A 56,439-nucleotide genomic window follows, 5' to 3' on the forward strand; every position below is an offset into this window, starting at 1 on the left:
GACAGCTCATCCGGCAACGCCTCGGGCCGCACCGGAAGCTTTCCGCTATCATGCCCGCCACCCATATGCCCGCCCATTACGTAGTCCGCGAGATGTCCATGCGCCGCCTGCTCACCCTGCTCCTGCTCCTGGTCGCCCTGCCCGCTTCCGCCGGCCTGTTCGACAAACCCGCCGAGAAGGGCAGCCTCACTGTCGCCCAGCCGGCCAAGGGCAACTTCCTGCCGGTGGCCGAGGCCTTCCGCGTCAGTGTCGAGGACAGCGACAGCCAACAGGTGAAGCTGCGCTTCATCAATGCCGACGGCTACTACCTCTACCAGCACCGCTTCAGCTTCAAGGTCGAACCCGCCGACAGTGGCGTGAGCGTCGGCGAAGTGAAGCTGCCGCCGGGCAAACAGCACCACGACGACTACTTCGGCGACACGGTGGTCTATTACGCCATCACCGACATCGACGTGCCGCTGGTGAACCCGCAGCACAAGCCCTTCACCCTGGTCGTCAGCTACCAGGGCTGCGCCGACAAGGGCCTGTGCTACGCGCCGGAAACCACCCGCCTGCAGATCGCCGACGGCCAGGCCGCCAGCGTCGTCAGCGGCCCTGCACCGTCCGTCGCCAAGGCCGCCGTCGGCTCGAGCAATCCGCTGGCCAGCCTGCTGGGCGACCACGAGCCGGGCAAGATCAAGAAACTCGGCCGCGCGCTGGTGATCTTCTTCCTGCTGGGCCTGGCGCTGACCTTCACCCCCTGCGTGCTGCCGATGCTGCCGATCCTCTCCGGAGTGGTGCTGCGCGGCCGCCCGGGCGGCATGCGCGGCCTGGCGCTGTCGCTGGCCTACGTGCTGCCGATGGCGGCCTGCTACGCGGTGCTCGGCACCCTGATGGGCCTGTTCGGCGCCAAGCTCAACCTGCAGGCGATGCTGCAATCTCCCTGGGTGCTGATCCCCTTCGCAGCCTTCTTCGTGGTCTTCGCCATCGCCATGTTCGGCGCGTTCGAGTTGCGCCTGCCGGGCTTCGTCCGCGAGCGCCTGGACAACCTGGCCAACAACACCCGCGGCGGCTCCATTGCCGGCGCGGCCACCCTGGGCGTGCTCTCCAGCCTGCTGGTGTCGCCCTGCGTCACCGCCCCGCTGGCCGGCCTGCTGCTCTACATCAGCAGCACCGGCGATGCGGCGGGTGGCGGCATGCTGCTGTTCTCCCTGGGCCTGGGCATGGGCACGCCGCTGGTGATCTTCGCCGTCGGTGGCGGCGCGCTGCTGCCCAAGAGCGGCGCCTGGATGAACGGCGTGCGCAATGTCTTCGGCGTGATGCTGCTGGCCGTAGCCATCTGGATGCTCGAACGCCTGGTCGCAGGCCCCGTGGCGCTGACCCTCTGGGGCACCCTGGCGGGCGGCGTCGCCCTGGCCATCGGCACCCTTGAACTGGGGCCGAAGAAGCCGCTGCAACGCCTCGGCCAACTGCTTGGCCTGATGCTGCTGGTCTACGCGGTGGCCGCCTGGACCGGCGCCCTGCGCGGCGAATCCGACCCGCTGCACCCGCTGGGCCGCAGCGGCGTCAGCGTCCATGCCGGCCCGCCCAGCTCCACTCCCGGCGACTGGCAGAACATCACGACCCCGGCGCAGCTCAATGCCGCGCTGGCCAGCGCCCAGGCCGCCGGTCGCCCGGTGCTGCTGGACTGGTACGCCGACTGGTGCATCAGCTGCAAGATCATCGAGCGCCAGGTGCTGCCGGCGCCGGAAGTCCAGTCGCAGCTGCCGGGCTTCGTCCTGTTGCGCTTCGACATGACCGCCAGCACCGAAGAACAGCGCGCCCTGCTCGACCGCTACAACCTGTTCGGCCCGCCCGCGTTGCTGTTCTTCTCGGCAAAAGGCGACGAATGGAGCGACCTGCGCATCATCGGCGAAACCGACGCCGCCACCCTCGCCGACCACCTGAAACAGGCGGGAACGCGCTCCTGATCACAGTTTGACTGCAACGGTTTTGCCGTAATCGGCTGGCAACATGCTGACATCTACGGCAAAACCGGCATGACTGGACAGTCACGCCGGCTTTCCGGCATAGTCCCGCCCACTCTTTTTCCGCCAAGAACAAGGACTACCGCATCCAGATGGCGACCTTACTGGTACTGCACGGGCCCAACCTCAACCTGCTGGGCACCCGCGAGCCCGACAAGTACGGCTCCGTCACCCTTGAGCAGATCAACCAGGACCTGGAGCGCCGCGCCCGTGAGGCCGGCCACCACCTGATGCACCTGCAGAGCAACGCCGAGTACGAACTGATCGACCGGATCCACGCCGCACGCAGCGAAGGCGTGGATTTCATCCTGATCAATCCGGCCGCTTTCACGCATACAAGTGTCGCGCTACGTGACGCATTGCTCGCAGTGAGCATCCCATTCATCGAAGTGCACCTCTCCAACGTGCACAAACGTGAACCTTTCCGGCATCACTCCTACTTCTCCGACGTGGCGGTAGGGGTGATCTGCGGTCTGGGAGCCACAGGCTATCGCCTGGCCCTGGAATCCGCCCTTGAACAACTTGAACGCCCGTGACCTCACCTGGGAGAGCGAACACTGATGGACATCCGTAAAGTCAAGAAACTGATCGAGCTGCTCGAAGAATCCGGTATCGACGAGCTGGAGATCAAAGAGGGCGAAGAGTCCGTACGCATCAGCCGTCACAGCAAGACTCCGGCCCAGCCGATCTACGCCGCTGCCCCTGCCTACGCTCCGGCGCCGGCCGCCGCTCCGGTTGCCGCTGCCGCCGCTCCTGCCGCCGAAGCCGCCCCGGCTGCCCAGAACCTTGCCGGCGCCGTGCGCTCGCCGATGGTTGGCACCTTCTACCGCGCTGCCTCGCCGACCTCCGCCAACTTCGTCGAAGTCGGCCAGAGCGTGAAGAAAGGCGACATCCTGTGCATCGTCGAAGCCATGAAGATGATGAACCACATCGAGGCCGAGACCAGTGGCGTGATCGGTCAGATCCTTGTGGAGAACGGCCAGCCGGTCGAGTTCGACCAGCCCCTGTTCACCATCGTTTAAAGCGCGGGGAACCTGCGATGTTGGAAAAAGTACTGATCGCCAACCGCGGCGAAATCGCGCTGCGCATCCTGCGCGCGTGCAAGGAGCTGGGCATCAAGACGGTGGCCGTGCACTCGACCGCCGACCGTGAGCTGATGCACCTGTCGCTGGCCGACGAAGCGGTCTGCATCGGTCCGGCCCCGGCTGCGCAGTCCTACCTGCACATCCCGGCGATCATCGCCGCGGCCGAGGTCACCGGCGCCGTGGGTATCCACCCCGGCTACGGCTTCCTCGCCGAGAACGCCGACTTCGCCGAGCAGGTCGAACGCTCGGGCTTCACCTTCATCGGCCCGAGTGCCGACGTCATCCGCCTGATGGGTGACAAGGTGTCCGCCAAGGACGCCATGAAGAAGTCCGGCGTACCGACCGTACCGGGCTCCGACGGCCCGCTGCCCGAGGACGAGGAAACCGCACTGGCGATCGCTCGCGAAGTGGGTTACCCGGTGATCATCAAGGCCGCCGGTGGCGGTGGTGGTCGCGGCATGCGCGTGGTGCACAAAGAGGAAGACCTGATCAAGTCCGCCAAGCTGACCCGCACCGAAGCGGGCGCGGCCTTCGGCAACTCGATGGTCTACCTGGAGAAGTTCCTGACCAACCCGCGTCACGTGGAAGTTCAGATCCTCTCCGACGGCCAGGGCAACGCCATCCACCTGGGCGACCGCGACTGCTCCCTGCAGCGTCGTCACCAGAAGGTGCTGGAAGAAGCTCCAGCCCCGGGCATCGACGAGAAGGCCCGCGCCGAAGTGCTGGCCCGCTGTGTCCAGGCCTGTGTGGAAATCGGCTACCGTGGCGCCGGCACCTTCGAGTTCCTCTACGAGAACGGCCGCTTCTACTTCATCGAGATGAACACCCGCGTGCAGGTGGAGCATCCGGTGTCGGAGATGGTCACCGGCATCGATATCGTCAAGGAGATGCTCAGCATCGCCTCGGGCAACAAGCTGTCGATCAAGCAGGAAGACGTGGTCATCCGTGGCCATGCGCTGGAATGCCGGATCAACGCCGAAGACCCGAAGACCTTCATGCCCAGCCCTGGCCGGGTGAAGCACTTCCACGCACCGGGCGGCAACGGCGTGCGTGTGGATTCGCACCTGTACAGCGGCTACGCCGTACCGCCGAACTACGACTCGCTGATCGGCAAGGTCATCACCTACGGCAAGGACCGCGATGAAGCCATGGCGCGCATGCGCAACGCGCTGGACGAGCTGATCGTCGATGGCATCAAGACCAACACCGAGCTGCACAAGACGCTGGTTCGCGACACGGAGTTCTGCAAAGGTGGCGTGAACATCCACTACCTGGAGAAGAAGCTGGGCATGGACAAGCACTAAGCGCTTGTTGAAAACCTGCTCCGCCTCGCTCCATCACAAGGGCTGCCTCCGGGCGGCCCTTGTGCTTTGCGGCCCCTGCACGCTGGCATGGCAAGGTGCCGTGCAGTAAGCTTGCCGCCTTTATCTGCGGGCCGCCCAGGCGGCCCGCTGTCTATTCCAGTAGCATCCCAGCACGATCGAGGTACCGCCCCATGCCCTGGCTCCAAGTCCGACTCGCCATCACCCCGGATCAGGCGGAAACCTATGAAGATGCGCTGCTGGAAGTCGGCGCCGTTTCCGTGACCTTCATGGACGCCGAAGACCAGCCGATCTTCGAGCCGGACCTGGGCACCACCCCACTGTGGAGCCACACCCACCTGCTCGCGCTGTTCGAGGCCGATACCGACGAGACGGCGCTGATTGCCCACCTGTCCCTGCTCACTGGCGGCGAGCTGCCGGAGCACCAGATCGAGCGCATCGAGGACCAGGACTGGGAACGCAGCTGGATGGACAACTTCAAGCCGATGCGTTTCGGCCGCCGCCTGTGGATCGTCCCGAGCTGGCACGACGCCCCGGAACCGGAAGCGGTGAACCTGCTGCTCGATCCGGGCCTGGCCTTCGGCACCGGCACCCACCCGACCACCGCACTGTGCCTGGAATGGCTCGACGGCCAGGAACTGACCGGCCAGCAGGTGCTGGATTTCGGCTGCGGCTCGGGCATCCTCGCCATCGCCGCGCTACTGCTGGGCGCCGAGCAGGCAGTCGGCACCGACATCGACCCGCAGGCCCTGGAAGCCTCGCGCGACAACGCCTCGCGCAACGGTATCGACCCGGCGAAATTCCCCGTCTACCTGCCCGCTGATCTGCCCAAGGCGCAGGCGGACGTCCTGGTGGCGAACATTCTGGCCGGTCCGCTGGTCACATTGGCAGAGCAGCTCACCGGGCTGGTGAAATCCGGTGGCCTGCTGGCCCTTTCGGGCATCCTTGCCGAGCAGGCCGAGGAAGTGCGCGCCGCCTATGCAAACGCCTTCGACCTCGACCCGACCGCCGAACGCGATGGCTGGATCCGCATCAGCGGCCGCCGCCGCTGAGTGCCCGCCGTACGGGGCTTGAGTTAGACTAACCGCCAGATTTTTCCGCCGGACCGCCGCATGAGCGAAAGCTTCATCACACAGTGCCCCCATTGCCAGACCCGTTTCCGCGTCAACTCGGCGCAACTGGGCGCGGCCAGCGGTGCTGTGCGCTGCGGGACCTGCCTGAAGGTGTTCAGCGCGCCGCAGAACATGGTCGGCGAGCCGACCCTGGTTCCGGAACCGGCTGTCGTTGCCACACCGCCTGTCGAAGCGCCCAAGCCGAGCCTTGCGCCGGAGCCGGCTGCACAGCCTGCCCCCGCGAAAGCCCCGGAGCCGGTCGCAGCGACGCCCATTGCTGCGCCGACCTACAGCACCTTCGCGCCGGAAAAGCCCGCCGCTCCCAGCGCCCCCGGCACCGCCACCCTTGGCTGGCCGCTGGCGCCGCACGCCGCACGGCACTCCAGCGACGTGGCGGAAACACCGGCCACTACCGAGCCCAAGGTGGAAGCGAAGCCGGCTGCCGAGTCCATCCCGGCTATCGCGGCCGTCACCACCACCGCCCCGGCGGCAACGGCGCCCAGCGAACCGGCCAAACCTGCGGCAAAAAAGGACGAGACGCTGTGGATCCACGACGATCTCGACCTGGACAGCCTCAACCTCGACGAGGAACTGGCCAAGCTCGATGAGTTCGAACTGTCCCAGGAATTCCTCAGCATCGAGCGCGCGCCGCGCCCCAGCGAAGCCCTGCTGGCCCGCCAGGAAGAAAAGCGCGACCCGCACGACGAACGCTGGGCCGAAGCCCTGCTGGAAGAGGAGCGAAACGGCACCCACCGCGCCTCCCGCCAGGAACCCAATCTCGGCCAACTGCCCACCGACGAGCCAGAACAGTCGCCCGCCAGCGCACGCCTGGTGGCCGAGCAGGCACCTGAGCCGGAAGAGCCCGAGGAAGAGCCCGAGCACGAACCCCGCTTCGACTCGCCCCCTCTGCGTGTCGAGTCGGACGAGGACGATCTGCCGGCCTTCAGCGCCCGCCGTGACGACGAGCCTGACGCTAACGATGAGCAGGACGAGGAGCCGCCGCTGGCCGACCCGCGCGGCGACAGCCGCCGCGCCGATCCGGGCCTGCGCAACGATGGCCTGCATGACCTGAGCGACGAACCGCTGCAGCTGGACTGGCAAAAGCCCAAGCGCCGCTGGGGCCTGCGCCTGCTCTGGTTGCTGCTGGTACTGCTCGCCCTGGCCGGCCTTGCCGGGCAGTACATCGCCTATCACTTCGATGAACTGGCCCGCCAGGACCAGTACCGCCCCTGGTTCGCCCAGGCCTGCCCGGAGCTGGGCTGCACCCTGCCGTCCAAGGTGGATGTGGAGCAGATCCGCAGCAGCAACCTGGTGGTGCGCAGCCACCCGGACTTCAGCGGCGCGCTGGTGGTCGATGCGATCATCTACAACCGTGCCAACTTCTCCCAGCCCTTCCCATTGCTGGAAATGCGCTTCGCCGACCTCAACGGCCAACTGATCGCCAGCCGCCGCTTCAAGCCCAGCGAGTACCTCTCGGGCGAGCTCGCCGGGCAGAGTGAGATGCCGCCGCAAACGCCGATCCACATCTCCTTGGACATCCTCGACCCCGGCCCGAAAGCGGTGAACTACAGCCTGAGCTTCCACTCGCCGGAATGATCCGGCGTGTAGCTCAAAGCGCCTGAATGCGCCAGTTCCGCTCGTCTTCCTACCTTGGGTGCTAAGCCCGAAGCTGTTCAGAATTTATCCAAAATCGCCTTTATCCGGTCATCGAGAGCGGGTATCATGCCCTCCCTTTTTTGCTAGCACCGGTGGCAGGCCCCGAAACGCAACCGCGACTCTCGTAACGCGCGGCGCATCGGTGTTCCCGCCCCATTGACCATGGAAAACCAGTCGGTGGTACGCATCGGCTCCTACACACTGCCCAACAGACTGATCCTGGCCCCGATGGCCGGCGTCACCGATCGTCCGTTCCGCCAGCTGTGTCGTCGCCTCGGCGCCGGCATGGTGGTCTCGGAGATGGTCACCAGTGACGTCCGCCTGTGGAACAGCCGCAAGTCGCGCCTGCGCCTGCAGCACGACCACGAGGATCAGCCGCGTTCGGTGCAGATCGCCGGCGGCGACCCGCAAATGCTCGCGGAAGCCGCACGCTGCAATGTGGAGCTTGGCGCCCAGATCATCGACATCAACATGGGCTGTCCGGCAAAGAAGGTTTGCAACAAGGCCGCGGGTTCCGCGCTGATGAAGGATGAACGGCTGGTGGCCGACATCCTCGAAGCGGTGGTCGCGGCGGTAGAGGTTCCCGTCACCCTGAAGATTCGCACCGGTTGGGACCGGTCGAACAAGAACGGTGTGACGGTGGCGCGGATCGCCGAGCAGTCGGGCATCCGGGCGCTGGCGGTGCACGGCAGGACCCGTGCCGACCTCTACACCGGCGAGGCGGAGTACGAAACCATCGCGGCGATCAAGCAGGCGGTTTCGATTCCGGTCTTTGCCAATGGTGATATCGATTCACCGCGCAAGGCACGGCAGGTTTTCGAGCAGACGGGCGTGGATGCCCTGCTGATCGGCCGCGCCGCCCAGGGCAATCCCTGGATCTTCCGCGAAATCGATCATTACCTGAGCACCGGCGAGCTGATGCCGGCGCCGAGTCTGCACGAGGTGCAGAGCATCCTGCTCGAACACCTCGCTGCATTGCATGCGTTTTATGGGGAGGAAATGGGTGTGCGAATTGCCCGCAAGCATGTGGGCTGGTACCTCGCAACCCTACCGGGAGCGGCGGAGTTCCGTTCCCAGTTCAATCGTTTGCAGGACACGGATGCACAAAGCGCCAGCGTCAGGCAGTTCTTCGCCGAGCGCCACAATAACGGAGATGGGGTGGCCGCATGACAACGATGACCGAGACATTAGTGAGTGGAATGACACCCGTGAGCGACAACGCCAACCTTAAACAGCACCTGACCACTCCGACGCAGGAGGGGCAGACCCTCCGCGACAGCGTGGAAAAGGCACTGCATAACTATTTCGCCCATCTCGAAGGGCAGCCGGTCACGGACGTGTACAACATGGTGCTTTGCGAAGTCGAAGCACCGCTGCTGGAAACCGTCATGAACCACGTGAAGGGTAACCAGACCAAAGCCTCCGAACTGCTGGGGCTGAACCGCGGGACCCTGCGCAAGAAACTCAAGCAGTACGATCTTCTCTGACAGGTGACAGGCGCAGGCCCGCGACCGCAAGGTCAGCCGGGCTCGCGCCTGACACGCGAAAAGCCCGAAGCCTTTGTGGAAGCCGTTATGACCGACCAAACCACCCGCCTGCCCGTCCGCCGTGCGCTGATCAGCGTTTCCGACAAGACCGGCGTCGTCGATTTTGCCCGTGAGCTGGTAGCCCTTGGCGTGGAGATCCTTTCCACCGGCGGCACCTACAAGCTGCTCAAGGACAACGCCATCGCCGCTGTGGAAGTGGCCGACTACACCGGCTTCCCGGAGATGATGGACGGCCGCGTGAAGACCCTGCACCCGAAAGTCCACGGCGGCATCCTCGGCCGTCGCGACATCGACGGCGCGGTGATGCAAGAGCACGGCATCAAGCCGATCGACCTGGTCGCGGTCAACCTGTACCCCTTCGCCGCCACCGTGGCCAAGCCCGGCTGCAGCCTGCCGGACGCCATCGAGAACATCGACATCGGCGGCCCGACCATGGTCCGTTCCGCTGCGAAGAACCACAAGGACGTCGCCATCGTGGTCAACTCCACCGACTACCAGGGCGTCATCGCGGCCCTGAAGGACGGCGGCCTGACCTACGCCCAGCGCTTCAACCTGGCTCTCAAGGCGTTCGAGCACACCTCCGCCTACGACGGCATGATCGCCAACTACCTGGGCACCATCGACCAGGATGCCGAGACCCTGTCCACCGAGAACCGCCTGCAGTTCCCGCGCACTTTCAACAGCCAGTTCATCAAGGCCCAGGACATGCGCTACGGCGAGAACCCGCACCAGAGCGCGGCGTTCTACGTCGAGGGCGGCGAGGCCAGCGTCTCCACCGCCATCCAGCTGCAGGGCAAGGAGCTGTCGTTCAACAACGTGGCCGACACCGACGCCGCGCTGGAATGCGTGAAGAGCTTCGTCAAGCCGGCCTGCGTCATCGTCAAGCACGCCAACCCGTGCGGCGTGGCCGTGGTCCCGGAGAACGAAGGCGGCATCCGCAAGGCCTATGACCTGGCCTACGCCACCGACACCGAGTCGGCCTTCGGCGGCATCATCGCCTTCAACCGCGAACTGGACGGCGAGACCGCCCAGGCCATCGTCGAGCGCCAGTTCGTCGAAGTCATCATCGCCCCGAAAGTCTCCGAAGCCGCCCGTGCCGTGGTCGCGGCCAAGGCCAACGTGCGTCTGCTGGAGTGCGGCGAGTGGCCGGCCGAGCGGCCTGCCGGCTGGGACTTCAAACGCGTCAACGGCGGCCTGCTGGTACAGAGCCGCGACATCGGCATGATCACCGCCGATGACCTGAAGATCGTTACCCAGCGCGCCCCGAGCGAGCAGGAAATCCACGACCTGATCTTCGCCTGGAAAGTCGCCAAGTTCGTCAAATCCAACGCCATCGTCTACGCCAAGGCGCGGCAGACCGTGGGTGTCGGCGCCGGCCAGATGAGCCGCGTGAACTCCGCCCGCATCGCCGCCATCAAGGCCGAGCATGCCGGCCTGGAAGTGAAGGGTGCGGTCATGGCTTCCGACGCCTTCTTCCCGTTCCGCGACGGCATCGACAATGCTGCCAAGGCCGGTATCACCGCCGTGATCCAGCCGGGTGGTTCGATGCGTGATAACGAAGTGATCGCCGCGGCCGACGAAGCCGGCATTGCAATGGTGTTCACCGGCATGCGCCACTTTAGGCACTAAGCGGTAAGGACGCGCTCGGACCCGCATCTGCGGCGTTGCCCGGCCCTTCCCCCATGCTCATTGCCAGAAGGCAACTCCGCTGGGTGAAGGACCGGGCGCCTTGCATCTGCAGGCCCGCTCGCGCCCCTTGAGATCGGTCGTGAAAAGCGCGATTCGATCGTGAGAATTCGTAGCCTGGGTGGAGCGAAGCGATACCCGGGAATCCGGCAGGTCCGGAACTGTTCAGGAGAACTCCAATGAACGTACTCATCATCGGTAGCGGCGGTCGCGAGCACGCGCTGGCCTGGAAGGTCGCGCAGGATTCGCGCGTACAGAAGGTCTTCGTCGCGCCGGGCAACGCCGGCACCGCCACCGAAGCCAAGTGCGAGAACGTCGCCATCGACGTGCTGGCCCTGGAAGAGCTGGCCGATTTCGCCGCGAAGAACGTGCAGCTGACCATCGTCGGCCCCGAGGCTCCGCTGGTCAAAGGCGTGGTCGACCTGTTCCGCGCCCGTGGCCTGGACATCTTCGGCCCCACCGCCGGCGCCGCCCAGCTGGAAGGCTCCAAGGCCTTCACCAAGGACTTCCTCGCGCGCCACCAGATCCCCACCGCCGACTACCAGAACTTCACCGAAGTCGAGCCGGCGCTGGCCTACCTGAAAGAGAAAGGTGCGCCCATCGTCATCAAGGCCGACGGCCTGGCCGCGGGCAAGGGCGTGATCGTCGCCATGACCCTGGCCGAAGCCGAAGACGCGGTGCGCGACATGCTTGCCGGCAACGCCTTCGGTGACGCCGGTTCGCGCGTGGTGATCGAGGAGTTCCTCGACGGCGAGGAAGCCAGCTTCATCGTCATGGTCGACGGCAAGAACGTACTGCCCATGGCCACCAGCCAGGACCACAAGCGTGTCGGCGATGCCGATACCGGCCCGAACACCGGCGGCATGGGCGCGTACTCCCCTGCCCCGGTCGTGACCGCTGACGTGCACCAGCGCGTGATGGACGAAGTCATCTACCCGACCGTGCGCGGCATGGCCGAGGAAGGCAACGTCTACACCGGCTTCCTCTACGCCGGCCTGATGATCGACAAGAGCGGCAAGCCCAAGGTCATCGAGTTCAACTGCCGCTTCGGCGACCCGGAAACCCAGCCGATCATGGTCCGCCTGGAATCGTCCCTGGTGCTGCTGGTCGAGGCCGCCCTGGCCAAGGCGCTGGACAAGGTCGAAGCCACCTGGGACCCGCGTCCGACCGTGGGCGTGGTGATCGCCGCTGGCGGCTATCCGGGCGACTACGCCAAGGGTGATGTCATCGAAGGTCTCGACGAAGCGGCCAAGCTCGACGGCAAGGTGTTCCACGCCGGCACCGCGCTGAAGGACGGCCAGATCGTCACCGCCGGCGGCCGAGTGCTGTGCGCCACCGCCATCGGCCCGACCGTATCCTCTGCCCAGCAACAGGCTTATCGTCTGGCCGAGAAGATCCGCTGGAACGGCAGTTTCTACCGCAAGGACATCGGCTATCGCGCCATCGCCCGCGAGCGCGGCGAGGGCTGATCCGACGGGCGGAGGCGTTCCCTGTCGGACGCCTCCGCCACACCGGTCCCCGCGTGCCCGGATGGATTACGGCCTTCAGCACACTTGGCTATAATCCGCCCACTCACTACCGAAGGGACTTCGCCGTGCGTCGGCTCTGGACTGCCACAGGACTCCTCGTCAGCTTGCTGCTGGCCGCTCTGGTCTGTCTTCCGATCTATGCGGCAAGCCAGGATGCCGGCTGGTCCCAGCTGCACGACACTGATGCCCGCCTGCAACTGCAGGACGTGATTTCCCCGCGCTACCGCACCCTCTTCAGCCCCCTCGAGATCAGCGACCTGCACGCCCCCGCCGGCCCCGGCGCGACCTGGCTGCACTACCGCCTGCCCGCCAACGACGAGCCCCAGCAGTTGCGCCTGTTCGCGCCGAGCCTGGACAGCCTCGAGATGTTCATCCTCGACGGGCAGAAGGTGCTCGAGCAGAAGAGCGCCGGCAACCTCGCCCCGGTGCAGCGGCCTCTGCTCAGCAGCGACCTGGTGATCCCGTTGCGCACCGCCACCGAGCCGCTGGACCTTTACCTGCGCCTCGCCTCGGCGCAGCCGCTGCGGCCGAACATCACCATCGAGGCGGCTGGCCAGCCAAGCAACGACCAGCGCCCGCTGCACTTCGGCGTGCTGATCGGCTGCCTGGCCATGCTGCTGCTCTACAACCTCGTGCGTTTCGCCTATACCCGCGTGGCCAGCGGCCTGTGGCTGGCCGGCGTGCATGCCAGTTTGCTGCTGGCCTGCCTGAACCTGTTCGGCCTGCTCAGCCCCTGGTACGGCAGCAGCCAGTCGCTACAGCCAATGGCCGCGCAGGCCTGCCTGGTGCTGACACTGCTCTGCGGGCTGGGCTATACCGCCAGTTTCTTCGGCAATCTCACCCCGCGCCTGCCGCTCAAGCGCCTGCTGCTGGGCGGCACCGCCGCGCTGGTAGTGCTGGGCATCGCGCTCAACCTGCTGTTCGCCGTGAGCGTCAGCAGCCTGGTGTACGCGCTGGTCACCCTGGTGACCCTGGGCATGCTCGGCGTGGCGGTCTACTACTGGGTCCACGCTTACCAGCCGGCACGCCTGTTCGCCGTCGGCATGGGCCTCTTCGTGCTGATCTGGTGCCTGTGCCTGCCGTCGCTGCTGGGCTACGTGGTTACCCGTGCGGAATGGCTGGGCAGTGGCCTGCTGGGCCTCTCCGCGGTGGTCGGCTTCCTGCTCAGCCTGGCCCTGGCCGAGCGCCAGCGGAAAATCCAGAACGACCACTTCGCCGCCAGCCGCCAGCGCGCCGCCAACGTCGCCGAGCTGAAAGCCAAGGGCGACTTCCTGGCGAAGATCAGCCACGAGATCCGCACCCCCATGAACGGTGTGCTGGGCATGACCGAGCTGCTGCTCGGCACCCCGCTCTCGGCCAAGCAGCGCGACTACGTACAGACCATCCACAGCGCGGGCAACGAACTGCTCTCGCTGATCAACGAGATCCTCGACATCTCCAAGCTGGAGTCCGGGCAGATCGAGCTGGACGAGGTGCAGTTCGACCTCGGCGCACTGATCGAAGACTGCCTGGCGATCTTCCGCGCCAAGGCCGAGCAACAGAAGGTCGAGCTGATCAGCTTCACCCAGCCACAGGTACCACGGATCATCAGCGGCGACCCGACGCGCCTGCGCCAGGCCGTGCTAAGCCTGCTGGACAACGCCTTCAAGCAGACCGACGAGGGTGAAATCCTCCTCGTTGTCGCCCTCGATGGCCCGCCCGATAGCCCGCGCCTGCGCATCGCCGTGCAGGACAGCGGCCGCCCGCTGGACAGCACCGACCGCCAGGCCCTGCTCACTGCCGAACTGCACAGCCGCGATTTCCTCTCCGCCACCCGCATCAGCAGCCGCCTCGGCCTGATCATTGCGCGCCAGCTGGTCCGCCTGATGTCCGGCGAGTTCGGAATTGAAAGCGGCGACAGCGGCAGCGATTCGGGCAACCTGTTGTGGCTCAGCCTGCCGCTCGACCCGCAGCAGGTCGACCAGGCCGGCGCCGACCTCGACAGCCCGCTGCAGGGTGCGCGCCTGCTGGTGGTGGACGACAACCAGACCTGCCGCAAGGTGGTGGTGCAGCAATGCAGCGCCTGGGGCATGAACGTCAGCGCGGTGTCCTCGGGCAAGGAAGCACTGGCACAGCTGCGCACCAAGGCGCACCTGCGCGAGTACTTCGACGTGGTCCTGCTGGACCAGGACATGCCCGGCATGACCGGCATGCAGCTGGCCACCAAGATCCAGGAAGACCCGAACCTCAACCACGACATCCTGCTGATCATGCTGACCGGCATCAGCAACGCGCCGAGCAAGATCATCGCGCGCAACGCCGGGATCAAGCGCATCCTCGCCAAGCCGGTGGCCGGCTATACGCTCAAGGCGACCCTCGCCGAGGAGCTGTCGCGACGTGGCCCGAGCGGCGTCAGCAACTACCTGTCGGCGGCCAGCGAGCCGGTGTCCAACGTGCCGCCCAGCGACTTCCGCATCCTCGTCGCCGAGGACAACAGCATCTCCACCAAGGTCATCCGCGGCATGCTGAGCAAGCTCAATCTGCAGCCCGATACCGCCAGCAACGGCGAGGAGGCGCTCGCCGCAATGAAGGCCACCCAGTACGACCTGGTGTTGATGGATTGCGAGATGCCGGTGCTCGACGGCTTCTCCGCCACCGAGCGCCTGCGCGCCTGGGAAGCCAGTGAACACCGCCCGCACACCCCGGTGGTGGCGCTCACCGCGCACATCCTCAGCGAGCACAAGGAGCGCGCGCGGCTGGTCGGCATGGACGGCCACATGGCCAAGCCGGTGGAGCTGTCGCAACTGCGCGAGCTGGTGGCCTACTGGGTCGGCGAGCGGGATCGCCGCCTGCGCCAGCAGAGCGATGCGCTGCCTTCCTGATTTTCTGCTCTTCGTAGGAGCGAGCTTGCTCGCGAACCAGACTCCGCAGCGGGGATCGTTCGCGAGCAAGCTCGCTCCTACAGATGTAATGCACCACTGAGCGCAGGAGCGGACTCTGTCCGCGATGTTCAACCCCCGCGCTCGGAGCAGCCGGAAACCGATCGCGGATGAATCCGCTCCTACCTAACCTGATAGAACAAACTCGCGTTGCCGCGCCTTAGTGCCGCCCGCGGCCCCACCCGCTATGCTTTGCCCAGCCGCGCCCTCTCAATCCGGACGAGTCGTTCCCATGCAAGTGATGTTCAGCGTGTACCTGAAGATGCTGGTGCTCTACAGCCCCTTCTTCGTCTTGTCCTGTTTCATCAGTCTCAACCGTGGCTTTGCGCCCCGCGACCGCAAGCGCATGGCCTGGCGCGTAGCCCTGGCGGCGCTGATCGCCAGCGTGCTGCTGTACCTGTTCGGGCGCTACATCTTCACCCTGTTCGGCATCACCGCCGACGCCTTCCGCATCGGTGCCGGCAGCGTATTGTTCATCTCCGCACTGAGCATGGCGCAGGGGCGCTCGGCAGTGCAGGCGGACAACGTGCAGCAGGACGTCACCATCGTCCCGCTGACCATCCCCATCACCGTCGGCCCCGGCACCATCGGTGCGCTGCTGGTGATGGGCGTGAACCAGGACTGGGAGCACAAGTTGCTGGCCCTGGCGGCGATCTTCCTCGCCTGCCTGACGGTGGGCGTCACGCTTTACCTCTCCGACAAGATCGAAAAGATCCTCGGCGATCAGGGCCTGCAGATCGTCAGCCGGCTCATGGGCCTGTTCGTCTGCGCCCTTGCCGCGCAGATCATCATGACCGGCGTGCGCGGCTACTTCCTCCCGCAGTGACGCGCCCCTTTGGGGAGCGCCGCGCACCAAAGGGCGTTCGGCGCACCAAAGCTGCGCACTGAAAAACCTCACCATTACGACAGAAAATCGCGTGCAGCCCATCTGCACCAAGGCTTTTGCCTGCTTGGCACGGATGCTGCGATGGCAGCTTCGACCCGTTCATGGGTCGCCCCCATTTCGGGGAAGCTGCCGACACCGGCAACTCCCCGCCCCTGGATAGCCAAGGAGGCTGCCGCGATGAAACGTCGTCCGCTGTTGAAAAGTACACTGGCCATGAGCGCCCTGCTGCTCACCGGTCTGTTCCCGTTCAGCTCCCAGGCCGCCGAGACCATCAAGGTCGGCATCCTGCATTCGCTGTCCGGCACCATGGCGATCTCCGAGACATCGCTCAAGGACATGGCGCTGATGACCATCGACGAGATCAACGCCAAGGGCGGGGTGAATGGCAAGCAGCTCGAAGCGGTGGTGGTCGACCCGGCCTCCAACTGGCCGCTGTTCGCCGAGAAGGCGCGCCAGCTGCTGACCCAGGACAAGGTCGCGGTGGTCTTCGGCTGCTGGACCAGCGTGTCGCGCAAATCCGTGCTGCCGGTGTTCGAGGAGCTCAATGGCCTGCTGTTCTACCCGGTGCAGTACGAGGGCGAGGAAATGTCGCCCAACGTCTTCTACACCGGCGCCGCGCCGAACCAGCAGGCCATCCCGGCGGTGGAATACCTGATGAGCGAAGACGGCGGCGCCGCCAAGCGCTTCTTCCTGCTGGGCACCGACTACGTCTACCCGCGCACCACCAACAAGATCCTGCGCGCCTTCCTGCACAGCAAGGGTGTGGCCGACAAGGACATTGAGGAGGTCTACACGCCGTTCGGCCACAGCGATTACCAGACCATCGTCGCCGACATCAAGAAGTTCTCCGCTGGCGGCAAGACCGCGGTGATCTCCACCGTCAACGGCGACTCCAACGTGCCCTTCTACAAGGAGCTGGCCAACCAGGGCCTGGAAGCCACCGAAGTGCCGGTGGTGGCCTTCTCCGTGGGCGAGGAGGAACTGCGCGGCATCGACACCAAGCCGCTGGTGGGCAACCTCGCCGCGTGGAACTACTTCGAGTCGGTGAAGAACCCGGAGAACAGCAAGTTCGTCGCTGACTGGAAGGCCTACGCCAAGGCCAAGAACCTGCCCAACTACAGCACCGCCGTGACCAACGACCCGATGGAGGCCACCTACGTCGGCCTCCACATGTGGGCGCAGGCCGTGCAGAAGGCCGGCAGCACCGACGTCGACAAGGTCCGCGAGGCCATGGGCGGGCAGACCTTCAAGGCGCCGTCGGGCTTCACCCTGACCATGGACAAGAGCAACCACCACCTGCACAAGCCGGTGATGATCGGCGAGATCGAGGACAACGGGCAGTTCAACGTGGTCTGGAAGACCGCCGAGCCGATCCGCGCCCAGCCGTGGAGCCCGTTCATTCCGGGCAACGACAAGAAGCCGGATTACGCGGTGCGCAGTAACTGATCCGGAGCGGGCCCAGAGCCCCTCTCCCTAACCCTCTCCCTTAAGGGAGAGGGGACCGTATGGCGCAGGTTGAAACCACGACATCAGCCGGCACGGACAGCTCCCTCTCCCTTCAGGGGGAGGGCTGGGGAGAGGGGGCATCCGCCCACACCCGCCTCTCAGGGAAAACACCCATGCCCACTGCCTTGCTCACCCTGCTCCGCCTCTGCGCCCTCGCGCTGGCCCTGCTGCTGCCGCAGCTCGCCTTCGCCGGCTACGCGCAGGAGTTCGCCAGCGCCGACAACGACGCCCGCGCCAAGCTGCTCGAACAATGGGCCGCCGCGCCCGATGCCGACCGCCTGCCCTTGCTGGAAGCCATCCAGTCCGGCCGTCTTGCCATCGATGCTCAGGGCCGTGCCTTCCTCCTCGGTGATGACCGGCAATACCACCCTGCCGACGGCGGCGCCGCGTCGGTCGGCGAGCCCGAAAAACTGCGCCTGAACAACCGTCTGCGCGGCCTGGTGAACACCGCCATGGCCAGCCACCAGTTGGTCGCCGACAGCGCCGAAGTGCGCCTGGAAGCCGCTCGCCAGTTGCAGAAAAGTGCCCGCCCGGCGCAGCGCACGCTGCTCGAATACCGCCTCAACGAGGAATCCGACGACGGCGTCAAAACCGCCCTGCAGCTGGCCCTGGCCAATCTGCAACTGGCCGACCCGGCTCCCGCCGTGCGTCTGTCAGCCGTACGCCTGCTGGGCGAATCCGGCGATCCGCAGGCGCGCACCCGCCTGGAAAACCTGCTCGACCCCGCCGTCGAGCCCGACGACTCGGTACGCACCGCCGCCGCCACCAGCCTCGGCCAGGTGAAGCGCCGACTGCTGATCGGCGACCTGTTCGGCCAGGCCTTCAGCGGCCTGTCGCTCGGTTCGATCCTGCTGCTGGCGGCCCTCGGGCTGGCGATCACCTACGGCCTGCTCGGGGTGATCAACATGGCCCACGGCGAGATGCTGATGCTCGGCGCCTACTCCACCTATGGGGTGCAGTCGCTCTGCCAGCACTTCGCTCCCGGCCTGCTGGAGCTATACCCGCTGCTGGCGCTGCCGGTGGCCTTCCTGGTCACCGCGTGCATCGGCATGGCGCTGGAGCGCACGGTGATTCGCCACCTCTACGGCCGCCCGCTGGAAACCCTGCTCGCCACCTGGGGCATCAGCCTGGTGCTGATCCAACTGGTGCGCGTGCTGTTCGGCGCGCAGAACGTCGAGGTGGCCAACCCGGCGTGGCTGTCCGGCGGCATCCAGGTACTGCCCAACCTCGTGCTGCCGTGGAACCGCATCGTCATCATCGGCTTCGCGCTGTTCGTGCTGGCCCTCACCTGGCTGCTGCTCAACCGTACACGGCTGGGCCTGAACGTCCGCGCCGTTACCCAGAACCGCAACATGGCTGCCTGCTGCGGCGTGCCCACCGGCCGCGTGGACATGCTCGCCTTCGGCCTCGGCTCGGGCATCGCCGGCCTCGGCGGGGTGGCGCTGTCGCAGGTCGGCAACGTCGGCCCGGACCTGGGCCAGAGCTACATCATCGACTCCTTCCTGGTGGTGGTGCTCGGCGGGGTCGGCCAGCTCGCCGGCAGCGTGTTCGCCGCCTTCGGCCTGGGCGTGGCGAACAAGATCCTCGAACCGCAGATCGGCGCGGTGCTGGGCAAGATCCTGATCCTTGCGCTGATCATCCTGTTCATCCAGAAACGTCCGCAGGGGCTCTTCGCTCTGAAAGGGAGGGTCATCGATTGATGAAAACGCCCCGCTTCGATCCGACCGCTTTTCGTAGGACCGAGGGGGGCGCCTCAGCCCTTGCTCGCGAACCTGCTCAGCTCCGACGCCGCCGGGAACTCCGTTCGCGAGCAAGCTCGCTCCTACAGGTAACTCGCCGATGAACCAGCCACTCACCGTGACGGCCGCGCAGAAGGCCGGCCCGAAACTCACCGCCGGCCTCGTCGGCGCAGCACTCATCGCATTGCTGATCCTGCCGCTGCTGCACCTGCTGCCGGAGAGCCACGCGCTGCACCTGTCCGCCTACGGGCTGACGCTCACCGGCAAGATCCTCTGCTACGCCATCGTTGCCCTGGCGCTGGACCTGGTGTGGGGCTACGCCGGCCTGCTGTCGCTGGGCCACGGGCTGTTCTTCGCCCTCGGCGGCTATGCCATGGGCATGTACCTGATGCGCGAGGCGTCCGGCGACCAGTTGCCGGCGTTCATGACCTTCCTCTCCTGGACCGAGCTGCCCTGGTACTGGGCCGGCACCCAGCACTTCCTCTGGGCGCTGTGCCTGGTGGTGCTGGCGCCCGGCCTGCTGGCGCTGGTGTTCGGCTTCTTCGCCTTCCGCTCGCGGATCAAGGGCGTGTATTTCTCGATCATGACCCAGGCACTGACCTTCGCCGGCATGCTGCTGTTCTTCCGCAACGAGACAGGTTTTGGCGGCAACAACGGCTTCACCAACTTCCGCAGCATCCTCGGCTTCCCGATCACTGCGCCGGGCACCCGCGCGGCGTTGTTCATCGCCATCGTCCTGCTGCTGGCGGCAAGCCTGGCCATCGGCTTCGCCCTGGCGCGCAGCAAGTTCGGCCGGGTGCTCACCGCCCTGCGCGACGCGGAGAACCGCCTGATGTTCTGCGGCTACGACCCGCGCGGCTACAAGCTCTTCGTCTGGACCCTGAGCGCGGTGCTCTGCGGCCTCGCCGGCGCGTTGTTCGTGCCGCTGGTGGGCATCATCAATCCCAGCGAAATGTCGCCGACCAACTCCATCGAGGCTGCCGTCTGGGTCGCCCTCGGCGGGCGCGGCACGCTGATCGGCCCGCTGCTTGGCGCGGGCGTGGTGAACGGCGCGAAGAGCTGGTTCACCGTGGCCTTCCCCGAGTACTGGCTGTTCTTCCTCGGCGCGCTGTTCATCGTCGTCACCCTGTACCTGCCGCGCGGCATCCTCGGCCTGATCAAGCGGGAGAAAGAACAATGAGAGCGGTCCCCCACCTGATGCTGGAACCGGCCTACGACCCCAACCGCGACCCTGGCGCCAGCCGCGATGCCATCGGCATCGGTTCGAGCGCCAGCGGGCAGCTGGACGTGCGCCACGGCACCATCCTCACCCTGGAAGACATCAACGTCAGCTTCGACGGCTTCCGCGCCCTGCGCGACCTCACGCTGTACATCGGCGTCGGCGAGCTGCGCTGCATCATCGGCCCCAACGGCGCGGGCAAGACCACGCTGATGGACGTGATCACCGGCAAGACCCGCCCGGACACCGGCAAGGCCTACTTCGGCGAAACCCTCGACCTCACCCGCATGAGCGAGGTGGAGATCGCCCAGGCCGGCATCGGCCGCAAGTTCCAGAAGCCCACCGTGTTCGAGGCGCTGTCGGTGTTCGAGAACCTGGAGCTCGCGCAGAAGACCGACAAGTCGGTGTGGGCCAGCCTTCGGGCGAAGCTCTCCGGCGAACAGAAAGACCGCATCGAGGTAGTGCTCACCACCATCCGCCTGCGCGAATCGCGCAACCGCCCCGCCGGGCTGTTGTCCCACGGGCAGAAGCAGTTCCTGGAGATCGGCATGCTGCTGGTGCAGGAGCCGCCCCTGTTGCTGCTCGACGAGCCGGTGGCGGGTATGACCGACGCCGAAACCGAGTTCACCGCCGAGCTGTTCAAATCCCTCGCCGGCCCGCATTCGCTGATGGTGGTGGAGCACGACATGGGCTTCGTCGGCAGCATCGCCGACCACGTCAGCGTGCTGCACCAGGGGCATGTGCTGGCCGAGGGTTCGCTGGAGGAAGTGCAGGCGAACGAGCAGGTGATCGAGGTTTACCTGGGGCGCTGACGCTCACTCCGCAGCAGGGGTATCGCTGCGCGCCACCCATCCTGCGGACGCATTTCGCCGGGAGGTGCGACGTAGGTTGGCGTGGAGCGAAGCGATACCCAACAGCTCTCGGAGCACCACCGCCGTACACGAAACATCAAGACTCTCCACAAGGGAAACGCCCATGCTGCAAGTCGACAAACTGCACCAGTACTACGGCGGCAGCCACATCCTGCGTGGCCTGTCGTTCGACGCGAAGATCGGCGAGGTCACCTGCCTGCTCGGGCGCAACGGCGTGGGCAAGACCACCCTGCTGCGCTGCCTGATGGGCCTGGTGCCGGCCAAGGACGGCAAGGTCAGCTGGGAGGGCAAGTCCATCAGCGGTTTCAAGCCGCACCAGCGCGTGCACGCCGGCATCGCCTACGTGCCCCAGGGGCGGGAAATCTTTGCGCGCCTGACGGTGGAGGAAAACCTGCTGATGGGCCTGTCGCGGTTCAAGGCCAGCGAGGCCAAGGCCGTGCCCGAGTTCATCTACGAGCTCTTCCCGGTGCTCAGGGAGATGAAGCAGCGCCGCGGTGGCGACCTCTCCGGCGGGCAGCAGCAACAGCTCGCCATCGGCCGCGCGCTGGCCAGCCGGCCACGCCTGCTGATCCTCGACGAGCCCACCGAAGGCATCCAGCCTTCGGTGATCAAGGAGATCGGCGCGGTGATCCGCAAGCTCGCCGAGCGCGGCGACATGGCGATCCTGCTGGTGGAGCAGTTCTACGACTTTGCCGCTGAACTGGCCGACCAGTACCTGGTGATGTCTCGCGGCGAGATCGTCCAGCAGGGCCGTGGCGCCGACATGGAAAACGACGGCGTACGGGGTTTGGTGGCGATCTGAGGCCGCCTGTCGGCGGGTTCGCGAGCAAGCTCGCTCCTACGAAGAGCGCACCGGAGTCAGCCCTGTAGGAGCGAGCTTGCTCGCGAACCACGGCCCAAGCGTGAGACGACCTGTCACTGGCGGACGGCGGCGGCGAGTGGCAAGCTGCCAGGCCCCGTATTCGTTTTTCCTGGAGCCTGCCATGCCGATCACCCTGCGCCCCGCCGTCAACGACGACGCCGGATTCGCCGCGGTCTGCGTGGCGGCGGCCTATGCCCAGTGGATTCCCAAGCTGGGCCGCAAGCCGGGACCGATGCTCGACGACTACCACGCGGTGATCGCCGAGGACCGCGTGCTGATTGCCGAGCAGGGCGGCGCGCCGGTCGGCCTGCTGGTGATGCGCGAGACCGACGAGGGCTTCCTGCTCGACAACATCGCCGTGCTGCCCGAGTGCGCAGGGCAAGGCATCGGCCGCGAGTTGCTGGTGCATGCCGAGGAAGCCGCCGTGCAGCTGGGCTACCCGTCGCTGTACCTCTACACCAACGAACGCATGGTGGAGAACATCGAGCTGTACGCAAGGAATGGCTACCAGGAATACGCGCGCCGGCTGGAGAACGGTTTCCGCCGTGTGTACATGCGCAAGCAGCTGGGCTGAGGCTCGGCTCTCGCCGCAACGACTGCCCTCACCTGGGATATTTGTGCCAGAGCATCCCTCACCCCAACCCTCTCCCGCTTGAGGAGCGGGGCGCGCAGCCAGGGCGAGGGGCTCTTGATCCTGTAGGAGCGGATTTATCCGCGATCGGCCCAGCCCCGCGCTGGGGCGTATCAATCGCGGACGGAGTCCGCTCCTACGCACCGTTTGAGTGCGTGCGCAGCGGTAATGCACCGCAACCGCGCCCATACCTGACCGATTGGACAATCGCCCTGCCCTTCGCTGAACCCGCACAACATCTGTCTTGCGGCACGGCTGACCGGCACCACGCACTATCCTGGCGCATCCCGGCACGCTGATTGCTCTGTCCTGAGCATCCCTGGTTTCGCAGCTGCCCATGAACGCACCGGCCACCCTCTTCCACCCCGCCTGGCACGCCGAGCTGGAGCTGGCCTACGCGCGCGTCGGCGATAGCACGCGGCCGGTCACCCGGCGTCATCTCGGGCCGCTGCGGGTGCAGAAGCACCTGTACGCAGAGGGGCCGCAAGTCTGCCAGCACATCGTCGTGCACCCGCCCGGCGGCATCGCCGGTGGCGACACCCTGAACCTTGATATCCACGCCGGCCCGGACAGCTGGGCGCAGCTCACCAGCCCCGGCGCCGCCAAGTGGTACCGCGCCGGCTGTCCGGCGAAGCAGCAGTTGGACATCCGCGTCGGCCCCGGCGCCACGCTGGAATGGCTGCCGCAGGAAACCATCGTCTACGCCGGCGCGCAGGCCGAGCTGACGACCCGCATCGACCTCGAAGCGGATGCCCGGCTGTTCTACTGGGACATCGTCGCCCTCGGCCGCCCGGCCAGCGGCGAGCGCTTCGACGACGGCCACTTCGCCGCCGCCCTGGACATCCGCCGCGAAGGCCAGCGCCTGTGGCACGAGCGCCAGCGCGTGACGGGCAACGACCGCCTGCTCGACTCGCCCATCGGCCTCGCCGGCCACCCGGTGATGGCGACGCTGATCGCCAGCGGGCAGATTGACGCGGAGCTGATCGAAGCCTGCCGCGCCCTCCCCTGCCAGGGGCGCGGCAACCTCACCCAACTGCCCGGCCTGGTGGTCGCCCGCTGCCTCACCCATGAGGCGCTGCACGCCCGCGCCTGGCTCATCGAACTCTGGCGCCGGCTGCGGCCCGCGCTGCTCGGCCGCGAGGCCGTCCCGCCGCGAATCTGGAGCACTTGAGATGGACCTGACGCCCCGCGAAAAAGACAAGCTGCTGATCTTCACCGCCGGCCTGCTCGCCGAGCGCCGCCTCGCCCGCGGGGTGAAACTCAACTACCCGGAGGCCGTGGCGCTGATCTCCGCCGCGCTGCTCGAAGGCGCGCGGGATGGCCAGACGGTTGCCAACCTGATGCACTACGGCACCACGCTGCTGACCCGCGAACAGGTGATGGAAGGCGTGCCGGAAATGATCCCGGAGATCCAGGTGGAAGCCACCTTCCCGGACGGCACCAAGCTGGTCACCGTGCACCAGCCCATCGCCTGATGCTCCATTCGGCGGATAAGGCGTTCCGCTTTATGCGCCCTACGAAAGAAGGAACCGACATGCTCATCCGCGACGCCAGCCCAGCCGACCTCGGCAGTCTGCGCGACATCTACAACGACGCCGTGCTCAACACCACCGCCATCTGGAACGAGGTCGCCATCGACCTGGAGAACCGCCGCGCCTGGCTGGAAATGCGCGCGCAGCAAGGCTTCCCGGTACTGGTGGCCGAAGACGGCGGCGAAGTGGTGGGCTACGCCAGCTACGGCCCGTGGCGCGCCTTCGACGGCTTCCGCGAGACGGTCGAACACTCGGTCTACGTGCGTGCCGACCAGCGCGGCAAAGGCCTCGGCCCGCTGCTGATGCAAGCACTGATCGAGCGCGCCCGCGCCCAGGGCCTGCACGTGATGGTCGCGGCCATTGAGAGCGGCAACACCGCGTCGATTCGCCTGCACGAGCGCCTGGGCTTCGTCACCAGCGGGCAGCTGCCGCAGGTGGGCCAGAAGTTCGGCCGCTGGCTCGACCTGACCTTCATGCAACTGATCCTCGACCCACGGAGCTCCCCATGATCCCTGGCGAATACGACATCCAGCCCGGCGAGATCGAACTCAACGCCGGCCGCCGCACGCACGGCCTGACGGTGGCCAACAGCGGCGACCGGCCAATCCAGGTCGGCTCGCACTACCACTTCTACGAGACCAACGACGCGCTGCTGTTCGACCGCGACGCGGCGCGCGGCATGCGCCTGAACATCCCGGCGGGCACCGCCGTGCGCTTCGAGCCGGGGCAGAGCCGCGAGGTGGAGCTGGTGGAGTTGGCCGGCGAGCGCAAGGTGTATGGATTTGCCGGGCGGGTGATGGGCAGCCTCTGAGCGCCCGCAGGAAAACAGCCAAGGAGCGCTGGATGAAAATCAGCAGACAAGCCTACGCCGACATGTTCGGCCCCACCGTCGGCGACCGCGTGCGCCTGGCCGATACCGACCTGTGGATCGAGGTGGAGAAGGATTTCACCACCTACGGCGAAGAAGTGAAATTCGGCGGCGGCAAGGTCATCCGCGACGGCATGGGCCAGAGCCAGCGGTGCGCCGCGCAGGTCGTCGACACGGTGATCACCAACGCGCTGATCCTCGACCACTGGGGCATCGTCAAGGCCGACGTCGGCCTCAAGCACGGGCGCATCGCCGCCATCGGCAAGGCCGGCAACCCGGACATCCAGCCCGGCGTGACCATCGCCCTGGGCGCCAGCACCGAAGTGATCGCCGGCGAAGGCATGATCCTCACCGCCGGCGGCATCGACACGCACATCCATTTCATCTGCCCACAGCAGATCGAAGAAGCACTGATGAGCGGGGTGACCACCATGATCGGTGGCGGCACCGGGCCGGCCACCGGCACCAACGCCACCACCTGCACCTCCGGCCCGTGGCACATGGCGCGCATGCTCCAGGCCGCCGATGCCTTCCCGATGAACATCGGCTTCACCGGCAAGGGCAACGCCAGCCTGCCGCTGCCACTGGAAGAACAGGTGCGCGCCGGCGCCATCGGCCTGAAGCTGCACGAGGACTGGGGCACGACTCCGGCAGCCATCGACAACTGCCTGTCGGTGGCCGACCGCCTCGATGTGCAGGTGGCGATCCACACCGACACCCTCAACGAATCCGGCTTCGTCGAAACCACCCTGGCCGCGTTCAAGGGCCGCACCATCCACACCTACCACACCGAGGGCGCCGGTGGCGGCCACGCGCCGGACATCATCAAGGCCTGCGGCTTCGCCAACGTGCTGCCCAGCTCGACCAACCCGGCCCGGCCGTTCACCCGCAACACCATCGACGAGCACCTGGACATGCTCATGGTCTGCCACCACCTGGACCCGAGCATCGCCGAAGACGTCGCCTTCGCCGAGTCGCGCATCCGCCGCGAAACCATCGCCGCCGAGGACATCCTTCATGACCTCGGCGCCTTCAGCATGATCAGCTCCGACAGCCAGGCCATGGGCCGCGTCGGCGAAGTCATCACGCGCACCTGGCAGACCGCCGACAAGATGAAGAAGCAGCGCGGCGCGCTGGACGGAGACGGCGCGCGCAACGACAACTTCCGCGCCAAGCGCTACATCGCCAAGTACACCATCAACCCGGCGATCACCCACGGCGTAGCCCATGAAGTGGGCAGCATCGAAGTGGGAAAACTGGCCGACCTGGTGCTCTGGCGCCCGGCCTTCTTCGGCGTGAAGCCAAGCCTGATCCTCAAGGGCGGCGCCATTGCCGCGAGCCTGATGGGCGACGCCAACGCGTCGATCCCGACGCCGCAGCCGGTGCACTACCGGCCGATGTTCGCAAGCTACGGTGGCAGCCGCCATGCCACCTGCCTGACCTTCCTCAGCCAGGCCGCGTTCGACCTTGGCGTGCACCACGAACTGGGCCTGCGCAAGGCCATCGGCGTGGTAAAGGGGTGCCGCAACGTGCAGAAGACCGACCTGATCCACAACGCCTACCTGCCGCACATCGAAGTCGATGCGCAGAACTACCAGGTGCGCGCGGATGGGCAATTGCTGTGGTGCGAACCGGCGGACGTGCTGCCGATGGCGCAGCGCTATTTCCTCTTCTGAAGAACGCCTGACCTGAAGAGCGCCCACTCCGAGGCGCGACGCATTGCCAGCTTCCGTTGTGGCGCAATGATGGCTACCCTGCGCTCCCCCTGGGAAAGGGTCCCGGGGGTTGTATCTCAGGAGAGTCATGTGAAGTTCACCCGTATCGCCGCCACCCTGCTGGCCACTGCCATCATCGCCGGCTGCACCGGCACCCCGATGAAGACCCAGACCTACAGCCCCGAGCAGTACACCGTGATCGGTCACAGCGAAGGCAAGGCCACCGGGATCATGCTGCTGGGCTTCATCCCGATCCAGCAGAACAACCGCTTCGTCCGCGCGCAGAATGCCGCGATCAAGGCCAAGGGCGGTGATGCACTGGTCAACACCCAGGTACAGGAAAAATGGTTCTGGGCCTGGGTCCTGAACGGCTACACCACCACCGTTTCCGGTGACGTGATCAAGCTGAACAAGTAAGGCCCACCGTGCTTTCTGGAGCGGCGCACAAGGCCCGGCTCCTGCACCGCGCCGCTGGCTATGCCCGCAGCTCGACCCGCACAGAAAGCACAATCGAAAACGGCGCCCCAGGGCGCCGTTTTCAGGTCAGGTGCAAGCGCTTCAGCGCAGCTGGCTGTCCTTGCTGCCACGCCGGTTGTAGCCCGCATAGGCCGCCTGCTCCTTGTCATGCTCGGTCTGGCAGTTCACGCACAGACGCACGCCGGGAATGGCCTTGCGCCGCGCTTCGGGAATCGCTGCGTCACACTCCTCGCAATGGATCAGGCTCTCGCCCTTGGGCATCTGGTTGCGCGCCCGAGCGATAGCGTCCTCGATGGTGCTGTCGATCTGTTCCTGAACCGCCCCATCGTTTGCCCAGCCGCTGGCCATGGCGACCTCCCGTGAATGATTCGCTTGTCCTGAAGATATGCAGGGCCCTGGCGGCGATTGCAAGGGCGATGGCGCGGGAGGCGACGAGTGCGTCCTGGCGCGGCTGGAGGCACGGCGAGCCAGTGGGCGCTTGCTGGGGAAGGAAAACGGGGGGATGCGACGCTGACCGGCGAACGCCTGGCGGCGCTACCCGCCGGCGCCAGCCGGGACTCCCTGCTCTCGCGCTGGAGCTACCTGCGCAAGGCGGAGAAACCCGAAGGCACTCTGTTCAATGCCCAGGTCGAATACCTGCTGGCACATCTGCCGCATAGCTGAGCGGCACAGGACAGAACAGAACAGGCGGTCCTACTCTTTGACTTCCATGTATTCGCGCGCCCAGATCTGATACTCCTCGGGCAGCGTGTACTTCTTCGCCAGCTCCGAAGCGGTCAGGTCGGAAGCATGCACGCCGCGCTGCTCGCGCAGGCAGTCATAGGTGGCCTTGATCGCGGCGAAGTAAGCGGCATGACCATCAACCACGATGCGTACGCCCAGCTCGGCCAGGCGCACGTCGTCGCGCAGTTCGGGGTTGCCATAGGACACCAGCATCAGCGGCACGGACAGGTGGCGCGAGATGACTTCCAGGTGGTCGAAGTCGCGGATGCCGACCATGCAGATACCGTCGGCGCCGGCGGCCTGGTAAGCCAGGGTGCGGCGGATCACGTCGTCCACTTCCAGCACTTCGGCGTTGGTGCGGGCGATGATCGCCATTTCCGCGTCGATGCGCGCTTCCAGCGCCGCGCGGATCTTGCCGACGCCTTCCTCGACCGGGATCAGGTCGGTGGACTTGCGGCCGAACTGCGCCGGCAGCAGGGTGTCCTCGATGGTCAGCGCGGCCACGCCGGCACGCTCCAGCTCGACGATGGTGCGCATGGTATTCAGCGCATTGCCGTAGCCGTGGTCGGCGTCGGCGATCACCGGCAGACGGGCGACGCGGCCGATGCGGGTGGCCTGCTCGACGAATTCGCTCAGGGTGATCAGCGCGAAATCTGGTGCCGCCAAAACTTGTAGTGAAGCTACAGAACCGCCCAGGATACCCACTTCGAAGCCCAGATCGCCGGCAATGCGCGCCGACATGGGATCGAACACCGACGCGGTGTGATAGCAGGCTGAAGAATTCAGTAAGGCGCGGAAATCCTTGCGCAATTCGTGGAAGGAGGCTCTGTGCATGGCGGGATCCAACTGCTTATACGGGGTGGGAAAACGGAAATCAGATAGTAGGAAACTCTTGTAGGAAAACTACAGGAACACAATGTAGCAAAACTACAAGCTACTCCCCAAGCCCTCTTTGCCACCATCGCTTCCCGACGGATACCCTGATTTTCCCAAAGCGCTCGCGTACACTGCGCGGCCGTTTTTTCTCCGGACACTGCGCACCATGTTCCCGACCACTGCGGCCCGCGCCCTGGGCATCGACTTCGGCACCTCCAACTCCACCGTCGGCTGGTGGCGCCCGGACGCCGAACCGCTGATCGCCCTGGAAGACGACAAGATCACCCTGCCCTCGGTGATCTTCTTCAACGTCGAGGAACGCCGTCCGGTGTACGGCCGCCTGGCCCTGCACGAATACCTGGAAGGCTACGAAGGCCGCCTGATGCGCTCGCTGAAAAGCCTGCTGGGCTCCTCGCTGCTGAAGAGCGAAACCACCGTGCTGGGCAGCGCCATGCCGTTCAAGGACCTGCTCGGCCTGTTCATCGGCGAGCTGAAGAAGCGTGCCGAAGGTGTCGCCGAGCGCGAGTTCGATTCCGTGGTGCTGGGCCGCCCGGTGTTCTTCGTCGACGACGACCCCAAGGCCGACCAGGAAGCCCAGGACACCCTGGTAGCCGTGGCGCACAAGCTCGGCTTCAAGGACGTCTCCTTCCAGTACGAGCCCCTCGCCGCAGCCTTCGACTACGAACGCGGCATCCAGCGTGAAGAGCTGGTGCTGATCGTCGACATCGGCGGCGGTACCTCGGACTTCTCGCTGGTGCGCCTGTCACCCGAGCGCCGCGAAGTGGCCGACCGCCAGGGCGACATCCTCGCCACTGGCGGCGTGCATATCGGCGGTACCGACTTCGACAAGCAGCTGAGCATCCAGGGCGTGATGCCGCTGTTCGGCTACGGAAGCAAGATGAAGAGCGACGCCTTCATGCCGACCAGCTACCACCTCAACCTCGCCACCTGGCACACCATCAACGCGGTGTACGCGCAGAAGTCCCAGCTGGCGCTGCAGAACATGCGCTACGACATCGTCGACGCCACCGGCATCGATCGCCTGTTCAAGCTCATCGAGCAGCGCGCCGGCCACTGGCTGGCGATGCAGGTGGAAGCGAGCAAGATCGAGCTGTCCGACAGCGAGCGCCGCGACATCGACCTGACGCGCGTCCAGCCGGGCCTGGTCGCCGAGCTGAGCCGCGAGCTGTTCGAGGGCGCCATCGGCCCGCTGCTCGAGCGCGTGCGCGGCAGCATCAGCGAGCTGCTGAACTCCGCTGACGTGGATCCGTCGCGGGTCGACAGTGTGTTCTTCACCGGTGGCTCCTCCGGCGTGCCGGCGCTGCGCCAGAGCGTGGCGGCCATGCTGCCCAACGCCCGCCACGTCGACGGCGACCGCTTCGGCGGCATCGGCAGCGGCCTGGCCATCGAAGCGATGAAGCGCTACGGCTGAGCGACCGCTCACTGACGAAGAGGCCGCCATGCGCTAGTGTGGCGGTATCCCCTTTCGTCCGGAGCCCGCCATGCGCCCCTTCCAACTGAGCAGCCTGCTACTCCTCTGCGCGGCGCTTTCCGCCTGCGGCCTGGGCGAAACCGCCGCCACCGCGGCCACCACCGCCAACCTGCAAGCCCAGCAGGCACAACAGGCGCAGCAACAGATGCAACAGATCAAGCAGCAGGTCGACGCGGCCAACGTGCAGGGCCAACAGCGCCTGGATGATGCGCTGAAGGCCAACGAGTAACCGCGGCAGCCATCACAACACACCGATTTCTTGAACGTCGACGCGCTCGGGTGGCCCAAACTTGAGCGAGTGAGTTGCTCAACCAAGGAGAACACCATGTACAAGCGATCACTGCTGGCACTCTTGGTACTGGCCTCGGTGGCGGGCTGCGCTTCCACCAAGGTGCAGAACCCGGTCAACTACATCACCTTCCGCGACCAGCCACTGGTGCGCAACGTCGAGAAGGGGATGAGCCAGGAAGAAGTCCTGAAGATCGGCGGCACGCCGTCGTCGACCCAGAAGCGCCTGATGAAGCCGGGCAGCTGCAACAGTTACATCCTCAGCAAGGACGGGCAGCAACAGCCCTTCTACGTGAGCTTCGACAGCAGCGGCAAGGTCGACGGCTCGGGCTTCATGACCTGTTCCGAGCTGGATCGCCACGAGCGCGACGAGCAGCCGTGACGGCCCTCCAGTCGTGACGACAAAGCCCTCGCCCGCCGGCGGGGGCTTTCTCATTCGGCGCCACGCCACCGGCCTGCGCCGGGGTTGATCCCGGCGGGCGCGAGCGGTCTATCATCCCAGCAGCCACCTCAGGAGCCGACCATGAAATACCGCATCATCGAACTGCCCGCCTTCCACGTGGTGGGCATGGACTACCGCGGCAGCGCGCCGGGCGACAGCATCGGCCAACTGTGGCAGCGCTTCCTGCCGCGCGAGCAGGAAATCGCAGCCAGCGCCAAGGACAAGACCGCCTATGGCGTCTGCACGCAGCTGCCAGCCGGTGAGTTCCACTACATCGCCGGCCTGCCGGTGGATGCCGGCGCTGCCGTGCCCGAAGGCATGCTGAGTTTCGAGGTGCCCGCGCAGAAGTACGCGGTGTTCACCCACATCGGCCCGGTCACCGCCATCGCCGACAGCTTCCAGGCCATCTATTCCAGCCTGCTGGCCCGGTATGGTCTGGAGCCGAAGAAAGGCGTGGACCTGGAGCGCTACACCGAGCGCTTCCTCGGCCCGCAGGACCCGGCGTCGGAAACCGATCTGTACGTGCCGATCTATTGATCAGCCGGTAGGGCGCATAACGCCTAAGGCGTTATCCGCCTTACGCACTACACGAGCTGGAGGCGATTGCGGCGTTTGATTGAAGGGTGTCGCCTTTCACACAAGCGTCAGGAGAAACACGTCGTAGGATGGCGTGGAGCGAAGCGATACCCATCGATTCCGTGCACCGACAGCATGGGTATCGCTGCGCTCCACCACATCCTACGTTGGAGGCCCGTCGGCGAGACCGGCGCTGGGGTAGACATAGAATCTCCTACAGACTCACCCACCTTTTACTTGCGCTTGCCCGGCACCGGCGCCTTCGACGGCTGCTTCATCTGCTCCAACAGGGCGGCACACTGGTTATCGTCCTGCTTGCTCGGGGCGATCAGCGCCAGCAGCGCCGCCGCCGGGGCCACTGCCACGCCGAGAGCGACCATCCCCGCACCGCGCGCCGCCAGCGGCAGCACATGCACACCAGCCTTGGGATTCTTGAAGGTGCCCTGCACATAGAGCGGCGAGCGCAGGGAGAAGATGCGCACGCCCTTGCTCTGCGGAGTGATGTCCAGGTCCAGCTGCTCGGTGGCGAAGTTGGCCGTGCCGTCCACCGTGATGATCGCGTTCTCGGTATCGAAGGCGAACACCCGCGGCTTGGCCAGACCGTTGGCGATGCCCACATCGGCGGCAGCGCAGTTGATCTTCACCTCGTCATCGCCGAACAGCTTGTTCACTACATAGTTGCCCACGTTGAGCCCGGCGATCTCCATCAGGCTGCGGCTGATGCGGCCGTCGTTGATCAGCAGCTTCATCTCGCCGTTGGCGCCAGCCAGTATGGTCGCCACCGAATTGCCGGTGCCGGTGATGGCCGCGTCACCGTTCAATTCACCGAAGCTGGACTGCATCGGCGCGAAGCTGGGGAACAGCTCCTTGAGCTTGAAGCGGCGAGCCTGCATTTGGACCTTGCTCTGCAGCGGCGTCTTGCCGCCATCCAGGCGGATGTGCGACTCCAGCGTGCCGCCCGCCACGCCGAAGCGCAGCGGCTCCAGCGTCAGCAGGCCGTCGCTGAGCACCAGGTGGGTATAGAGGTCACTGATCGGCAGCTTGTCGCTGTGCACGATGCGCTTGCCGGTGAACTCCACGTCGGCGTCCATTGCGCGCCAGCGGTCGGTGCGGAACGTCTCCACCGGCAGCACCTTGTCTGCCGGCTGACGGGTGCTCTGGCCACGCGCCTGCTTCTCCTGGTTGGAGTCGGCGCCGATCAGCGGGCCGAGGTCGGCCATGCGCAGCTGCTCCGAGCGCAGCTTGCCGGAGAGTTTGGGGCGCGGCTGGCGATTGACGAAGACCAGGTCGCCATGCAGATCGCTGTCACCGACCTTGCCGTTGAAGTTCTCGTAGTGGAACTGCGCGCCCGCCGGATCGTGCAGCTCGGCCTTGAGGCGGCCATCGGTCTCGTAGGCCGGGGTATCGGGCAGGGTGACGCCAGTGAGCGGGAAGAGATTGGCCATGCTGGTGCCGGCCAGCTTCAGGCGCAGGTCCAGCGCGCCGAGGTTCAGCGGGTCGGTCAGCGTACCGACGATGCTCGCGCGAGTGCTGCCGGCGGAAACGTCGGCCTGCACCGGGAAGGGCTTGGCGGCGTCCTGCAGGGCGAGCATGCCACCGACCTTGCCCGAGCCATTGAGCGGCAGGCCCTTGTACTGGCCCTTGAGCTTCCAGCCGAACACGTAGTCCTGGGTCTCGGCCTTGTCGCCACCGGCCAGCGCCTTGCCCGCCAGTTGGCCGAAGGGCACCGGCTTGCCGAGCGGGTCCACCAGCAGCTCCAGGCGGGTCTTCAGGCGCTGGTCATTGAGGGTGACGCTGCCCTTGTCGAAGCCGATCTCGCCGATATCCAGCTTCCATGACGACTGCTCGGGCGGGGCGCCGGGGTCTTCCTCCTTCTTAGGCAGCTCGAAGGTCCAGGTCGCACGCCCATCCGCGAGTCGCAGCAAATCGGCGCTGGGGCGGGTGAGGACGATCTGCGGGATGTTCACGGTCTGCCACAGCAGCGGCAGCGGCGCGAGGCGGAACTCGACCTTCTCCAGGCTCGCGAACAGGTTCCTGCTTGAGAGTGGCGAGCGCGTCTTGCCGGCCGCCCACTCGGGGTTGCCCAGGGTGATATCGGCGGCGCTGAAGTGCGGCCACGGCACATAGGCGCGCCAGCCGCCTTCCTCGGGCTCGGTACGCCAGAACACTTGCAAGTCGCCGTTGATGGCGAAGGGGCGCCCCAGTTCGGCCGAGACCTTTTCGTTGATCGTCGGCTTCACCCGGTTCCAGTCGAAGGTGGCGATGAACACCACCACTGCGGCGATCACCACGATGAAACCGGTAAAGCTCCAGAGGCAGATTCTTTTCCCGCGCGTCATACCTGAACTCCCTGCTGGCCGCGTCGGTGGCAGCAGCGACGTCCCCACGCCGCTGCCGGTATTCATCGGCCGCCTGAGCATGCCGGGCCGGCATTCTCCCTTGGCCTGATGAGTTGGACCAGCATAGTGGGTGATGGCTCCCGCAATCTGCACCACGCCGGTGTCATGGCCGACAGGCTCCAGGACCTGGAGTCCTCCCTCCCCATGGCCTTCCTCGATACCCGGCCCCGGCCGGACATCGCGTCCCCAGCCTCTGCCGCTATGCGTTAAACCTCGCCCCAGAGCCTCCGCGCCGCACTTGAGCCACAAACATATCGATTAATAAGATACTACCAATCACGCCGATAACGCTCATCGAAGGCATTGATAGAAGTCAATTTACATAAATAAATATATGATTTTAAAAGAACTATTCAACAATCATCGGCATCGATAGCGACTATCTCCCAGCATCGTTTTTCAATCGATAATCCAGAACAGATACTGAGTCCGTGTCCAACGAACTCCCCACTCTTTCTGGAGCCGCATCATGAAACGCACCCTCGTACTTGGCTTTGCCCTCTCCGTACTTGCTGCCAATGCCACTTTCGCCGGCTCCCTGCAGGATTCCCCGGTCATCAACGCCAGCCAGAATCAGGTGCTGGTCCAGGACGGCGCCGAACGCACCCTGGATCAACAGCGCAAACAACTGGACGCCGCCAAGGCCCGTATCGCCGAGAACGGCTCCAGCCAATCGGTTGATCGCCTGATTCAGAAAATGAACGTGGCCGAGAACGGTTCGAGCAAAACCATCGACCGCCTGCACAGCGAGATGAGCGTTGCCGAAAATGGCTCCAGCCAGACTGTCGACCGCCTGCACAAGCAACTGGGCGTGGCTGAAAACGGTTCGAGCAAGACCATCGACCGCCTGCACAGCGAGATGAGCGTTGCCGAAAACGGCTCCAGCCAGACTGTCGACCGCCTGCACAAGCAACTGGGCGTGGCTGAAAACGGTTCAAGCAAGAGCATCGACCGTCTGCACGAAGAGATGAACGTGGCCGAGAACGGTTCCGAGCACACCGTCGACCAGCTGCACTCGCTCAGCAACAGGGTCGCCGAGTCCGGTGGCGACACCGTCTTCGACGCCCACCTGAAGGCGTAACGCGCAAGGCAGTACACCGCAAGGTGAGAGAAAAGCCCGGCCCCGCCGGGCTTTCTTATCGCCGGAAATCCGCAAAACCCCGCCATCGATAACAGGCCAGCCGTGATTTGTAACGGCGTCTTGCCTGAAACCTCCTGAAACACGCCTTGAACGGCCGCCCTAGAGCGGTTTTCGTCGTTACATCATTGACGGCGATAGTAGACATTAGCCGGCTAAATAATCGACAACACTGATGCTCTGTATTACCCAGCATCGTTTTTAAATCGATTTATCCGAAGGGAAAATAGACCCGCAGCCAAAACAAACCGCCCCCCTTTCGGAGCCACACAACATGAAACGCCAGATCGCCCTCAGCCTTGCACTCACTTCCCTGATGACCGCCAGCGCCGCCTTCGCCGCACCGGCCATCCTCAACAACGGCCCGCGCGCCACCCAGCAGCACGAACATCAACTGCAGCAGAAGAGCGCTGAAGCCCGTGTTGCCGAAAATGGCTCCGACCGCACCATCGACCGCCTGCACAAGCAGATGGGTGACGCCCGCGTCGCCGACAACGGCTCCGAGCGCACCATCGACCGTCTGCACAAGCAAATGGGTGACGCCCGCGTTGCCGACAACGGTTCCGAGCGCACCATCGACCGCCTGCACAAGCAGATGGAAGACGTCCGCGTAGCCGAGAACGGCTCCGAGCACACCATCGACAAGCTGCACAGCAACATGGTCGCCGAGTCCGGTGGTGACACCGTGTTCGATGCCCACCTGAAGCGTATTTCCTGATCCAAGCGAAATACGCCGCTCAGGCGAAAGAAAAGCCCGGCATTTGCCGGGCTTTCTCATGTCTGCGGGAAGCTGATCGCGCTTAACTCCTGGGCTCGCCTTGATCGGGCTCGCCATCGGAGCGGCCGATGGTCGCCGGCGCTTCCACCACCAGTTCTTCCGGTACTTCGTCCACACGCGGGTCGAGCGCCGCGGCCATCGGGCTGACGGTGTCGGGCATCGCCACGTGATGCAACGGCGCCTCGTCGACGCGGTGCACGCCGGTAACGCGCTTGGGTTGCACCCAGAAGATCAGGATCAGCGCATAGGCCGACACCAGCACGTAGAACATGCCCGGGCCGAAGTGGCGCATCATCGCGCCGGCGAACAGCGGGCCGATACAGGCGCCGACACCGTAGGTGGTCAGCAGCATCGCCGACAGCGCCACGCGGCGCGATTGCTCGACGTGGTCATTGGCCAGCGCCACCGACAGCGGGTACAGGGTGAACAGCAACATGCCGGTAACGAAACCGTTCAGCAGCAACAGCGTGTACGGCAGTTCGATGAAACCCCACATCGGCACGGCGGCAATGCACAGCAGCAACGCGTTGCCACGGATCAGCCAACTGCGATTCACCCGGTCCGACAACCAGCCCAGCGGCCACTGCGCGCAGAAGCCGGCGACGATGCACATACCGACGAAGAGGCTCGACTGCGCGGTGTCCAGGCCATTGCGCGCCGCGTACACCGGGGCCAGGCCGTAGAACGCACCGACCATCAGGCCAGCGACGAAGATGGTGCCCAGCGACTGCGGCACGCGCTTCCAGAAGAAGCCGATCTCCAGCGGCGCCGCCACCAGCTTGGCCGGGTGGACGCGACGGGTCAGTGCCAGCGGGATCAGGCAGGACGAGAAGCAGATGGCAACCAGCAGCAGCGGCTTGTAATCCAGCGCCGGGCTCAGCGCCAGCAGGCCCTGGCCGACCACCAGGCCGGCATCCACCGCCACCATGTAGCCGGCGAACACCTTGCCGCGCTGGTGCCCTTCGGCCTGCTCGTTGAGCCAGCTCTCGATCACCATGTACTGGTTCATCATCACCGCGCCCATCACGAAGCGCAGTACCACCCAGACCTCCAGCTGCGAGACCAGCGCGTGGATCAGCACGATCACCGTCGCCATGCCGGCACAGGCCACGTAGGAGCGGATGTGGCCGAAGCCGGCGATCAGCTTGTGGCCGAACTTGCCGCCGCAGACCAGGCCGAAGTAGTACGCCGCCATCAGGCCGCCGACCCAGAGGTCGCTGACGCCTTCCTGGGTCAGGCGCAGGCCCATGTAGGTGGTGAACAGGCCGGAGCCGGCGAGCATCAGCAGCGTGGCGGTATAGAGCGCGGGAAACGTGACGAGCGGGCTGAACATGGCGAGTCCGGCAGGCAGATGAGGAAGGAGGGTGTTACGGCAAGGTTAGCCGTCCGCACATCGGACAGCGGTCGCGCGGCAAAGATCACATGGTTTGCGGCAGGTGCGCATTATGGCCGTCGGCCCGCGCGCCGGCTATCGGACGCGCGCCCGCCGGCAAATCGATGAAACCCGAGGCCCGTCGGCGCCTCCAATGCAGTATGTGACCGGAGAATTGTCATGCTGCCCGAGCTGAAACCCTTCCTGCTCTACTGCACGCTGATCAACTACGTCGTCCTGCTGGTCTGGTTCGCCGCCTTCACCCTCGCCCACGGCTTCGTCTACCGCCTGCATTCGCGCTGGTTCGCCCTGTCGGTTGAGCAGTTCGACGCGATTCATTACGGCGGCATGGCCGTCTACAAGATCGGCGTGCTGTTGTTCAACCTGGTGCCACTGCTGGCGCTTTGCATGCTTTCCTGAATCGATGCGCCACTGGTGCGACATCATGACCGCCGATCGGAAAGCAACTTGTTGAAATTTATTGGAAATACTCGGGTCGTAGGGTGCGTGCAGTTTTCAGGAGAACACCCACATGAACCACGCAACCCGCAGCCTGCGAAAGACCCTTGATGCCGTCGCCGCCAACAACGAAGCCACGGCCCTGGAAGTCATGCGGGCGGTCGAACAGGTCCAGGATGACCTGCTCCGACAGAAGCTGCTCAAGTCCATCCACCACCTCAACCAGGACGCCGCCGAGCTGCGCGCCCTGCGTGAGGAGATCGCCTCGCCGATGACCCGCCGCGCCTGATTCGCCTCAGGCGATCGCCGGCTGTGTCGGCCGGCGATGGATCCAGATGCGCTTGAGCACCGTGGCGAACTGCGCCGACAGGCGGCCGCTGTTGTAGGTCTGGCCGTAGCGCGTGGCAATCGCCTGCACGTCCTTCGACAGTTGCGCATAGCGGCGCGCCGGCAGGTCCGGATAGAGGTGGTGCTCGATCTGGTGGCTGAGGTTGCCGGTGAGGATGTGGAACAGCGGGCCACCTTCCAGGTTGCTCGACCCGCGCAGCTGGCGCAGGTACCAGTGGCCGCGCGTCTCGCCCTGCACCACCTCGGGCGGGAATACCGCCGCCTTCTCGGTGAAGTGGCCGCAGAAGATCACGGTAAAGGTCCACAGGTTGCGCATCAGGTTGGCGATGACGTTGCCCAGCAGTACCGCGCCGAATGCACCGGTGAACAGGCCGAGCAGCGGGAACACCAGGTAGTCCTTCAGCCACTGGCGCCCGACCTTGGCGTTGAACTGGCGCAGCAGCGGGCGCAGTTCTTCCTTGCTCATCCGGCCCTTCAGGTACTTGTCCAGGCGCAGGTGCTGCACGGCCACCGCGTACTGGAACAGCAGCGCCTGGATCGTCACCCACAACGGCTGCCAGCGGTAGAAGGGCTTCCACTTCTGCTCGGGGAACAGCCGCACCACGCCATAGCCCACGTCATCGTCCATGCCCAGCACGTTGGTGTAGGTGTGGTGCACATGGTTGTGCGTGTGCCGCCAGAAGTCCGCGGGGCCGACGATGTCCCACTCGTAGCTGCGCCCGGAGAATTCCGGGTCGTTCATCCAGTCGTACTGGCCATGCATGACGTTATGGCCCAGCTCCATGTTCTCCAGGATCTTGCCCAGCCCAAGCAGGAAGGTGCCCAGCAGCCAGGTCGGCGGGAACCAGCCGGCCATCAGCAGCACGCGGCCGCTCCAGCAGCAGAAGCGCACCGCCGCGCGGATACGGCGGATGTAGCGGGCGTCTTTCTCGCCCAGGTCATGCAGGGTGCGCTGGCGCAGAGCGTCCAGTTCGGCACCGAAGGCCGCCAGTTCGGCGGCGCTGAGGTCGCGATCTTCGCGCATGGACATTCTCCTGAAGATCAGAGATCGACGGTCAGGTCGCCCTGGGGCGCGCTGACGCAGATGCGGATGGGCTGGCCCGGCTCGCTGAACAGCTCGCCGCTGCGCAGGTCGCGCACGCAGCCACTGACCAGCGTGCAAGTGCAACGGGTGCAAACGCCCTGGCGACAACCGTGCACCGGGCGCAGGCCATGGGATTCGGCCTGCTCCAGCAGGCTGCGGCGGCTATCGCCCGTCACCTGCAGCGCGCTGCGGGCGAAGCTGAGGTTCACCGTTGTGGCCGGCGCGCTGCCGTCCCAGGCTGGCGGACTGAAGCTTTCCACCTGCAGGCTGCGGCTGCTCGCGCCCAGCGCCTGGCGCACGGTTTCGACGAAGCCACCGGGACCACAGGCCAGCACGTGGCGGCCATCCAGGTCGGCCACATGATCGAGCTGGAAGCGCCCGGACAACTCACCATCCAGCGCCGCATCACCGCTCAGCGCCCAGCGCAGTTCGAGATTCGGGTATTGCCGCGCCAGCGCTTCGAGGCCGACGACGAAAGCCTTCTGGCCGCGCTCGCGGACGTAATGCAGCAGCGTCACCGGGCCGCTGTAGCCGCGCGCCAGCGCCTCGCGCAGCAGGCCGAGCAAGGGCGTCAGGCCACTGCCGGCGGCGAGCAGCAGTACGCCCTGGTCGTCAGTCGGCCAGCTCAGGTCGCCGTCGGGCTGGCCCAGCTCCAGCACTTCGCCGACGCACAGTTGCTGCAGCAGGAAGGAGGAAATTCGCCCGCCCGGCTGCAGCTTCACGGCGAACTCCAGGCAGCCATCCTCGGCAATGCGAGTCAGGCTGTAGCTGCGGCTATGGCGCACGCCGTCGCGCTCGACGAACAGTTGCAGGTGCTGGCCGGGCCGCGCGCCACGCCAGTGCGCATTGGGGCGCAGGCGCAGTTCGAGCATGTCGTCCGCCACCCACTGCCGCGCCTCGACCCGCGCGAACACGCGCCGCAGCGACCAGCCACGGTTGCAGGCACGCAGCACGGCATCGACATCCGACTCGCGCAGCCACTGGCCGCGCACCAGGGCGCGAAGCGGTGACAACAGCGGCGAGAGGAAGCGCAGGCCGGCAAAGGGAAGCAGAGACATGGACGAACACCAAACAGTAAACACGTGTTCACTTAAAATCTCACGAGCAAGACTTTTCAGTCAACATGTGTTCACTGTATTGCTTCGGAACTTCCCCGGTGCCGACCGGCATTTGTTAGAGTGCCTGCGCCTTTGCCCTTGCCTTCGCCCTGGATCGCATCGCCGTATGTCCACTCCCCGCGCCGAACAGAAACAACAGACTCGCCTGGCCCTGATGGATGCCGCGCGAAGCCTGATGGACAGCGGCCGTGGCTTCGGCAGCCTGAGCCTGCGCGAAGTGGCGAAGACCGCCGGCATCGTCCCGGCGGGCTTCTACCGGCACTTCACCGACATGGACCAACTGGGCCTGGCGCTGGTCGCCGACGTCGACGAGACCTTCCGCCAGACCCTGCGCGTGGTGCGCCGCAACGAGTTCGAGCTGGGCGGCGTGATCGAGGCCTCGGTGCGCATCTTCCTCGATGCCGTCACCGCCAACCGCACCCAGTTCCTCTTCCTCGCCCGCGAGCAATACGGCGGCTCGCACCCGATCCGCCAGGCCGTGGGCGCGCTGCGCCAGCGCATCACCGACGACCTCGCCGCCGACCTTGCGCTGCTCAACAAGCTGCCGCATCTCAACATCCAGGACCTGGACGTGATCGCCGACCTGGTGGTGAAGACAGTGTTCGCCACCCTGCCCGAACTGATCGACGCACCAGCCGATACGCTGCCGACCCACCTCTCGCCCGAGGCCAAGGTCACCCAGCAGTTGCGCTTCATCATGATCGGCGCCAAGCACTGGAGCGGGATCGGCTCGCGGCCCTGACGACTTCCCACGAAACGTAGGGCGCATAACGCCCCAGGCGTTATGCGCCGAAATGGCGGATAACCCGTTCCGGTTTATGCGCCCTACGCACTGAGCCGCGTGTATGCAGGCTGACGTAGGAGCGGACTCTGTCCGCGATCGATTCGCCCCCGCTCCGACCGAACATTCGGTGCCATGCCACCCCATCGCGGACAAAGTCCGCTCCTACGATTCAACTTCGCCCCGCCTTGGTGCGCACCGTAATCGTGCGCACCATCGTTGCGCGCACGCACCATTGCTGACCGTTCAGACAACCGCTCCAGCCCGCGCCGGCACTGACGCGGCCCCGCACTGGCAAGCCCCTTGCTGTAGCACCGCCATTGCTACTGCCGGACGCTGCCATGCTGGTCATCCACCAACGAATCGAACCCCGCGAACACTGGGACGCCGAGCTGCGCCTGAACTACGAAGCGCGTAGCAAGAGCCGCCTGCGCTGCTTCACCCGTGATGGTGAAGACGTCGGCCTGTTCCTCGAACGCGGCCAGTCGCCGCTGACCGATGGCGAGTACCTGCTGGCCAACGATGGCCGCGTGGTGCGCGTCTGCGCCGCGCCGGAGAAGCTCCTCCACGTCACCTGCACCAATGCCCGCGAACTGAACCGCGCCGCCTATCACCTGGGCAACCGCCACGTCGCCCTGCAGGTCGGCGAAGGCTGGCTGCGCCTGCTCGACGACTACGTGCTCAAGGCCATGCTCGACCAGCTCGGCGCCACAGTGGAAGCCATCGAAGCGCCGTTCCAGCCGGAGCACGGCGCCTATGGCGGCGGGCATCACCACTCGCACCATGGCGACGAAGCCTTCAATTACGCGCCGAAGCTGCACCAGTTCGGGGTGCGGTTGTGAGCATCGCGCGCTGGGTCAACGCCCTCTCCCCAACCCTGGCTGCGCGCCCCGCTCCGAAGGGAGAGGGCGCAATCCTGCGCTCCGTGGAAGATCGGAGCCAATGAACAGCCCATCAAGCCTCTGGGCCCTGCTGCGCCTGGCCAGCCCACAGCTGCCCATCGGCGGCTACAGCTACTCCCAGGGACTGGAAAGCGCCATCGACCAGGGCCAGGTGAAGGATGCCGACGGCGCCCGCACCTGGCTCGCCGACCAGTTGCACCTGAACCTCGCACGCTTCGAGGGCCCGCTGCTGGCCGAGCTGCTGCGCGCTGCGCAAGGTGCTGATTGGGAAGCCCTGCACGATGCCGCCGAACGCCATCGCGCCAGCCGCGAGACCCGCGAACTGGGTCAGGAGAACCGGCAGATGGGCTTCTCCCTCGGCCAGTTGCTCGAAGCGCTGCCCGAACTGGACGCCCCCGCGCGCCAGTGGCTGGCCGGGCAAGCCGAGCCCTCCTTCGCCGCCGCCTGGGCGCTGGCCGCCCGCGCCTGGGCGCTCTCCCCGGAGCAGGCCCTGGGCGCCTGGCTGTGGAGCTGGCTGGAGAACCAGCTGGCGGTGCTGATGAAGACCCTGCCGCTGGGCCAGATGGCCGCGCAGAAGCTCACCTCGCAATTGCTCCCCGACCTCGACGCCGCCTGCCGGGCCGCGCTCGAAAACGCCCCCCACGGCGGCGCGCCTATCGGTCTCGCGCTGGCCTGCATGACTCACGAAACCCAATACAGCCGTCTGTTCCGCTCCTAGGAGAACTGCCCCATGAACGCTCAACCTCTTCGCGTCGGCATCGGCGGCCCGGTGGGCTCCGGCAAGACCGCCCTGACCCTGGCGCTGTGCCGCGCCCTGCGCCAGCGCTACAACATCGCCGTGGTCACCAACGACATCTACACCCAGGAGGACGCACAGTTCCTGGTGCGCAACGAGGCGCTGGAGCCGGAGCGGATCATCGGCGTGGAAACCGGCGGCTGCCCGCACACGGCGATCCGCGAGGACGCCTCGATCAACCTCGAGGCCGTGGACCAGCTCAACCGCCGCTTCCCCGGCCTCGACCTGATCCTGGTGGAGTCCGGCGGCGACAACCTCTCGGCCACCTTCAGCCCCGAGCTGTCGGACCTGACCCTCTACGTGATCGACGTGTCCGCCGGCGACAAGATCCCACGCAAGGGCGGACCGGGCATCTGCAAGTCCGACCTGCTGGTGATCAACAAGATCGACCTCGCCCCGCTGGTGGGCGCCTCGCTGGAAGTGATGGATCAGGACGCCTCGCGCATGCGCGGCGACAAGCCCTTCGTCTTCAGCAACCAGAAAACCGGCCAGGGCCTGGCCGAGATCATCGCCTTCATCGAACGCCAGGGCCTGCTGAACGCAGCCTGATGCCTTCTACCCGACCGCGGGCGGCGGCCGCCCCACCACAAGAAGCTTCACGAAAAGAAACAGGGAGTTTTCCATGCAGCTGCGCAAAGCCTTCTACAGCCTGGCACTGTTCCTCACCCCGGCGGTGGCCTTCGCCCATCCGGGCCACGGCGACCACGGCCTGATCGCCGGCATCGCCCACCCCGTCACCGGCCTCGACCACCTGCTGGCGATGCTCGCCGTCGGCCTCTGGGCGGCGCAGCAGAAAGGCGCCGCGCGGCTGGCGCTGCCCTGCACCTTCGTCGTGACCATGCTGATCGGCGGGCTGCTGGGCTTCGAGGGGTTGGAGCTGCCGTTCATGGAGACCGGCATCGCCGCGTCCGTGCTGGCGCTGGGCCTGTGCGTCGCCCTGGCGGTGCGTCCGCCGCTGTTCCTGGCGATGGGCGCCACCGCGCTATTCGCCCTTGCCCATGGCGTGGCCCATGGGCTGGAACTGCCGGACCTGAGCAGCCCGTGGCTTTACGCCGCCGGCTTCGTCGGCGCGACTGCCGCACTGCATGCGGCGGGTTACGGAATCGTTCGCCTGTTGCCGCAGGCCGCCGCGCCGCTGGTGCGATTCGCTGGCCTGGCTTCGGCGGGTGCAGGCGCCTGGCTGCTGGCGAGCTGAACGTAGAAGCGGAATTCGTCAGCTCCTACGCCACATCGCAAAAATTCCGGACCCTGTAGGAGCGAGCTTGCTCGCGAACAGCCTCGCGGCGGGGCGGGTTCGNNTCGCGAGCAAGCTCGCTCCTACAACACCAAGACCTTCTGCTTGGGGATCAGCCCTTGCGATGCACCGCAAACCCTGCCCACGCCTGGCTCACCGGCATGAGTTCGAGGGTATTGATGTTGATGTGCGGCGGCTGGTTCATGATCCAGTGGATGGTTTCGGCGATGTCCACGGACTGGATCGGCTCGGCGCCAGCGTAGGTCTTGTCGTACTTCGCCTGGTCACCGCCGAAGCGCACCAGAGAGAACTCGCTCTCGCACATGCCCGGCTCCAGATTGGTGACGCGCACACCCGTGCCTTGCAGGTCGCAGCGCAGGTTCAGCGAGAACTGCTCGACGAAGGCCTTGGTCGCGCCGTAGACGTGGCCGCCCGGATAGGGCCAGCGACCGGCCACCGAACCCAGGTTGAGGATGCTCGCACCAGGGCCATGGGCGATCAGGCGCGGCAGCAGCAGGCGGGTGGCGTACATCAGGCCCTTGATGTTGGTGTCCACCATGGTGTCCCAGTCATCCAGCTCGCAGTTCTGCGCCGGGTCGGCGCCCAGGGCGAGGCCGGCGTTGTTGATCAGGCCACGCAGCTTGGCGAACTTCTCCGGCAGGCTGTCCACCGCAGCGGCCATCGCCACACGGTCACGCACGTCGAGCACCAGCGGCAGCACCTCGGTCTGCGCGGAAAGCTCCTGGGCCAGTGCGTTGAGCCGCTCCTCGCGGCGGCCGGTGATCACCAGCGACCAGCCATCACGGGCGAAACGCCGCGCACAGGCTTCGCCGAAGCCGGAGGTGGCGCCGGTAATGAACAGGGTGGGAGTGGTCATTGCAGAGGTCCTCTAACGGGGCGCCGCCGTCGCCGGTGCATGCCGGGAAATCGTGCCGCGCGTGTTCTTGTCGGTCGGTCGAGCATAACAGCCCGAACCCGCCGCGTTGCGTTACAGCCGTGCTGGATAAAACCCGAACAGCTGCTTGAAAGCCCCATGGCTACGGGCCTGGCGCGAGTTGCACCCACCTTGTCCACAGGCTGCTCCACGGATTCTGTGGGCAAGCGGAACCCGGGTTTCCTCCTGGTCGATTTTCGAGCGCCCCGCCGCAGGCCGCGCCACCACTACGCTGGAGAAGTTCTTCCCAAGGTTATCCACAACTCTTTCAACGGCTGGCGGGGACAACTATCGGAACTGCGGAACTTTTTCGCGACGCCGTAACTGTCCATCCATACAGGGGTTGCGGGGTGATCGAACAGAAATCGACCGCCCTCGACGGCGCCTGCGGCCATGGGGCCTGGCGAGGTTCTCCCAGACGTTATCCACAGGCCCGCCCACAGATTCCTTGGATTAATTCACGGAAAGCAGCAGGCGCGCCGCGATCAGGTCTTCCAGTGCATAACCCACGGATTTGAACAGGGTGATCTCGCTGTCGTCCTTGCGTGCGCCACGACCGTGCAGAAGGTCGGACAGCTGGCAATGAATGGCGCTCTCATCGATCACACCCTCGCCCAGGGGAATCAGCAGGTCGCCTGCCTCCTCCAGTGCACCTTCGCGGGTATCGACGACGATGCGCGCGCGGCGCACGGCTTCGTTGTCGGTCTCGCGCATGCTGGGTAGGAAGGCGCCGACCAGGTCGAGGTGGCAACCCGAGCGTAGCCAGGCACCGTGGACGATGGGCTCGCGGGAGGTGGTGACGCAACTGATGCAGTCCGCCGCTGCGACGCTGCCGCGCAGATCGACACTGGCGTGGACGGGATAGCCTTCGTCCTGCAGCTGTTTCACCAGTGCATTCGCCTTGTCTTCGTGGCGGCCCCAGACGGCGATGTCCTCGTACTCGCGCACCGAGCAGTGGGCGCGAACCATGTGCGGCGCCAGGGTGCCGCTGCCGACCACCAGCAGCCGGCGCGCATCGCGGCGCACCAGGTAATCGGCGGCCAGCGCGGAGGTGCAGGCGGTGCGCCGGGCGGTCATTTCCGAGGCTTCGAGCATCGCCAGCGGGCGCCCGGTTTCGCCGTCGAACAGGCAGAACAACGCGGCCACCGCCGGCAGGTTCTTCGCGCCATTGCCGGGGAACACGGTGACCAGCTTGACGCCGATATCCTGCCCCGGCCGCCACACCGGCATGGTCAGCAGCGAGGCGTTGCCCTGCAGTTCATGGCAGCTGCGCACCGGGGCTTCGCACGCGCCGGCAAGGCCGATGCGCAGGGCTTCGATCAGCTGGGGATAACTCAGGCGTTCTGCGACGTCAGCGTTGGTGAGGAAGCGGAGGTCTTGCATGGAAACTCCTCTTCAGGAAATCGATGGATAACCGTAGGAGCGGACTCCGTCCGCGATGATCTCAGGCGCGCCGGGAAGCATCGCGGACGGAGTCCGCTCCTACGAAAGGTGATGGCGTCAGTGCCCGCCCAGATACGCGTTACGAACCTCCTGGTTACCCAGCAGTTCCGCCCCGGTGCCGCTCAGGCGGATCTCGCCGTTGACCATCACGTACCCCCGGTCGGACAGCTTCAGCGCGTGGTTGGCGTTCTGCTCCACGAGGAACAGCGTCATCCCGCTCTGCGCCAGCTCGCGCAGGGTCTGGAAGATCTGCTTGACCACAATGGGCGCCAGCCCCAGCGACGGCTCGTCGAGCAACAGCAGCTTGGGCCGGCTCATCAGTGCGCGGGCGATGGCGAGCATCTGCTGCTCGCCGCCGGACATGGTCATCGCGCGCTGGTTGCGCCGCTCCTGCAGGCGCGGGAACAGGTCGAACATGCGCTGCATGTCTTCCTCGGCGTGCGCCATGCCGACGGGAATGGTGCCCATCAGCAGGTTCTCCTCCACGCTCATGTCGGGGAACACCCGGCGCCCTTCCGGTGACTGCGCGATGCCGTTGGAGGCCACGTAGTGCGCGGACTTGTGGCGGATGTCCTGGCCCTTGTAGAGGATCGCGCCGCTGGCCGCGCGAGGCTGGCCGAAGATCGACATCAGCAGCGTCGACTTGCCCGCACCGTTGGCGCCGATCAGCGCCACGGTCTCCCCTTCGTTGACGGTCAGCGAGACTTTCTTCAGCGCCTGGATCGGCCCGTAGAACACATCGACTTCACGGAATTCCAACATCGGCGCCGTCATGCCAGCTCCTCTTCGTCTGCGCCGAGATAGGCGGCAATCACTGTCTCGTTGTGGCGGATCTCGTCCGGCGCGCCACGGGCAATCACCACGCCGTGGTCGAGCACGATAATGTGGTCGGAGATGTTCATCACCATGCCCATGTCGTGCTCGATCAGCAGGACGGTGATGCCGTGGTGGTCGCGCAGGTAGCGGACGATGCGCGCCAGCGCCTGGGTTTCGGCCGGGTTGAGGCCGGCGGCGGGTTCGTCGAGGCAGATCAACTCAGGCCGGGTGCACATGGCGCGGGCGATCTCCAGGCGGCGCTGCTGCCCGTAGGACATCTCGCCGGCCAGGCGGTTGGCGCAGTCCACCAGGTCCACCACTTCCAGCCAGTAGAAGGCGTGGTCCAGCGCCTCGCTTTCCGCGCGGCGGTAGCTGGGGGTGTTGAGCACGCCGGCGATGAGGTTGCGGTTGACGAACATGTGCTGGGCGACCAGCAGGTTCTCCACCACCGACATCTCGCGGAACAGCCGGATGTTCTGGAAAGTGCGCGCGAGCCCCGCGCGGTTCACCAGGTGAGTGCCGCCGAACATCTTGTAGAAGACGCGGTTGCCGAACTGCGCCGGGTTGACGAAGTCGCTGCCCTGGAACGGCTGGCCGAGCACCTTGATCACGTCGGTGGTGCCGCCCTGGGTGTTGAGCAGGATGTTGCCGCCGGTGGCCTTGTAGAAGCCGGTGAGGCAGTTGAACACCGTGGTCTTGCCGGCGCCGTTGGGACCGATCAGCGCGGTGATCGAGCCGCGCTCCACGTCGAGGTTGACGTCATTGAGCGCCTTGATGCCGCCGAAGTGCATCATCAGGTGCTCGACGCTGAGGATCTTGTCGCGAGAGGTATCGATGCCTGGCTCGCTCATGGCGCCACCCCCTTGCGCACGGCAAAGCCCGAGCGGCTGATACGGATCAGCCCGCGCGGCCGCCAGATCATCATCAGCACCATGAGGATGCCGAACAGCAGCACGCGGTAGTCGGCGAAGCTGCGCAGCAGTTCCGGCGCCACGGTGAGGACGAAGGCGGCGATCACCACGCCCACCGTCGAGCCCATGCCGCCCAGCACCACGATGGCGAGGATCAGCGCCGACTCGAAGAAGGTGAACGACGACGGGTTGACGAAGCCCTGGTAAGTGGCGAAGAACACGCCGGCCAGACCCGCGGTGGAGGCGCCGAGCATGAACGCCGAGAGCTTCACCAGCACATGGTTCAGGCCCATGGCGCGGCAGGCGATCTCGTCCTCGCGCAGCGCTTCCCAGGCGCGGCCGACCGGCATGCGGGTCAGCCGGTGCTTGATGTAGAGCACCAGCATGACGACGAGGAACAGCACCACGTAGATGAACAGGAACTTGAAGTTCTGGTTGTAATCGATGCCGAGGAACTCATGGATCGGCGTGCCGCCCTCCTTTGCCCGACGACCGAACTCGAGGCCGAAGAAGGTCGGCGCCGGCACCGGCATGCCGTTCGGGCCACCGGTGAAGGACAGCCAGTTGTTGAGGATCAGGCGGATGATTTCGCCGAAGCCCAGGGTCACGATGGCCAGGTAGTCACCATGCATCCGCAGCACCGGGAAACCCAGTAGCGCCCCCGCCAGAGCGGCGACGATGGCGGCCAGCGGCAGCACCGTCCAGAAGCCCAGGCCGAGGTACTGGTAACCCAGCGCGAGGCCGTAAGCGCCAATGGCGTAGAACGCCACGTAGCCGAGGTCGAGCAGCCCGGCGAGGCCGACCACGATGTTCAGCCCCAGGCCCAGCAGCACGTAGATCAGCCCGAGGATGATCACGGTGAGCAGGTACTTGCTGGCGAAGAACGGGAAGATCACCGCAGCGAGGATCACCAGCGGGACTATCCAGCGCAGGCGCGTCTTGTAGCCCGGCGGCAGCACGCTGATGCCCGAGTCCGAGGTCTCGAAACGGTCCATCACGCGGGAGCCGGCCGGGGTCTGCAGGAACAGGCTGAGCAGCAGCCGGCCAAGCATCACCGCGCCGACCATCCAGGCCAGACGGACCGGTTCGACCTTGAAGCTGTAGCCATCGAGCACGATACCGACGATGGGGCCGAAGACGATCACGGCGATCAGGCCGGCGAGCACGGTGTCGACGAGGCTCTTCTTGATATCGATGCGCGCCGTCTTGGGCGCCGCTGAAATCTGGGTCGCGGACATCATGCTTACACCTTCGAAACCTGGGGACGCCCCAGGAGCCCTTGCGGCCGGAAGATCAGGATGGTCACCAGCAGGCCGAAGGCGAACACGTCCTTGAAGTCGGTGTTGACCATGCCCGAGAACTGCGCCTCGGCCACGCCCAGGATCAGCCCGCCGAGCATGGCGCCGGGCAGCGAGCCGATGCCACCGAGCACCGCGGCGGTGAACGCCTTGATGCCGATGATGAAGCCGGCGTAGAAGTCGAAGGTGCCGTAGTTCATGGTGATCAGCACGCCCGCCAGCGCGGCCATGGCGGCGCCGATGATGAACACGTAGGAGATCACCCGGTCGGTGTTGATCCCCAGGATCGAGGCCATCTTGCGGTCCTGCTGGGTGGCGCGGCACATGCGCCCGAGCTTGGTGTACTGGATCACGTAGGTCAGCACCGCCATGCCGACGAAGGCGGCGATGAGGATGAACACCTTGGTGTAGGTCAGCTGCACGAAGCCTTCGCCGATGTGGAACTTGAAAGCGCCGTCGAGCAGGGTCGGCACGCCTTGCTGGCGAGGGCCCTGGGCCAGTTGCACGTAGTTCTGCAGGATCAGCGACATGCCGATGGCGGAGATCAGCGGGGCCAGGCGCGTGGAGTTGCGCAGCGGCTTGTAGGCGATGCGCTCGATCACCCAGCCGTACACGCCAGTGACGAAGATGGTGAAGACCAGGGTGCCGAGGATCAGCAGCGGGAACGACTGCAGGCCGAAGAAGGCGAGCAGCGCGAGGCCGACGGCCGAGAGGTAGGCGGAGATCATGTACACCTCGCCGTGGGCGAAGTTGATCATGCCGATGATGCCGTAGACCATCGTGTAGCCGATGGCGATCAGGCCGTAGACCGAGCCCAGGGTCAGCCCGTTGATCATTTGCTGGAGGAAGATACCGTCCACGATTGAGTACTCGCGCAAGCAGGGCAGGAAAGGCGGACGGCTCGCGCAATCACCGGCTCGTGACCAGCTACGCGCGTTTCGTCGACCTGCGGGAAAGCCGGCGCCGCGGGTAGCGGCGCCGGCCCGGTCAGGCGGTTACTTCTTGAACGCGTCGAGCTGGTGGTACTTGCCCTTGTCATCCCACTCGTAGACCACGTAGTCGGAGACTTTCAGGTCGCCCTTCTTGTCCCACTCCTTCTTGCCCATCACGGTCTGCACCGGGTTGGCCTTCAGCCAGGCGCTGGCCTTGGCCGGGTCGGTCTTGCCCGCGCCGTTGAAGGCGGCGGCCAGGGCCTGTACCGAGGAGTAGGCGTAGAGGGTGTAGCCCTCGGGCTCGAAGCCGTTGGCGCGGAACTTCTCCACTACGGCCTTGCCGTCCGGGATCAGGCGCGGGTCGGCGCCGAAGGTCATCAGCACGCCCTTGACGTACTGCGGGCCGCCGGCGGTGGTGACCAGTTCGTCGGTGACGATGCCGTCGTCGGACATGAACTTGGCGGTCACGCCCTGTTCACGCATCTGCCGCACCAGCGGGCCGGCTTCCGGGTGCAGGCCGCCGAAGTAGACGACCTCGGCGCCGGAGGCGCGGATCTTGGTGACCAGGGCGTTGAAGTCCTTCTCGCCACGGGTCAGGCCTTCGTACAGCACTTCCTTCACGCCGCGCTTGTTCAGCTGCGCACGGGTGGCGTCCGCCAGGCCCTGGCCGTAGGTGTCCTTGTCGTGGATCACCGCGACCTTCTTGGCCTTCAGCACGTCGACGATGTAATCGCCGGCGACCACGCCCTGCTGGTCGTCACGACCGCACATGCGGAACATGCCGGAAAGGCCGCGTTCGGTGACCTGCGGGTTGGTGGAACCGGGCGTGATGGCGATGACGCCAGCCTCGTCGTAGACCTCCGAGGCGGGGATGGTGGAGGAGGAGCAGAAGTGGCCGACCACGGCGACCGCCTTGTCCTGGTCCACCAGGCGGTTGGCCACGGCCACGGCCTGCTTCGGCTCGCAGGCGTCGTCCGCCTTCACCAGCTTGATCTTCTCGCCATTGATACCGCCGGCGGCGTTGATGTCCTCCGCGGCCTGGCTCGCCCCACGCCAGTACTGCTCGCCGAACGAGGCGTTGGCCCCGGTATGCGGTCCTGCGACCCCGATAACGACATCAGCCTGTACAACCGAAGACACGCCCAGCGCGGTGGTTACCGCCAGAGCCAGAAAGCCTTTTCTGAAAATCTTCTGCGACATGGAGTTTTGCTCCTGAGGGTTTTTGTAATGGCGCGTTGTATTTCTTGTTGGCGATTTCTCGTGTAGCCATTCAGCGACTTAGCGATTAATCGACAGCAAGCGGCGTGCCATTCGTTTTTGTTATTAACCAAGTCCTACAGTGAAAACAGCTAGAGCTGGCAGACATCAAGCGCTAGACACGTGCAACCCAGCAAAAACAGAAGGCGCAACCAATCAAGCAAAAAGGTGCAACCGACCATCCCGTGGGCTGACTTTTTCCAGCTACCACAGGCGCAACCCCAACCGTAACCATCGCTGTCACCGAACTGCACATCCGCGGTGCAGACCCGCCGGGGTAACGCACCATAAGAGGCTAGACCAAAGTGCAGCGAGCGTTGGCGGGCAACCCCGGCGGCTTGCGCCGCCGCAGCCGCGGGCTCAGATCACCACCCGCAGGCATTGCCCGGCGTGGTAGAGGGAGAAGCCGGCTTCGTACAGACAACTGCGTAGGCCCACTGCGGAGATTTCCTCCATGGGCCGCAGCGGCATCGGCAGGGCGCTGGCGTCACCGTCCAGCAGGAAGTCGGCGAAGGCCTTGCCCACCACGGTGCCGGTGGTGACGCCACGACCGTTGTAGCCGCTCATGGCGACCAGCCCCGGCGCCGGCTCGAACAGGCGCATGAGGTGGTCGGGGGTGAAGTCGATGCAGCCGGTCCAGGTGAACTCCCAGTCCACCTTGCCCAGTTTCGGGAAGTAGTGCTGCTGGATGCGGTCCGCCCAGCTCCTGAGGAACCACGCCGGCTTGCCGGTGCCCTTGCCGAGGCTGCCGAGCAGCAGGCGGCCGTCGGCATCGCGGCGGATGCTGCTGAGCACCTGGCGGGTGTCCCAGGAGCCCTGCCCGCCCGGCAGGATGCGCGCAGCTTCCGCGCCCTCCAGCGGGCGCGAGGCGACCTGGTAGTAGTAACCGGGGAAGAAGGTGCGGCGCAGTTGCGTCCACTCGCCTTCGGTGTAGGCGCTGGAGGCGATCACCACCTTGTCGGCGGTGACCACGCCACCGGCGGTGATCACGTTCCACGCGTTGCCCACGCGCACCAGGCCGACCACCGGGGAATGGTGGTACAGCTCGCCGCCCAGGCCGACCACCGCGCGGGCCAGGCCGCTGACGTAGGCCATGGGGTTGAGCGTACCGGCGCGCCGATCGAGCAACGCGCCGGCAATCTTGTCGGTGCCGCTGGCCTGCTCGCAATCCGTGCCGGTGAGCAGCTCCACCGGCGCACCACGGCGGCCCCATTGCTCGCAGCGGCTGCGCAAGTCAGCCAGGCCACGGGCGTTGTGCGCCATGTGCAGCGTGCCTTCGCGGCGCGCCTGGCAATCGATGGCGTACTGGTCAATCAGCGAGAACACCAGCGACGGTGCGTTGCCGAGCATGCGGTTGACCCGCTGCCCGACTTCCGCGCCCATGCCCGCTTCGATCTCATCCGGGGGAATCCACAGGCCGGCGTTGACCAGTCCGACGTTGCGCCCCGAGCCACCGTGCCCGGTGGTGTGGGCTTCCAGCACGCAGACCTTCTGGTCGCGCTCCAGCAGATGCAGCGCGGCGGACAGGCCAGTGAAGCCCGCGCCGATGACACACACGTCGACCTTGCGATCCCCGCGCAGCTCCGGGGCTTCCGGGCGGTCGGGAGTCAGGTGTTCCCACAGACACTCTTGGCGAAGCGACATCCAGCGATCCTTCTACGCGAACCTTTGTGAATGACTCGGTACTGCGTGTTTTTCGTAGGAGCGAGCCTGCTCGCGAACGGGTCCGCAGCGGAGCTTGTTCGCGAGCAAGCTCGCTCCTACAGGAAGAGCAATTTCCGCGCGCTCAATCGAAGACTATGCCCTGCGCCAGCGGCAGTTCCCGCGAGTAGTTCACGGTGTTGGTCTGCCGGCGCATGTAGCCCTTCCAGGCGTCGGAGCCGGACTCGCGGCCGCCGCCGGTTTCCTTCTCGCCACCAAAGGCGCCGCCGATCTCCGCACCGCTGGGGCCGATGTTGACGTTGGCGATGCCGCAGTCGCTGCCCACCGCCGAGATGAAGGCTTCCGCCTCGCGCAGGTCGGTGGTGAAGATGCACGACGACAGCCCCTGCGGCACAGCATTGTTCAGCGCCACCGCATCGTCGAAGTTCTGGTACGGCACCACGTAGAGGATCGGCGCGAAAGTCTCGCTGCGCACCACGTCGCTCTGCTCGGGCATCTCTGCGATGGCCGGCGAAACGTAGTAGGCCTCGGGGAATTGATCCGCCAGTTGGCGCTCGCCGCCGAACACCACGCCGCCCTCACCGCGCGCCTGCTCCAGCGCGCCCTGCATGGCGAGGAAGCTGCGCTCATCGATCAGCGGGCCGACCAGGTTGCCTTCCAGCGGATGGCCGATACGCACCTTGGCGTAAGCCGTCTTCAGGCGGCTGACGAACTCGTCCTTCACCGACTCGTGGGCGATCAGCCGGCGCAGGGTAGTGCAGCGCTGCCCGGCGGTGCCGACGGCGCTGAACAGTACGGCGCGCACGGCCATGTCGAGGTCGGCGCTGGGCGCCAGGACCATCGCGTTGTTGCCGCCCAGCTCAAGAATGCTGCGACCGAATCGGGCCGCCACGCGCGGGCCGACTTCGCGGCCCATGCGGGTACTGCCGGTGGCGCTGACCAGGGCGACGCGCACGTCGTCCACCAGCGCTTCGCCAGCGCGGCGATCGCCGATTACCACCTGGCTGAGGTAATCAGGCGCATCGCCGAATTTCTTCAGCGCACGCTCGAACAACGCCTGGCAGGCCAGTGCGGTGAGCGGGGTTTTCTCCGACGGCTTCCACACCACCGAGTTGCCGCAGACCAGCGCCAGCGCGGTGTTCCACGACCACACGGCGACTGGGAAGTTGAAGGCACTGATCACGCCGACCACGCCCAGCGGGTGCCACGTCTCGCGCATGTGGTGGCCGGGGCGCTCGGAGGCGATGGTCAGGCCGTAGAGCTGGCGCGACAGGCCGACGGCGAAGTCGCAGATATCGATCATCTCCTGCACTTCGCCCTGGCCTTCCTGGGTGATCTTGCCGGCCTCCCAGGACACCAGCTCGCCCAGTGCCGTCTTGCTCGCCCGCAGTTCCTCGCCGAACAGCCGCACCAGTTCGCCACGACGCGGCGCCGGCACCTTGCGCCAGGCCTCGAAAGCGTGCGCGGCGCGGCCAATCTTCTGCTCCACCTCGGCGGCGCTTTCCAGGCGCACCGCGCCCAGGCGGCTGCCGTCGATGGGAGAGTGGATGACCTGATCGCCAGCAGTGACCAGGCGGGCATCGACGCCGAGGGATTCGAGCAGTGCGGAAATCATGCGGACTCCTGAATAGGTTCAGAACCAGTTGGAATGCCAGCAGTAATAAACGGCTTGCCGAGGCACAACAAACGACGTTTCCTATGCACATCATTCCGTAAATTCATGAACTGCCCGCCATGCTGAGCAAACGCCACCTGCCGTCCATGACCGCCCTGCAATGCTTCGAAGCGGTGGCGCGGCACCTGAGTTTCACCCGAGCCTCCGAAGAGCTGAACCTGACCCAGAGCGCGGTCAGCAAGCAGGTGGCGCAGCTGGAGGAAATGCTCCAGCACCTGCTGTTCCGCCGCGTGCGCCGGCGCCTGCAACTGACCCCGGCGGGCGACCTGTACCTGGTGGAGGTGCGCAAGATCCTCACGCAGGTGGAGATGTCCACGCACTACCTGCTGTCCTACGGCGGCGAGACCGAAGTGCTACGCGTGGCGACGCCGCCGACCTTCGGCGCGCGCTGGCTGATCCCGCGCCTCAACGGCTGGCGTCATCGCCACCCGAACATCCACCTGGACCTGCGCCAGGAACTGGAGCCCGGCGACCTGCTGCAATCACGCTGCGACATCGCGTTCTTCTTCGGCGCCAGCACCCTGCCCGGCGCGGAATGCGTGGCGCTGTTCGGCGAGGAGATGGTGCCGGTGTGCTCACCCGCGATCCTGCCGGCGCAGCCGCTGAGCGACCCGACCCAACTGGCGGACCTGGTCCTGCTGCAGAACGCCACGCGCCAGGAAGCCTGGCACGAGTGGTTCCTCAGCCTCGGCCAGCACAGCGAACACAGCTACCACGGCCCGCGCTTCGACACCTTCTACATGTGCATCCGCGCAGCGCAAGCCGGCTGTGGCGTGGCGCTGTTGCCGCGCTTTCTGGTGGAAGAAGAGCTGAGCGAGGGCAAGCTGGTGATCGCCTGGGAGCACGGCCTGCAGAGCCGCAGCGGCTACTACCTGGCGTACCCCGAGCATGCGGCGGCGGTGCCCAAGGTCAGGGCGTTCGTGGAGTGGATTGGGGAGCGGTTGGAGGGGTGAGTTTCCGCGTTCGCCAAGAGCCCCTCACCCTAGCCCTGGCTGCGCGCCCCGCTCCTGAGGGTGAGGGGACAGTTTGGGTGCAGGCGAGCACCACAGCATCAGCCGGTACGAACAGCTCCCTCTCCCTCTGGGAGAGGGTTGGGGTGAGGGGAAGCCCGCGCGCCGGAATTTCAGACCAACAAACTCCGATCAAACACAAACGCCCCATCCCCCTGCGGCGTAAAACGCAGCACATGCTGCGGCCGGCCCATCGGAGGCTGGTGGCGCTCGCCGGTGTCTGCCACCCAGCCCGCCGCCTTCATCCGCTCCAGGCGTCCGCGCAGGCTGGAGTGCTGGATTTCCTCGCCGATCGACCACTCGAAGGCCTTCAGCGCCTCGGCCACGGTGAAGCGCTCCGGTAGCAGGTGCAGTGGCAAAGCGCTGTACACCGACTTTCCCGCCAGCCGCTCGCAGGCCTGCTGTACCAGCTGGGTGTGGTCGAAGGGCAAGGCGAAGCGCTCGCCGCGCACGGCATCCAGCGGCACGAAATCCAGGTCGTCGGCGGCCAGTTCGGTATCCGGCGCTACCAGCACGAGGTAGAACAC

Annotated in this window: 55 protein-coding genes (1 of these 55 running past the window's edge); 39 read left to right on the top strand and 16 right to left on the bottom strand. The window is 65.9% G+C overall.

Going from position 1 to position 56,439, the window contains the following annotated elements; all coding sequences use genetic code 11:
* Window positions 1–98 precede the first annotated feature (98 nt).
* The 24 genes from CTR55_RS22645 (at window position 99) to CTR55_RS22765 (ending at window position 27,108) form a co-directional block, all read left to right on the top strand.
* Window positions 99–1,949, top strand: coding sequence for a protein-disulfide reductase DsbD (locus tag CTR55_RS22645; protein WP_296290352.1), 1,851 nt, complete (start codon window positions 99–101; stop codon window positions 1,947–1,949).
* Window positions 1,950–2,098: 149 nt separating this feature from the next.
* A complete protein-coding gene (aroQ, locus tag CTR55_RS22650; RefSeq protein ID WP_207882439.1) occupies window positions 2,099–2,542 on the top strand; it encodes a type II 3-dehydroquinate dehydratase in 444 nt (147 codons plus the stop codon).
* 24 nt (window positions 2,543–2,566) lie between these two features.
* Window positions 2,567–3,028, top strand: coding sequence for an acetyl-CoA carboxylase biotin carboxyl carrier protein (accB, locus tag CTR55_RS22655; protein ID WP_296289565.1), 462 nt, complete (start codon window positions 2,567–2,569; stop codon window positions 3,026–3,028).
* 17 nt (window positions 3,029–3,045) lie between these two features.
* Window positions 3,046–4,395, top strand: coding sequence for an acetyl-CoA carboxylase biotin carboxylase subunit (gene accC / locus CTR55_RS22660; protein ID WP_296289567.1), 1,350 nt, complete (start codon window positions 3,046–3,048; stop codon window positions 4,393–4,395).
* 191 nt (window positions 4,396–4,586) lie between these two features.
* On the top strand, window positions 4,587–5,465 hold the full coding sequence (gene prmA, locus CTR55_RS22665) for a 50S ribosomal protein L11 methyltransferase (RefSeq protein WP_296289568.1): 879 nt from the start codon (window positions 4,587–4,589) through the stop codon (window positions 5,463–5,465).
* 60 nt (window positions 5,466–5,525) lie between these two features.
* The gene (locus CTR55_RS22675; protein WP_363711608.1) at window positions 5,526–7,121 is read left to right on the top strand and encodes a DUF3426 domain-containing protein; all 1,596 of its coding nucleotides are present in this window, start codon (window positions 5,526–5,528) and stop codon (window positions 7,119–7,121) included.
* A gap of 222 nt (window positions 7,122–7,343) precedes the next feature.
* Window positions 7,344–8,351 (top strand): tRNA dihydrouridine synthase DusB, encoded by a 1,008-nt coding sequence (gene dusB, locus CTR55_RS22680; protein WP_296289570.1) that lies wholly within the window; start codon window positions 7,344–7,346, stop codon window positions 8,349–8,351.
* Window positions 8,348–8,668, top strand: coding sequence for a DNA-binding transcriptional regulator Fis (fis, locus tag CTR55_RS22685; protein WP_024766365.1), 321 nt, complete (start codon window positions 8,348–8,350; stop codon window positions 8,666–8,668). Before dusB ends, fis begins: the two co-directional genes overlap by 4 nt.
* 87 nt (window positions 8,669–8,755) lie before the next feature.
* Window positions 8,756–10,357 (top strand): bifunctional phosphoribosylaminoimidazolecarboxamide formyltransferase/IMP cyclohydrolase, encoded by a 1,602-nt coding sequence (gene purH / locus CTR55_RS22690; protein ID WP_296289575.1) that lies wholly within the window; start codon window positions 8,756–8,758, stop codon window positions 10,355–10,357.
* 236 nt (window positions 10,358–10,593) lie between these two features.
* Window positions 10,594–11,883 (top strand): phosphoribosylamine--glycine ligase, encoded by a 1,290-nt coding sequence (purD, locus tag CTR55_RS22695; protein WP_296289577.1) that lies wholly within the window; start codon window positions 10,594–10,596, stop codon window positions 11,881–11,883.
* Window positions 11,884–12,008: 125 nt separating this feature from the next.
* Window positions 12,009–14,804 (top strand): hybrid sensor histidine kinase/response regulator, encoded by a 2,796-nt coding sequence (locus CTR55_RS22700; protein ID WP_296289579.1) that lies wholly within the window; start codon window positions 12,009–12,011, stop codon window positions 14,802–14,804.
* Window positions 14,805–15,093: 289 nt separating this feature from the next.
* Entirely contained in the window at window positions 15,094–15,687 is a 594-nt protein-coding gene (locus CTR55_RS22705; RefSeq protein ID WP_296289581.1) for a MarC family protein, read from the top strand.
* A 237-nt stretch (window positions 15,688–15,924) separates the two neighbouring features.
* The gene (urtA, locus tag CTR55_RS22710; protein WP_296289583.1) at window positions 15,925–17,193 is read left to right on the top strand and encodes an urea ABC transporter substrate-binding protein; all 1,269 of its coding nucleotides are present in this window, start codon (window positions 15,925–15,927) and stop codon (window positions 17,191–17,193) included.
* A gap of 173 nt (window positions 17,194–17,366) precedes the next feature.
* A complete protein-coding gene (urtB, locus tag CTR55_RS22715; RefSeq protein WP_296289585.1) occupies window positions 17,367–18,953 on the top strand; it encodes an urea ABC transporter permease subunit UrtB in 1,587 nt (528 codons plus the stop codon).
* Between the two features lie 139 nt (window positions 18,954–19,092).
* Entirely contained in the window at window positions 19,093–20,172 is a 1,080-nt protein-coding gene (urtC, locus tag CTR55_RS22720; protein WP_296289587.1) for an urea ABC transporter permease subunit UrtC, read from the top strand.
* Window positions 20,169–21,023, top strand: a complete 855-nt coding sequence (urtD, locus tag CTR55_RS22725) for an urea ABC transporter ATP-binding protein UrtD (RefSeq protein ID WP_296289589.1) — start codon at window positions 20,169–20,171, stop codon at window positions 21,021–21,023. The genes urtC and urtD overlap by 4 nt, the downstream gene beginning before the upstream one ends.
* Before the next feature lie 163 nt (window positions 21,024–21,186).
* Window positions 21,187–21,885 (top strand): urea ABC transporter ATP-binding subunit UrtE, encoded by a 699-nt coding sequence (urtE, locus tag CTR55_RS22730; RefSeq protein ID WP_296289591.1) that lies wholly within the window; start codon window positions 21,187–21,189, stop codon window positions 21,883–21,885.
* A 181-nt stretch (window positions 21,886–22,066) separates the two neighbouring features.
* Entirely contained in the window at window positions 22,067–22,519 is a 453-nt protein-coding gene (locus CTR55_RS22735; protein ID WP_296289592.1) for a GNAT family N-acetyltransferase, read from the top strand.
* Between the two features lie 394 nt (window positions 22,520–22,913).
* Entirely contained in the window at window positions 22,914–23,747 is an 834-nt protein-coding gene (locus CTR55_RS22740) for an urease accessory protein UreD (protein WP_296289594.1), read from the top strand.
* A 1-nt stretch (window position 23,748) separates the two neighbouring features.
* Window positions 23,749–24,051, top strand: a complete 303-nt coding sequence (ureA, locus tag CTR55_RS22745; RefSeq protein WP_296289596.1) for an urease subunit gamma — start codon at window positions 23,749–23,751, stop codon at window positions 24,049–24,051.
* Between the two features lie 59 nt (window positions 24,052–24,110).
* A complete protein-coding gene (locus CTR55_RS22750) occupies window positions 24,111–24,617 on the top strand; it encodes a GNAT family N-acetyltransferase (RefSeq protein ID WP_296289598.1) in 507 nt (168 codons plus the stop codon).
* Window positions 24,614–24,919 carry an urease subunit beta gene (locus tag CTR55_RS22755; RefSeq protein ID WP_296289600.1) on the top strand — a complete coding sequence of 102 codons (306 nt, stop codon included), beginning with the start codon at window positions 24,614–24,616 and terminating at the stop codon, window positions 24,917–24,919. The genes CTR55_RS22750 and CTR55_RS22755 overlap by 4 nt, the downstream gene beginning before the upstream one ends.
* 32 nt (window positions 24,920–24,951) lie before the next feature.
* The gene (ureC, locus tag CTR55_RS22760; RefSeq protein ID WP_296289602.1) at window positions 24,952–26,652 is read left to right on the top strand and encodes an urease subunit alpha; all 1,701 of its coding nucleotides are present in this window, start codon (window positions 24,952–24,954) and stop codon (window positions 26,650–26,652) included.
* A gap of 129 nt (window positions 26,653–26,781) precedes the next feature.
* Complete coding sequence (locus CTR55_RS22765) at window positions 26,782–27,108, top strand: hypothetical protein (RefSeq protein WP_296289603.1); 327 nt, start codon at window positions 26,782–26,784, stop codon at window positions 27,106–27,108.
* A 141-nt stretch (window positions 27,109–27,249) separates the two neighbouring features.
* Here CTR55_RS22765 and CTR55_RS22770 read toward each other — a convergent pair whose 3' ends face one another.
* A complete protein-coding gene (locus tag CTR55_RS22770; RefSeq protein ID WP_296289606.1) occupies window positions 27,250–27,516 on the bottom strand; it encodes a DksA/TraR family C4-type zinc finger protein in 267 nt (88 codons plus the stop codon).
* An 87-nt stretch (window positions 27,517–27,603) separates the two neighbouring features.
* Here CTR55_RS22770 and CTR55_RS22775 point away from each other — a divergent pair, with 87 nt between their 5' ends.
* Window positions 27,604–27,831 (top strand): hypothetical protein, encoded by a 228-nt coding sequence (locus CTR55_RS22775; RefSeq protein WP_296289609.1) that lies wholly within the window; start codon window positions 27,604–27,606, stop codon window positions 27,829–27,831.
* Window positions 27,832–27,861: 30 nt separating this feature from the next.
* Here CTR55_RS22775 and CTR55_RS22780 read toward each other — a convergent pair whose 3' ends face one another.
* On the bottom strand, window positions 27,862–28,725 hold the full coding sequence (locus tag CTR55_RS22780) for an oxaloacetate decarboxylase (RefSeq protein WP_296289611.1): 864 nt from the start codon (window positions 28,723–28,725) through the stop codon (window positions 27,862–27,864).
* A gap of 208 nt (window positions 28,726–28,933) precedes the next feature.
* Between CTR55_RS22780 and CTR55_RS22785 the strand changes: the two genes are divergently transcribed.
* From CTR55_RS22785 to CTR55_RS22800, 4 genes are all read left to right on the top strand, one after another.
* Window positions 28,934–30,199, top strand: a complete 1,266-nt coding sequence (locus CTR55_RS22785) for an Hsp70 family protein (RefSeq protein WP_296289613.1) — start codon at window positions 28,934–28,936, stop codon at window positions 30,197–30,199.
* Window positions 30,200–30,269: 70 nt separating this feature from the next.
* Entirely contained in the window at window positions 30,270–30,488 is a 219-nt protein-coding gene (locus CTR55_RS22790; RefSeq protein WP_296289615.1) for a hypothetical protein, read from the top strand.
* A 96-nt stretch (window positions 30,489–30,584) separates the two neighbouring features.
* Window positions 30,585–30,929 (top strand): osmotically-inducible lipoprotein OsmE, encoded by a 345-nt coding sequence (gene osmE, locus CTR55_RS22795; RefSeq protein ID WP_296289616.1) that lies wholly within the window; start codon window positions 30,585–30,587, stop codon window positions 30,927–30,929.
* Window positions 30,930–31,070: 141 nt separating this feature from the next.
* Complete coding sequence (locus CTR55_RS22800; protein WP_296289617.1) at window positions 31,071–31,526, top strand: GyrI-like domain-containing protein; 456 nt, start codon at window positions 31,071–31,073, stop codon at window positions 31,524–31,526.
* 272 nt (window positions 31,527–31,798) lie between these two features.
* Here the strand turns inward: CTR55_RS22800 and CTR55_RS22805 are convergent, their stop codons facing one another.
* Complete coding sequence (locus CTR55_RS22805) at window positions 31,799–33,904, bottom strand: AsmA family protein (protein WP_296289618.1); 2,106 nt, start codon at window positions 33,902–33,904, stop codon at window positions 31,799–31,801.
* Between the two features lie 529 nt (window positions 33,905–34,433).
* Here CTR55_RS22805 and CTR55_RS22810 point away from each other — a divergent pair.
* Window positions 34,434–35,045 carry a hypothetical protein gene (locus CTR55_RS22810; RefSeq protein ID WP_296289620.1) on the top strand — a complete coding sequence of 204 codons (612 nt, stop codon included), beginning with the start codon at window positions 34,434–34,436 and terminating at the stop codon, window positions 35,043–35,045.
* 331 nt (window positions 35,046–35,376) lie between these two features.
* Window positions 35,377–35,820: a phage infection protein gene (locus tag CTR55_RS22815; RefSeq protein ID WP_296289621.1), complete on the top strand. Its 444-nt coding sequence runs from the start codon at window positions 35,377–35,379 to the stop codon at window positions 35,818–35,820.
* Window positions 35,821–35,902: 82 nt separating this feature from the next.
* Here the strand turns inward: CTR55_RS22815 and CTR55_RS22820 are convergent, their stop codons facing one another.
* Window positions 35,903–37,213: an MFS transporter gene (locus CTR55_RS22820; RefSeq protein ID WP_296289622.1), complete on the bottom strand. Its 1,311-nt coding sequence runs from the start codon at window positions 37,211–37,213 to the stop codon at window positions 35,903–35,905.
* Between the two features lie 219 nt (window positions 37,214–37,432).
* Between CTR55_RS22820 and CTR55_RS22825 the strand changes: the two genes are divergently transcribed.
* Both CTR55_RS22825 and CTR55_RS22830 read left to right on the top strand, forming a co-directional pair.
* Window positions 37,433–37,672: a DUF6868 family protein gene (locus CTR55_RS22825; RefSeq protein ID WP_296289624.1), complete on the top strand. Its 240-nt coding sequence runs from the start codon at window positions 37,433–37,435 to the stop codon at window positions 37,670–37,672.
* Window positions 37,673–37,784: 112 nt separating this feature from the next.
* On the top strand, window positions 37,785–38,000 hold the full coding sequence (locus CTR55_RS22830) for a hypothetical protein (protein WP_296289626.1): 216 nt from the start codon (window positions 37,785–37,787) through the stop codon (window positions 37,998–38,000).
* Between the two features lie 6 nt (window positions 38,001–38,006).
* On the opposite strand, the gene CTR55_RS22835 is transcribed toward CTR55_RS22830, so the two are convergent.
* Entirely contained in the window at window positions 38,007–39,089 is a 1,083-nt protein-coding gene (locus tag CTR55_RS22835; protein ID WP_296289628.1) for a fatty acid desaturase, read from the bottom strand.
* A gap of 11 nt (window positions 39,090–39,100) precedes the next feature.
* Complete coding sequence (locus tag CTR55_RS22840; RefSeq protein WP_296289629.1) at window positions 39,101–40,201, bottom strand: ferredoxin reductase; 1,101 nt, start codon at window positions 40,199–40,201, stop codon at window positions 39,101–39,103.
* Between the two features lie 166 nt (window positions 40,202–40,367).
* Between CTR55_RS22840 and CTR55_RS22845 the strand changes: the two genes are divergently transcribed.
* The 5 genes from CTR55_RS22845 (at window position 40,368) to CTR55_RS22865 (ending at window position 43,935) form a co-directional block, all read left to right on the top strand.
* Window positions 40,368–41,003: a TetR family transcriptional regulator gene (locus CTR55_RS22845; RefSeq protein ID WP_296289631.1), complete on the top strand. Its 636-nt coding sequence runs from the start codon at window positions 40,368–40,370 to the stop codon at window positions 41,001–41,003.
* A 380-nt stretch (window positions 41,004–41,383) separates the two neighbouring features.
* Window positions 41,384–41,884: an urease accessory protein UreE gene (gene ureE / locus CTR55_RS22850; protein WP_296289632.1), complete on the top strand. Its 501-nt coding sequence runs from the start codon at window positions 41,384–41,386 to the stop codon at window positions 41,882–41,884.
* A 100-nt stretch (window positions 41,885–41,984) separates the two neighbouring features.
* The gene (locus tag CTR55_RS22855; protein WP_296289634.1) at window positions 41,985–42,662 is read left to right on the top strand and encodes an urease accessory protein UreF; all 678 of its coding nucleotides are present in this window, start codon (window positions 41,985–41,987) and stop codon (window positions 42,660–42,662) included.
* 12 nt (window positions 42,663–42,674) lie between these two features.
* A complete protein-coding gene (gene ureG, locus CTR55_RS22860) occupies window positions 42,675–43,289 on the top strand; it encodes an urease accessory protein UreG (RefSeq protein WP_296289635.1) in 615 nt (204 codons plus the stop codon).
* Between the two features lie 73 nt (window positions 43,290–43,362).
* Entirely contained in the window at window positions 43,363–43,935 is a 573-nt protein-coding gene (locus CTR55_RS22865) for a HupE/UreJ family protein (RefSeq protein WP_296289637.1), read from the top strand.
* Window positions 43,936–44,086: 151 nt separating this feature from the next.
* On the opposite strand, the gene CTR55_RS22870 is transcribed toward CTR55_RS22865, so the two are convergent.
* The 9 genes from CTR55_RS22870 to CTR55_RS22910 form a co-directional block, all read right to left on the bottom strand.
* Complete coding sequence (locus CTR55_RS22870; protein WP_296289639.1) at window positions 44,087–44,851, bottom strand: SDR family oxidoreductase; 765 nt, start codon at window positions 44,849–44,851, stop codon at window positions 44,087–44,089.
* Between the two features lie 510 nt (window positions 44,852–45,361).
* On the bottom strand, window positions 45,362–46,291 hold the full coding sequence (locus tag CTR55_RS22875; RefSeq protein ID WP_296289641.1) for an ornithine cyclodeaminase family protein: 930 nt from the start codon (window positions 46,289–46,291) through the stop codon (window positions 45,362–45,364).
* Window positions 46,292–46,408: 117 nt separating this feature from the next.
* Entirely contained in the window at window positions 46,409–47,125 is a 717-nt protein-coding gene (locus CTR55_RS22880) for an ABC transporter ATP-binding protein (RefSeq protein ID WP_296289642.1), read from the bottom strand.
* Window positions 47,122–48,018, bottom strand: a complete 897-nt coding sequence (locus tag CTR55_RS22885; RefSeq protein WP_296289644.1) for an ATP-binding cassette domain-containing protein — start codon at window positions 48,016–48,018, stop codon at window positions 47,122–47,124. Before CTR55_RS22885 ends, CTR55_RS22880 begins: the two co-directional genes overlap by 4 nt.
* A complete protein-coding gene (gene livM / locus CTR55_RS22890) occupies window positions 48,015–49,316 on the bottom strand; it encodes a high-affinity branched-chain amino acid ABC transporter permease LivM (RefSeq protein ID WP_296289645.1) in 1,302 nt (433 codons plus the stop codon). Before livM ends, CTR55_RS22885 begins: the two co-directional genes overlap by 4 nt.
* A 5-nt stretch (window positions 49,317–49,321) precedes the next feature.
* On the bottom strand, window positions 49,322–50,236 hold the full coding sequence (locus CTR55_RS22895; RefSeq protein ID WP_081515564.1) for a branched-chain amino acid ABC transporter permease LivH: 915 nt from the start codon (window positions 50,234–50,236) through the stop codon (window positions 49,322–49,324).
* A gap of 135 nt (window positions 50,237–50,371) precedes the next feature.
* Window positions 50,372–51,508 (bottom strand): branched-chain amino acid ABC transporter substrate-binding protein, encoded by a 1,137-nt coding sequence (locus CTR55_RS22900; protein ID WP_296289647.1) that lies wholly within the window; start codon window positions 51,506–51,508, stop codon window positions 50,372–50,374.
* A gap of 417 nt (window positions 51,509–51,925) precedes the next feature.
* Window positions 51,926–53,209 carry an FAD-binding oxidoreductase gene (locus CTR55_RS22905; protein ID WP_296289649.1) on the bottom strand — a complete coding sequence of 428 codons (1,284 nt, stop codon included), beginning with the start codon at window positions 53,207–53,209 and terminating at the stop codon, window positions 51,926–51,928.
* 142 nt (window positions 53,210–53,351) lie between these two features.
* Window positions 53,352–54,842 carry an aldehyde dehydrogenase family protein gene (locus tag CTR55_RS22910; RefSeq protein WP_296289651.1) on the bottom strand — a complete coding sequence of 497 codons (1,491 nt, stop codon included), beginning with the start codon at window positions 54,840–54,842 and terminating at the stop codon, window positions 53,352–53,354.
* 119 nt (window positions 54,843–54,961) lie between these two features.
* Between CTR55_RS22910 and CTR55_RS22915 the strand changes: the two genes are divergently transcribed.
* Complete coding sequence (locus tag CTR55_RS22915) at window positions 54,962–55,855, top strand: LysR family transcriptional regulator (protein ID WP_296289653.1); 894 nt, start codon at window positions 54,962–54,964, stop codon at window positions 55,853–55,855.
* Between the two features lie 170 nt (window positions 55,856–56,025).
* Here the strand turns inward: CTR55_RS22915 and CTR55_RS22920 are convergent, their stop codons facing one another.
* Window positions 56,026–56,439: the 3' portion of an NUDIX domain-containing protein gene (locus CTR55_RS22920; RefSeq protein ID WP_296289655.1), read on the bottom strand. The gene runs 279 nt beyond the window's last position; only the last 414 of its 693 coding nucleotides appear in the window; its start codon lies beyond the right edge, outside the window; it ends in the stop codon at window positions 56,026–56,028.

Source organism: Pseudomonas sp. (assembly GCF_002796985.1).
In the GTDB taxonomy this organism is placed as follows: domain Bacteria; phylum Pseudomonadota; class Gammaproteobacteria; order Pseudomonadales; family Pseudomonadaceae; genus Pseudomonas.

Coding starts and splice junctions, on each gene's coding strand:
- CTR55_RS22645 (WP_296290352.1), top strand. CDS start 99: ATGCGCCGCCTGCTCACCCTGCTCCTGCTCCTGGTCGCCCTGCCCGCT.
- aroQ (WP_207882439.1), top strand. CDS start 2,099: ATGGCGACCTTACTGGTACTGCACGGGCCCAACCTCAACCTGCTGGGC.
- accB (WP_296289565.1), top strand. CDS start 2,567: ATGGACATCCGTAAAGTCAAGAAACTGATCGAGCTGCTCGAAGAATCC.
- accC (WP_296289567.1), top strand. CDS start 3,046: ATGTTGGAAAAAGTACTGATCGCCAACCGCGGCGAAATCGCGCTGCGC.
- prmA (WP_296289568.1), top strand. CDS start 4,587: ATGCCCTGGCTCCAAGTCCGACTCGCCATCACCCCGGATCAGGCGGAA.
- CTR55_RS22675 (WP_363711608.1), top strand. CDS start 5,526: ATGAGCGAAAGCTTCATCACACAGTGCCCCCATTGCCAGACCCGTTTC.
- dusB (WP_296289570.1), top strand. CDS start 7,344: ATGGAAAACCAGTCGGTGGTACGCATCGGCTCCTACACACTGCCCAAC.
- fis (WP_024766365.1), top strand. CDS start 8,348: ATGACAACGATGACCGAGACATTAGTGAGTGGAATGACACCCGTGAGC.
- purH (WP_296289575.1), top strand. CDS start 8,756: ATGACCGACCAAACCACCCGCCTGCCCGTCCGCCGTGCGCTGATCAGC.
- purD (WP_296289577.1), top strand. CDS start 10,594: ATGAACGTACTCATCATCGGTAGCGGCGGTCGCGAGCACGCGCTGGCC.
- CTR55_RS22705 (WP_296289581.1), top strand. CDS start 15,094: ATGCAAGTGATGTTCAGCGTGTACCTGAAGATGCTGGTGCTCTACAGC.
- urtA (WP_296289583.1), top strand. CDS start 15,925: ATGAAACGTCGTCCGCTGTTGAAAAGTACACTGGCCATGAGCGCCCTG.
- urtB (WP_296289585.1), top strand. CDS start 17,367: ATGCCCACTGCCTTGCTCACCCTGCTCCGCCTCTGCGCCCTCGCGCTG.
- urtC (WP_296289587.1), top strand. CDS start 19,093: ATGAACCAGCCACTCACCGTGACGGCCGCGCAGAAGGCCGGCCCGAAA.
- urtD (WP_296289589.1), top strand. CDS start 20,169: ATGAGAGCGGTCCCCCACCTGATGCTGGAACCGGCCTACGACCCCAAC.
- urtE (WP_296289591.1), top strand. CDS start 21,187: ATGCTGCAAGTCGACAAACTGCACCAGTACTACGGCGGCAGCCACATC.
- CTR55_RS22735 (WP_296289592.1), top strand. CDS start 22,067: ATGCCGATCACCCTGCGCCCCGCCGTCAACGACGACGCCGGATTCGCC.
- CTR55_RS22740 (WP_296289594.1), top strand. CDS start 22,914: ATGAACGCACCGGCCACCCTCTTCCACCCCGCCTGGCACGCCGAGCTG.
- ureA (WP_296289596.1), top strand. CDS start 23,749: ATGGACCTGACGCCCCGCGAAAAAGACAAGCTGCTGATCTTCACCGCC.
- CTR55_RS22750 (WP_296289598.1), top strand. CDS start 24,111: ATGCTCATCCGCGACGCCAGCCCAGCCGACCTCGGCAGTCTGCGCGAC.
- CTR55_RS22755 (WP_296289600.1), top strand. CDS start 24,614: ATGATCCCTGGCGAATACGACATCCAGCCCGGCGAGATCGAACTCAAC.
- ureC (WP_296289602.1), top strand. CDS start 24,952: ATGAAAATCAGCAGACAAGCCTACGCCGACATGTTCGGCCCCACCGTC.
- CTR55_RS22770 (WP_296289606.1), bottom strand. CDS start 27,516: ATGGCCAGCGGCTGGGCAAACGATGGGGCGGTTCAGGAACAGATCGAC.
- CTR55_RS22780 (WP_296289611.1), bottom strand. CDS start 28,725: ATGCACAGAGCCTCCTTCCACGAATTGCGCAAGGATTTCCGCGCCTTA.
- CTR55_RS22785 (WP_296289613.1), top strand. CDS start 28,934: ATGTTCCCGACCACTGCGGCCCGCGCCCTGGGCATCGACTTCGGCACC.
- CTR55_RS22790 (WP_296289615.1), top strand. CDS start 30,270: ATGCGCCCCTTCCAACTGAGCAGCCTGCTACTCCTCTGCGCGGCGCTT.
- osmE (WP_296289616.1), top strand. CDS start 30,585: ATGTACAAGCGATCACTGCTGGCACTCTTGGTACTGGCCTCGGTGGCG.
- CTR55_RS22800 (WP_296289617.1), top strand. CDS start 31,071: ATGAAATACCGCATCATCGAACTGCCCGCCTTCCACGTGGTGGGCATG.
- CTR55_RS22805 (WP_296289618.1), bottom strand. CDS start 33,904: ATGACGCGCGGGAAAAGAATCTGCCTCTGGAGCTTTACCGGTTTCATC.
- CTR55_RS22810 (WP_296289620.1), top strand. CDS start 34,434: ATGAAACGCACCCTCGTACTTGGCTTTGCCCTCTCCGTACTTGCTGCC.
- CTR55_RS22815 (WP_296289621.1), top strand. CDS start 35,377: ATGAAACGCCAGATCGCCCTCAGCCTTGCACTCACTTCCCTGATGACC.
- CTR55_RS22820 (WP_296289622.1), bottom strand. CDS start 37,213: ATGTTCAGCCCGCTCGTCACGTTTCCCGCGCTCTATACCGCCACGCTG.
- CTR55_RS22825 (WP_296289624.1), top strand. CDS start 37,433: ATGCTGCCCGAGCTGAAACCCTTCCTGCTCTACTGCACGCTGATCAAC.
- CTR55_RS22830 (WP_296289626.1), top strand. CDS start 37,785: ATGAACCACGCAACCCGCAGCCTGCGAAAGACCCTTGATGCCGTCGCC.
- CTR55_RS22835 (WP_296289628.1), bottom strand. CDS start 39,089: ATGTCCATGCGCGAAGATCGCGACCTCAGCGCCGCCGAACTGGCGGCC.
- CTR55_RS22840 (WP_296289629.1), bottom strand. CDS start 40,201: ATGTCTCTGCTTCCCTTTGCCGGCCTGCGCTTCCTCTCGCCGCTGTTG.
- CTR55_RS22845 (WP_296289631.1), top strand. CDS start 40,368: ATGTCCACTCCCCGCGCCGAACAGAAACAACAGACTCGCCTGGCCCTG.
- ureE (WP_296289632.1), top strand. CDS start 41,384: ATGCTGGTCATCCACCAACGAATCGAACCCCGCGAACACTGGGACGCC.
- CTR55_RS22855 (WP_296289634.1), top strand. CDS start 41,985: ATGAACAGCCCATCAAGCCTCTGGGCCCTGCTGCGCCTGGCCAGCCCA.
- ureG (WP_296289635.1), top strand. CDS start 42,675: ATGAACGCTCAACCTCTTCGCGTCGGCATCGGCGGCCCGGTGGGCTCC.
- CTR55_RS22865 (WP_296289637.1), top strand. CDS start 43,363: ATGCAGCTGCGCAAAGCCTTCTACAGCCTGGCACTGTTCCTCACCCCG.
- CTR55_RS22870 (WP_296289639.1), bottom strand. CDS start 44,851: ATGACCACTCCCACCCTGTTCATTACCGGCGCCACCTCCGGCTTCGGC.
- CTR55_RS22875 (WP_296289641.1), bottom strand. CDS start 46,291: ATGCAAGACCTCCGCTTCCTCACCAACGCTGACGTCGCAGAACGCCTG.
- CTR55_RS22880 (WP_296289642.1), bottom strand. CDS start 47,125: ATGACGGCGCCGATGTTGGAATTCCGTGAAGTCGATGTGTTCTACGGG.
- CTR55_RS22885 (WP_296289644.1), bottom strand. CDS start 48,018: ATGAGCGAGCCAGGCATCGATACCTCTCGCGACAAGATCCTCAGCGTC.
- livM (WP_296289645.1), bottom strand. CDS start 49,316: ATGTCCGCGACCCAGATTTCAGCGGCGCCCAAGACGGCGCGCATCGAT.
- CTR55_RS22900 (WP_296289647.1), bottom strand. CDS start 51,508: ATGTCGCAGAAGATTTTCAGAAAAGGCTTTCTGGCTCTGGCGGTAACC.
- CTR55_RS22905 (WP_296289649.1), bottom strand. CDS start 53,209: ATGTCGCTTCGCCAAGAGTGTCTGTGGGAACACCTGACTCCCGACCGC.
- CTR55_RS22910 (WP_296289651.1), bottom strand. CDS start 54,842: ATGATTTCCGCACTGCTCGAATCCCTCGGCGTCGATGCCCGCCTGGTC.
- CTR55_RS22915 (WP_296289653.1), top strand. CDS start 54,962: ATGCTGAGCAAACGCCACCTGCCGTCCATGACCGCCCTGCAATGCTTC.